The following is a 57,671-nucleotide window of genomic DNA, read 5'->3' as shown; positions in this document are numbered from 1 at the left end:
CGACCAGGGGCTTCTCGGTCATCGCCTGCTCGGGGTGGTCGGGCGGGGCGGTGGGGTCGAGCCAGTCGCCGAACTGGCCGCAGACCTGGTCGGGCTCCCGGCGCCATACGCCGTCGGGGTCGAGCCGGCGCGCCACGTCGTCCATCCATGCGCGGGCGACGGGATAGTGGCGGGCCAGCCGGAGCGCGTCGCCCTCCTCCCGGTAGATCGCCCACGGGACCAGCACGGCGCTGTCGCCCCACACGGCGATCGCGTCGGCCTTGCGCCAGTCGGGAATCGTGATGAAGGGGACGAACGGCGGCACGGTGCCGTACCGTGCGATCTCGCCGTCGAGGTTGCCGAGCCAGTCGGAGAGGAAGTCGCCGGCGCCGGCGAGACGCAGGGCGACGGGCGAGAACATCGCGATGTCGCCGGTCCAGCCGAGCCGTTCGTCGCGCTGCGGGCAGTCCATCGGCACCGAGAGGAAGTTGGAGCGCATCGACCGGATGATGTTGCCGTGCAGGAGGTTGAGGTCCTCGTCGGAGCAGGAGAACCAGCCGCGGCGCTCCATGTCCGTGGTGTACGCGCACGCCGTGAGGTCGTCCGGCGAGAGTTCGGGCGCGGGCCAGCCGCTGATCTCGGCGTACCGGAAGCCGTGCATGGTGAACGTCGGCTCCCATTGGGCGGCGCGGCCGTCGGACACGTATTCGTCGGTCTGGATGTCCTCGCGGCGCAGGGGGCGCAGGGCGAGGTTCCCGTGCCCGTCGAGCACCTCCGCGTGCCTGATCGTGATGACCGTCCCCGGCTGCGCCGGCGGGACGGACATGCGGATGCGCTGGCTGCAGTTGAAGCCGAAGTCCACGATGAACGAGCCGTCATCTCTCTTGCGGATGTCGACGGGGCGATGAAGTCCGACGAGACGGATCGGGTTCTGCTCCAGGGCCGTGAGTTTGAGCTGGTTCAGGGGCAGCTCGGTGACCGGGCTCCAGGAATCGTCCATGGGCCGGGACGGATCACACCACCGCGGGTCGTCCAGCCGGGCGTCGAAGCGCTCGCCCTCGTACAGGCCGCTGCGCACGATGGGGCCCTTCCTGGCCTTCCAGGCGCCGTCGTAGGCGTTCGAGACGATCTGTTGGACGGAGCCGTCAGCGAACATGACGTCGATCTGCGCATAGACGCCGAGCCGGTCGCCGTAGTAGTTCACGACGCCGCCGGCGTAGCCGTATCGGCCGCGGTACCATCCGTCCGCCAGCCGGAAGCCGAACGCGTTGTCGCCCCGGCGCAGGTACGGCGTGACGTCGTAGGTGAGGTACGGCAGGCGGTCGTCGTAGTCCACCCATCCGGGCGCGAGCACGTCCTCGCCGACGCGTGCGCCGTTGATCCACGGCTCGAACAGACCGTAGGCGCTCACGTACAGGCGCGCCGCGACCGGTTCGCATTCGATGCGCGCGTCGCCGCGGATCAGCGGGGCGTGGCGGCCGTCGCTCCACGGCTCGGGCCATGCCGGCCCGACCATGGCCCCGCGCCACTGCCAGTGATGCAGGATGCCCGGTTCGAAGCGGACGCTCGCGGTGGCGGTATCGTCGTCAGTCACGGGGCACACGGTCACCGTCACCTGCTCGTGCGTCCGCGCCGGTTCGAACGGCCATGCGTGCAGGATGTTCTCACAGGCGGGGACGCGGGTTTCCTCGACGACCGGAGCCTCGCCCGGCATCTCGCGATTCGCGCGGATGACGACCTCGGCGCCGTCCGGCAGCGCCACGTCCTCGTCGTACGTCCAGCTGAGTCTCGGCGTTCCGGTGCCGATGCCCAGCACGTCGCCGGAGCGATGTTCGACGGTGACCCGGCGGATGCCGGGAACCCTTCCCCGCGCCGGTGCCTTCGGTTGCGCCATCGCAATCACCTCCTGTTTTGGAGCGCTCCATTGGAACGCTCCAAATATATCGCCGATCATCCCGAAGCACCAATCCGGCGTGTCGCGCGGCACCGCACCGTGCAACCGCGCACACCATGGATGCGGGCACGCACATCACATGAGCCCACGCGTCACGCGGAACATGCCATGTGAACGCGAACATCATGATGCAGATGCGTACGTCACGCAGACATACGCATCACACGGGTCTGTTCGCGGTACATAGTGTCAGGAAAGCCCTTGCTGCGGTTTCTGTACCGCGAATCCGTGGTACCCAAGCGCAATTCGCCCGATTTTGACGCTGAGTACCACGCCTTTCACGACATCGACCTCATAACACGTTTTGACGCATCGTCAAATCGCTGATTTTCCAACGTTTTGACAGCACGTCAAAACCATGCGGGACTGGATATTCGCGATGGCCGTGGTACCCAGCGCAGAAATCAGGCAAATGACGCTTGAGTACCACGGATCCGTGGTACGAAACGACGAAACACGGCTTTTCTCGATTAAGTACCATCACGTACCGGCACACATGCACGCATCTGCATCAATTCGCGCTCATACCAAGGATTCGCGCCACCGCACACCGGCCCGCCACCTCACGATACGGCTATCGGGCGGAACCGACGATGCCGCACGTGCGATCAGCCGAAGAGCTCGTCGTGGGTGCCGGTGCGCTGGAAGATGGCCAGGTCGTCGGTGGTGCACCAAATGAGCAGCCAGTCGCCGACGTTGGCGACGTGGCATTCGTTGGAGCCGCGCCATTCGCCCGACAGCGTGCGCATGTTGTGGCGGCGCTTCAGCTCCTCGATGGATTCGACGGTGTTGTCGAGGATGAGCCCGACCACCCGACGCAATGGCGCCGTATCGATGCGCTTCTTCCGCAGACGCTTGATATCCCTGTCGAATCTGGGCGTGTATTCAGGTTCCAACATGATCAGATTCCCAGACTGGCGAACATATCATCAGCCGTCTTGAAGTCGTGAGCCCGGCCGTTCCTGATGATCTCCTCGGTCTCGCGGATGGCCTCGCGGCTCTCCTCGTTGGGCCGTTCCGACTCGAAGGTGAGCGGGATGCTGCGGGTGCGGGCCATCTGCGTCCAGAACGCGCGCGTGGCGGAGGCGAGGGTGAGCCCGTACTCCTCGGCCACCTCCGACGCCTGGGCGATGATGCGCTTGTCGGCCCTGATGGCCTTGGACTCCGTCGTCTTGGCGGGGGCTGCCGTCGTCGCGGTCATGGCGAATCTCCTTATTCATTGACACTCGGCCACACGATGTGTGCTGGTGTGGCATATTCTACCACATCAGCACACATCGCAGAGATCGGGGCACTGGAAAAGGAATGTCCCGACATGTAGGTTTCGGATGACATGGGTCTATGATTCGTCCCGCTTCGAGGCATGAAAATGGGACGAACCATAGACCATGAGCCGTCGAACCTACGTGTCGGGGCTGCGCACCCCATAGGCGCACGAGCGCGGGAGACCACAGCCGTGCGGAACGCACTCGTAGGCGGCATATCCCCAAGCACATGGGCACGGGCTGCCTCGCGCAAGTCAACAGCGTTGTGGACGGGGCGCATCCCCCATGCGCACGGGTGCAGTCACAGGCCATGCAAGGCCGTACCCTCGCCGGATGGATGCGAAAATGACGAACGGCCCGCACGAGGGCATCGTGCGGGCCGTGGATCGGGACGTCAGGCGCCCTGGAAGGAGAAGTGCCAGTAGCCGGTGGCGACGGCCGCGGCGATGGCGACGGCCGGGATGGCGGCGCTGATCGCGAGGAACACCCAGTCGACCGGATGCAGGCTCGAGACGCGCGCCTGGCTGCGCGGGGTGTCGCCGCCGAAGCCGCGCGCCTCCATCGCGGTGGCGAGCTTGGTGGCGCGGCGGATGGACAGGACCAGCAGACCGAACGCCTGCGACAGGGCACGGACGATCGCGTTGCCGTCGCCGAGTCCGCGCGAGCGGCGCGAGAGGCCGAGCGCGCGCCAGTCGTCCTGCAGCAGCGTGAACATGCGCATGCCGGCGAGGCCGCCGTAGACGAACCGGGGCGACAGGTGCAGGATCTGCACGAGACCGTCGGCCAGGTCGGTCGGGTCGAGGCCGAGCGCGAGGATCACGCCGGGCACGGCGATCGCGGCGACGCGCAGGAACGTGGCGCACGCGAGATAGACGGAACCCTGCGAGACGACGATCCATCCGGCGGTGAACAGGATCTCGCCGGACGTGCGGCCGTACAGGAGCACGGAGATGAAGCCGCCGGTCGCGGCGATCCACACCGGCCACGTGCTGCGGCACACGCGGATCGGGTTGATGCCGGCGATCCACAGCAGTACGTATTCGACGCCGAGCGCGACGGACGCGGAGACCACGTCGAGGCTGACGAACATCGGGATGCACATGACGAGCGCGCCGATGATGCGCGCCACCGGGTTCACCTTGGCGATGAACCACGACGGCGAGGCCGGGCGCGCGGGCTCCTTGCGCGCGTCGGGCGGGGTGACGAGGACGACGTCGGACGGGGTCCGGTCCGGGATGCGCATCTTCCGCGCGGCACGGTCGGTGGACCCGGAGGTCCCGGACGTCTCCCCCGCCCCGGCGGAATCGGCCGGCCTGACCGAAACGGTGATCGAATCGCTCATCGCGACGAGTCCTCCCTCGCGAAATCGAACATGATGCGCCGGGCGTGGAGCGCCTCGACGAGCGGCTCGTCGTGCGTGACGACGATGACGGCCGAGCCCAGGTCGCGCACGGCGGCGATGAGGTCGACCATCTCGGTCCATGTGGTGTAGTCCTGGCCGAAGGTCGGCTCGTCCATGACGAGGATCCTCGGCGCGCCGGCCAGCATCGAGGCGACGGACAGGCGCCGCTTCTCGCCGCCGGAAAGCGTGTACGGGTTGGTCTGGGCGAAGCGCGACAGGTTCATGCGCTCGAGCATGCGGTCGGCGATGGCGTACGCCTCGTCCTCGCTCGCGCCGCGCGACTTCGGGCCGATGGCGACCTCGTCGCGCACGATCGGCGCCGCGAACTGGTGCTCCGGCTCCTGGAAGACCATGCCGATGCGCCCGAGGAGCTCGCGGCTCTTCCAATGGTTCGGCTCGTCGCCCCGGGCTCCCCCGGCGATGTCGCCGCGCACGCGCACATGGCCGGCGATCGGCGGCAGGAGACCCGCCAGGGTCAGCGCGAGCGTGGATTTGCCGGCGCCGTTCGGCCCCATCAGGGCCGTGACCTCGCCGGAGAAGAATGCAAGATCGATGTGCGAACCGAGCGCGGTGCCGCGGCCGAAGCTCAGGTCCTCGGTGACGAGGGCCGGCTTGCGGGAATCGGCACCGGAGACACCGGACGCGGCGGCATCGGAATCGCCGCCGTCCGCCGTCTCGTCGATGGCGACGAGCCTGACGTCGCCGTGGCGGCCGGGCCCGCGGTCCGGGATCGGCCGCCCGGGCACCCAGGCGCCGCCTTTGGCGAGCAGGTCGCCGAATCTCCCGAACACCTCGTCCGGGGCTCCGTCGGCGATGACGCCGCCGACGGGCGAATCCGGATCGGGGCGGCCGATGACGACCACGCGGTCGATCAGGTCGATCCACACGTCGATGTGGTGCTCGACGACGACCATCGTCTGGCCGGTGCGTTCGAGCACGTGACGGACCGCGTCGTGCACCTCGGTGACGCCCTCCGGGTCGAGGTTCGCGGTCGGTTCGTCGAGCAGCAGCAGGCCCGGCTGCATGGCGAGCACGCCGGCCAGCGCGAGGCGCTGGCGCTGCCCGCCGGACAGGTGCCGCGTGGAGCGGTCGAGCTCGATGTCGGGCAGACCGACCAGATCGAGCGACTCGCGCACGCGGCGCCACGTCTCCTCGCGCGGGACGCCGAGGTTCTCGCAGCCGAAGGCCGCGTCGTCGCCCACGCGTTCGAGGATGATCTGCGAGTCCGGGTCCTGCAGGACCAGGCCGACCCTGCCGCGCGCGACGGACGCGTCCACGCCGTCGACGGTCAGGGTGCCCTCCTGCTCGCCCTCGTCGGACCCGCCGAGCACGCCGGCCAGTCCGGCCATGAACGTGCTCTTGCCGGCGCCGGAAGCGCCGAGGAGCAGCACGTGCTCCCCGGGGTGGATGGTCAGATCGATGTCACGCAGCGCGAAGTCCTTGCGTGTGGTGTGACGCCAGCCCCATCCCTTCGCTTCGACGCCGGCGGGGGTGATGCGCATCAGACGCGCGCCTGGCTACGGCCGGACGGGAAGCGGTCGAGCGCGCCGGTGGCGGCGATCGCCTTGTGCAGGAACCACACGACGAGGCCCGCGATGACCAGGCCGGAGATGATGGAGCCGATGAGGTACCAGCTCACGCGCAGCATGTTCCAGCCCGGGTTGGTGATCCAGTAGTACAGCCAGCAGCCCACGCCGGCCAGCGCGCCGGACAGGAGCGTGGTGCCGATGTTCCACTTCTTCCATGCGAGGACCGCGAAGCCGAGCTCGGCGAACAGGCCCTGGACGATGCCGACGATGAGCGAGCCGCCGACGCCCCACTGGTTGCCCAGCGTGAGCTCGAGGAACGCGGCGAGCGTCTCGGCGAACAGGGCGGCGCCCGGCTTGCGCACGATGATCGCGGCGAGCGGGCCGGCGAACAGCCAGAAGCCGTTCAGCAGACCCTCGAAGCCCGGGGTGACGGCCTCGAACAGGGCCAGCGGGGCGGCGCAGACGATGTCCCAGCCCCAGAAGATGACGCCGGATGCGACGGCGATGATGGCGGCGACGACGATATCGACGACGCGCCACTTGTAGTTGGCTTTGGCGACGGTTTCGGCCATGATTGTGCCTTTCCTCTCTCAATCAAGGCACGGGGTGAAGTAAGAGCGACAATTCCGTGCGCGGCATTGCCCGGGCACGTCCCATCGGTCGGGGCCCCTTCAGACCCCCTCTCAGCCGCCTCGAGGCAGCTCCCGTGTCGGCACACCACCATAAGTGACGAAGCCGACGAAATCAAGAGTCCGTCCGGACGAGACGCCGATCCGTCCGGACGGCGTCGTACCGCGTCCGGATACGTCAGCGATTCGTTGGCCTCCCGCCAGTGCGCATCAATCGTCTGGTAGGCGTACGGGATGTTGATCAGTGTCACCACGGTCGCACCGTTCTTCTCTCCGACGCGGACCGTGCGGGAGAACCGCTTGTCCTGCACGACCCAGCGTTGGGCCGTGACGTCGAACGTCCACTCGCGAATCTGCCCCGGAGCGGAACTGTGGTGCACGGTGACGACCTCTCCGTCGACCGTCACCCGCTCGATGTTCTCCTGATACGGGTCGAACATCAGCACGCGCACACGCACGTCGTACGAATCATCCGAAGCGGGTTCGACGAGTCGCAGCACGGATTGGCGATTGCGCTCGACATCCTGCAGGAAGGCGGGCACGGCCTTGGTCGACTCGGCCTGCCCAGCCGTCAGATACCCCCGTTCATGCAATTGGGCGACGGTCGTGTCCCTGCCGAACGAGCCCACCTCCCGTTCGATCGAGGCGCCGTCGATCTCGGTGCGAGTCTGCCACACGTAGGCGCCGCCCACCAAAGCCGCCAGCGCGACCACCGCGACGACCAGCCCCCACCAGGAGGGGCGCCGGGAAAAATCTCGTTTCGACCGCTTACTGCAAGCGACTTCGTTGTCGTTTGTCCACATAACTACCTCATTGCTTTCGCGGATTGTGCCGCGTCCACAACTTTTGCAATGAACGCAACACAACAACGCTACACGAGCTAAACTCGCTGAGCAAATCCTTCAGTACGCAAATACGTCTGCTGCGTTGTATAAGTGGTGTACTTAAGAACACCATATTCATAATAGTCAATTTTTACATGACTCAGTTTGTAATATTTGCGAAGCTTAGCTTTGTAATAGTAATTAGCGCTCGGCACAGGTATAGAAATCGATGACACACCAGCTCCAGTATATCCTATAGTAGTAGTGATTCTGACAGGGCCCCATGTAGCCGCAACACTTACTGAAATGTTAGAGCCACTCTCTGGACGAACATTAATAGAACCGCCGGAGGGAAGTTTATACCCACCGGATGGTTGCCCTCCAGGAGTAACTACAATTGATTTTGTTTCCGTTGCAAGCAACGTGGTCTTATTGCTTTCCCCATACCGCAAAGATGCCGTTTCGGCAATATCTGGATTATGAACTGATTCCTTCGCAGATGCCGAAGGACATCCGGCCACAGCAAGACATGCACATAACAATACACTTAGTACTGCACGCTTCATTTATATCTCCTTTGACGAAAACAATTTATAGTTTATCGATTATCAATCGATAAACTATATAACATTATATTCCTTGTTTTTTTGATTAACCAAGCACCAATATACTCGATTTGTGTATAACGCATCAGAAAATTCCAATAAATTACTCCACAGCAACAATAAAAGAGCCTCACTATTCAAGAAAAAATCGAATCAAACATCAACAATGATTGTGTTATTCAACGGATGAACGACATCTGCATCGCTCACCAATCCGGCTCCTTAACAGACCAAAACGATTCATCGGGGGTTGAAGTATCAGTTGAATGGGCTACGTGCTCGGCAAAGTGCACAAGCACCGGCGGAACCAAGCCCGCCACGAACACGGCGAAGAAACGGCGGACACAACACACACCGTGGAACCCCGAAAGTGCAGAGTCCCCATATCCGCTCCCTTCAGCCCCAAACTCCGGCGTTATCATTACGATTCGACACGCTACCGCTTGCCGACATGATCTTATCCGCTTTCACTCCTGTGGTGCGCACGGTACAGCAGATCCCATCCTGGCACGCTTGCACATGCCCCTTTGTGGATATTTTCGCGTAAACATCCGCCTTGAAAAATATCGCGAAGCAATTCCACACAGTCACACTCGATTTGTGCATGCAGGAATTTGCACCTCTGCACTCCACACACAAAGCGGAGCCGGCATCAACAACAAATCCATTGAGAGGACATGTCCGATGCCGACTCCTATTTCTCCCTTCCCTCGACCAGCCAATAGCACAACGCTAGCATGATGGACGCAACACCTATGACGATTAATACTACGTTATGATCATGGACACCAAGTGTTATCAACACACAGTCGAGTATCAGATCGGCCAATAATAGCAATATTCCAATTCGATTTCCTTTCATCAGCAATTCACAGCAATTCCCGCAGCCTTGACGAGAACAGCAGCTCCTTTAATCATCCATCCCACCGTGCTTGTAGGCACTCCAGGCAGTGAAAGAACAAAACCAGCCACCGATACAACACATCCCAGAGGGACACTTTTCCCAATTGGTGGAAGAGGAACGTTTTTCAAATCGACTTTTGCTACAGCCTTCCCTGTTTTACTATTAAAAATAGTAAATTGAGCACCCGAAGCATCAGCAGCTTTACATTGACGGGCAGTCAGACCATACCATGTTGCATGCATGTTTCTGCTGATGCATTGTGTTTGAAGATTAGCAGCAGCGAATCGCACATCATTTTCATGTAAATAATGTACCTCCATACCCATCCGCACGGCAGGATCACTAATTTTCCCATTCAATACCTGCGGAGAGAGATAGCTCACGTCGTAGGGATCATACTCAGATGCATTTGCCATACCGGACATTGCACAAATACATGCAACAGCAATAAACAAAGCGCAAATAGAGGAAAGAAACCTTCTGAATTTTGTTGTATATAACATACATCAATCTCCCTTGAATGATAAAGCCATAGTGTTTTCACTCATAAAGGTAAATCAACCAGAAGAAATCGGCAACTATCTTGATGCCACTTTTGTGAAGCATCAAGGAAAGGAGAACACATATACTCGATTTGTGTATGGTCATACATATTGCGTCGGAGAGTCTGCATGAGGGACTGCTATCATCTAGCCAGACAAAGGAGAGACCACATGAAGATTACCTGTGCGATACTAGCGGCGGTTCTGATGTTCGGCGGGTGCCCGGTACCTAAGGCGTTCATCACGCACGTTTCTACGACGCGCAACGCACAGCTGTATGGGCAGTGCGTTCCTTTCCCTTGGCACCACTGCAAGCCTCATCGTAAAAAGTAGATTGAAGATTGATGATTGAGACTACTAACACATACATGCTGCATCTGGCCACGACTCCGAGCCTCGCAATCGTCGATAACGACGAACGTTCACTGGAGTCACTGCAGCAGCTGTTGACGAATAGGTTGCCGTCAGCACGCATCACGTGGATGGCGACATCCGGCAGGGAGGCACTGTCTCTGTCCAGCAAAAACGCACCCTCTCTGCTGCTGCTGGATATGTCGTTGGAGGGCATCCAAGGGCCTTCCGTATGCAGGCACATACGGAAGGAGTCGTCGGCGTTTCCGATTCTCGCGATGACCAGCTTCTCCCTGAATCTATATGAGGCTAAGGTGAAGTCCTCCGGTGCGCAGGGACTGGTGAGCAAGAACAGAGAGGACGACCTCGTTCAGTGCATCACCTCGATACTCCACGACGGAGCGATGCCAGGATTCGAATCCCGGAAAATCGCGCATATCCGCATCACCAGCGAGAAGACCCACAATCCGAGGCTCACACTGCGTGAGGAGGAGATCATCAACCTGAGCGCGGACGAGGGACTGCTCGACGCCGAGATCGCCGACAAGCTCGGCGTTTCGGAGGCGACGGTACGCAAACACATGCAACACATCATGCAGAAGCTCGGCGCACGGACGGCACGGCAGGCGGTGGCGATATGGCTCTCCCCACACGATTACTGAAGGCTACTCCATCGTTGCGGGTGCGCATCCTACTCGCGACAGTCTTCTCCGTTCCGGTCGCCGTCCAGTGGTTCTATGAACCGCCGATGGGTTGGGTCGCTCTAGCACTCTCAATCGCGCAAGGAATCGCGCTCATCGGAACCATTCCTCTGCCTGTTCCGGCATCCATCACCATCATCCTCATCGACGGCTTAGTGACAATCTGTTCCAACGGCACCGGTCCTACATCCACATACAGCATCTTTTATGCCTTGGGGTTGTTGTCATACATGACGTCCAACCGCATGGCAGCAATTCTGGCCATTGTCGCATGCCTATTGCAGGTCACCTACACCATACTGCCGAACGATTGGAATCTCGACCGGTACACGTTGACGTCACTGGCACTGTTCTACACCATCGCAACACTGATTGGCCGCGCCCTGCGCTGGCGGGAGGACGCCTTCGCCCGGCAGGTGCAGCTCTCGCAGGCCGAGGCCCAACTCCAGCGAACAGAGCTCACCGCGCACGCCGCGCAGCGCATGCACGACGCCGTCACTGGGGAGCTGTCGTTCATCGCGCGCATGGCGCAGCGCCGAATCAGGGAGGGCAGCGACGACGAAATCTGGAGGCAGATCAACGAATCGGCGCTCAACGCCCTGGACAACACGCACCAAGTCATCGACTCGCTCGACGCATGGAGCCGCGACGCGCGCGGCGACGTGTTGCCGGACGGCGACATGGAGCGGCAGACCGCCCGTCTGCGCCGCGTCCTAGACGACAACGACAGGCGCATCGCCCGTCTCGGCTTCCACGGGCGCAGCCTCCTCAACGTCGGCGAGACCCCGACGTCGATGGAGGACGACCGGATCGACCTCACCGCCGACTTCATCGGCGAGCTGTATGCCAACATCATCCGGCACGCGGAGCCGGAGTCGTCGTACGAGCTCTCCATCGTATGGGACAACGATGGAATCGCGGTCACCACATCCAACGAGGTGTCCGAGGAGGAGCTCCCCCGGCACGGGCAGGGGCTGCGGCACTACCGGGAGAGGATCGAACGCATCGGCGGCACCTTCACCACCGGGCGCATGGACGACGGCGCATGGTTCTCGTTCGTGTTGATCCCGCCGAAACGCGACGGTCGGGGCCGCCGGCGCCGACGCCGACGAACCCCGACCGCCCGGCTCACCTGCCGAGCTTGGCGAGCAGGAGCGCCTCGGTGATCACGTTGTTCTTCAGTCCCGACAGCGAGATGGACTCGTTGGGGCTGTGCGCGTTGGCCTTCGGGTCCTCCGGGCCGGTGACGAGCACCTGGGCGGACGGGAAGAGACGCTGCAGCTCGGGGATGAACGGGATGGAGCCGCCCTCGCCCTTGTTGATCGGGGCGACGCCGAACGCCTCCTCCATCGCCTCGAGCGCGTCCTTGGTGGCCACGGCGTTCGGGTCCATCGCCCAGCCCATGCCGTTCTCGAGCTTGACGACCTCGACCTCGGCGCCGAACGGCGGGTTCTGGGCGAGGAAGTCGGCGAGCGCCGCCTGCGCCTGTTCGGGACGCTGGTTCGGCGCGGTCCTCAGGGACAGGCGGAAGCGGGTCTCGGGGCTGATCACGTTGAACGAGCCGTCGACCGGGTGGGCGTCGAAGCCGATGACGGTGAGCGACGGCTTGGTCCACAGGCGGGAGGCGAGCGAGCCGGAGCCGGCGAGCACGTAGGAGTCGACGATGCCGGCGTCCTCGCGCACGGTGGCCTCGTCGAGGTCGCGCTGGAGGCCGCCGATCGGCTCCTCGGCGGCGACGCCCGGCACGGCGAGGTCGCCGTTGGCGTCGTACAGGGAGGCGATGAGCATCGCGGCGAGCGTGTTGGAGTCGAGGATCGGGCCGCCGTACTGGCCGGAGTGGACCGGGTGCTTCAGGGCGCGCACGGTCACGTCGACGCACGTGTTGCCGCGCAGCGACGTGGTCAGGGACGGGATGTCGGCGGACCAGTTGCCGGAGTCGGCCACGACGATCACGTCGGAGGCGAATTCGGCCTTGTGCGCCTCGATGAACGGGATGAAGCTGGGCGAGCCCATCTCCTCCTCGCCCTCGATGAAGATCTTCACGTTGACCTTGAGGTCGTCGCCCAGGGCCTTGAGGGCGCCGGAGTGGATGGCGATGCCGCCGCCGTCGTCCGCGGAGCCGCGGCCGTAGAGGCGGCCGTCGACCTCGGTGCCGACGAACGGGTCGGTGTCCCATTCGGCCGGGTCCGGCACGGGCTGCACGTCGTGGTGCGCGTACAGCAGGACGGTCGGGGCGTCCGGGTCGACGACGCGCGAGCCGATGACCTCCCACGCGCCCGGGGTGCCGTCCGGGTTGGTCGACTGGACGACCTTCGCGTCGACGCCGACCTCGCGCATCTGCTCGGCGACGAATTCGGCCGAACGCCTCATGTGCTCGCCGGTGATGCCCTTGGCGGACACCGAGCCGAGCGCGATCTTGCGGTTGAGCACGTCGACGATGCGGTTCCAGTCCGCCTCCACGCGGGCGCGGATGTCGTCTGCGCTGATCTGTGCCATCGGTGACTCTCCTTTTATTCCATAGCGACTGACATTGGTCCGTGCGCGGCCGAACCGCCCGGACGCGGGCCTGCGATGGCCGTTGCGGGGCGGAATACCGCCGTTCGCGCGCTGCACGCGCGTCTAGACGTCACCGTAACCTGCAAGCATGACATGGAACCCGTTGAAGAAGAAGGAAGAAGCGCAGAAGCCCGTCGATGAGGCCCCCGCGCAGTCCAAGGCCGCCAGGGGCGCCAAGAAGGACCGTCCGACCCCGAAGATGAAGCAGGCGCAGGCCGCCGGCATCCGTCCGCTGGTGCCGACCGACCGCAAGGCCAGCGCGAAGGCCGCGAGGGCCCGTCTGCGCGAGCGCGAGAACGTCGAGTACGAGGCGATGCAGAAGGGCGACCTCAACCACATGCCCAAGTCGGAGCGTCTGCCCTGGCGCATCTACATCCGCGATTACGTGGACGCCCGCTTCAACGTGGGCGAGTTCTTCATCCCGGTCGCCGTGATCATCCTAGTCGCCTCGATGATCATCACGTCCGTGGCACAGAGCCCGCTGGCCTCGATGATCATGATGATCCTCATGTACGTGTACCTGTTCGCCGTCGTCATCGACGTGTGGATCATGTGGCGCGGCCTAAAGAAGAAGCTGATCGCCAAGTACGGCGAGCGCGCCGTCGCCAAGGGCAGCCGCTCCGGCTCCTACGCGTGGAGCCGCGCGATCCAGATGCGCCGCTGGAGGCTTCCGAAGCCGCGCTACGACAAGCGCGGCCACTGGCCGGAGTGATCGTCCGCTCCATCCGCTCCAAGGCTCCCTTCGGGGAGCCTTTGTCGTATCGGCGCAGCCGCCGCCGGCGCACTACCATGGATGCCATGGCTGAAATCTTCGATATCGTCATCATCGGCGCGGGTCCGGGAGGCTACTCGGCCGCGCTTCGGGCCGCGGAACTGGGCAGGTCGGTCGCCCTGGTCGAGCGCGACGCCACCGTCGGCGGCACGTGCCTGAACCGCGGATGCATCCCGTCCAAGGCGCTGATCACCGCGACCCACACCATCGACACCGTGCACCGCGCGGCCGAGCTGGGCGTGCAGGCGCACATGGACGGCATCGACTACGGCACGCTGCGCGACTACCGCGTCCACGTCGTCGAGACGATGACGCAGGGGCTGTCCGCGCTGCTCGCGCACCGCGGCGTGACCGTGTTCCGTGCGGACGGCTCGCTCGGCGCCGGCGACGACGCGGACGGCAACCGCACGGTCCGTCTCGCCGCCTCCCCCGGCCAAAGCGACGTGCTGCGCTACGAGAAGGCCGACGAGCCGCGTCCGCAGGGACCGTCGCTCGATCTGGCGGCGCGCGACGTGGTCCTCGCGCTCGGCGCCTCGCCGCGTCCGCTTCCCGGCAACCCGTTCGCCGGCGCGCTCATCGACTCGACGCAGGCGCTGGAGCTCGACGAGTTCCCCGCCTCGGCCGTGATCGTCGGCGCGGGCGCCGTCGCCATCGAATTCGCGTCGATGTGGAACGCGGCCGGCGTCGACGTGACCCTCCTCATCCGACGCGACCGCGTGCTGTCGCACTGGGACCGGCGCTGCGGCGCGACGCTCACGCGCGAACTGATCCGCCGGGGCGTGCACGTCGTCAGGAACACGGCCGTCACGCGCGTGGACACCGGCGCGAACCTCGGCGCGACCGTCCACTACACGGCCGGCCAGGACGGCCCGGAACAGCGGGTCGAGGCGGAGATCGTCCTCGCCGCGATCGGACGCGACCCGAACACCGGCGCCGGCTGGCTCGCCGACGCGGGCGTCACGCTCGACGGACGCGGCTTCGTCGCGTGCGATCCGCTCGGGGCGACCGACGCGCCGCACGTGTGGGCGGTCGGCGACATCACGGCGGGGCACGCGCTCGCCCACCGCGCCTTCGAACAGGGCGTGACCGTGGCCGAGGCGATCTGCGGACTCGACCCGAAGCCGGTCGACGAGGACAGCGTCCCCCAGGTCGTCTTCTCGCATCCGGAGGCGGCGTGCGTGGGTCTGACCGGTCGCGAGGCGATCGACGACCCGCGGTTCAACGACGTCAAGGAGACCGTCTACCCGATGATGGGCAACTCGCGCATGCTGATGAGCGGCGTGGGCGGCTCGATGACGGTCGTCAGCGGCGAGCGCGTCGACGCGGCGCGACCGGGCGTGCCCGAGGTGCTGGGGGTCCACATCGTCTCCCCCGTCGCCTCGGACGTGATCGCCGAGGCCGAGCAGCTGGTCGGCAACCACGTGCCGCTGAGCGACGCGGCGCGGCTCATCCACCCGCATCCCACGTTCAGCGAGACGCTCGGCGAGGCGCTGCTCAAGGCGGACGGCCGACCGCTGCACACGCGCTGAGCCGGGGTCTCGCCGCCGGACGTCCGCATGCCCGGCGGACCGGCGACGACCCGCCGGGCACGACTGCTGGTAGGATATAGGGCCAGTATGCGTAAATCTCGATGCAAGTGAGGGAGCATGGCCGACAAGGACGAGAAGAAGCCCAAGAAGCAGGGGACGATCAAGCAGATCATCCAGATCTTCAAGTACACCTACAAGGACGACAAGCAGCTGCCGTGGCTGTGCGCCGGCGCGATCCTCGCGCCGATCGTCGTGGCCGTGATCATCGGCCTGATCGTCAGGTGGAACTGGCTGAACTGGATCTTCATCATCATCGCCGCCATCATGCTGGGCCTGCTGTTCGGCACGATGGTGCTCACCCGCCGCGCCGACGCGGTCGGCTACAAGCAGCTCGAGGGCCGCCCGGGCGCCGCGATCGGCGTGCTGAGCAACATGAGCAAGGCCGGCTTCACCTTCCCGGAGCAGCCCGTGTGGGTCGATCCGCGCACCAAGGACGCGATCTGGCGCGGCACCGGCTACAACGGCATCTACCTGCTCGGCGAGGGCGACTACGGCCGTGTCAGCCGTCAGATGGACCGTCAGGAGCACGCCATCAAGGGCGTGACCGCCGGTTCCGCCATTCCGGTCTACCGCATCATCGTGGGCAACAACGACCCGCGCCAGACCAAGCTGCGCGACCTGCGCAAGGTCGTCACCAAGCAGAAGAGCTACGTGCCGGTCGAGCACAAGTCGAAGCTGATGGACAAGATCCACCCGCGCCGCCGCTTCATGCTCACCAAGGAGGAGCTCGCCACGCTCAACGACCGTCTGCGCACCCTGCAGCTCAAGAGCGGCTACGGCATCCCGAAGGGCGTGGATCCCAACCGCATGCAGAAGGTCAGCCGTCGCGCGATGCGCGGCAAGTGATCGGCCGGACCCTTCCGACCTCATGCCTCAGGGGCCTCGACGGTGTTTTCCGTCGAGGCCCCTTCGCGTATGCCGGCGTCCCGGTTCCCAGGCCCGGAAACCGGGACGAACCCGCCTCCGACGACCGAACGACAGTCGCCCGTAAGCGAGATCGGCCCGCATCGTCCATAAAGCGGACGGACGCACGGCGCGGACGCGAACGGCGCAAACGCCGAAAATCGCGTCATCGCAACGAAACGACGTCTCGCGTTACCGAGCACGAAACATTCTCGTAACCGAAGTTTCGAGCGGGCGAAACGCATGTTCCTATGCTTTAACCCTGTAAGTTCTCATCAATAAAGGAGCGATCGTGGCAGAGAATAAGATCTTCGCCCATACGCCTGAAGAAGTCGAGGCCCTCATCAACAAGGAAGGCGTCGAGTACGTCTCCGTCCGTTTCACCGACCTTATCGGCGTGCAGCAGCACTTCACCGTCCCGGTCAGCGAGTTCCTGGACAACGCGTTCACCGACGGCATGCCGTTCGATGGTTCCTCCGTGCAGGGCTTCCAGGCCATCAACGAGTCCGACATGAAGCTGGTCCCGGACGTGACCACCGCCTTCGTCGACCCGTTCCGCAAGCACAAGACGCTCGACGTGGCCTTCTCCATCGTCGACCCGCTGACCGACGAGCCGTACTCCCGTGATCCTCGTCAGGTCGCCGGCAAGGCCGAGGCCTACCTGAAGTCCACCGGCATCGCCGACACCGCGTCCTTCGCCCCGGAGGCCGAGTTCTTCATCTTCGACAAGGTGCGTTACGAGAACTCCGCCCAGCGCTCCTTCTACGAGGTCGACTCCATCGAGGCCCCGTGGAACACCGGCGTCGACACCGAAGAGGACGGCACCCCGAACATCGGCTTCAAGAACCGCGTCAAGCGCGGCTACTTCCCGGTCCCGCCGATCGACCACAACCAGGACCTGCGCGACGACATGGTCGCCAACCTGCAGAAGGTCGGCCTGCAGCTCGAGCGCTCCCACCACGAGGTGGCCGGCGCCGGTCAGCAGGAGATCAACTACCGCTTCAACACCCTGCAGCACGCGGGCGACGACCTGATGAAGTACAAGTACGTCGTCCACGAGACCGCCGCCCTCGCCGGCAAGTCCGTGACCTTCATGCCGAAGCCGATCGCCGGCGACAACGGCACCGGCATGCACTGCCACCAGTCCCTGTGGAAGGACGGCAAGCCGCTGTTCTACGATGAGCAGGGCTACGGCGGCCTGTCCGACATCGCCCGTTGGTACATCGGCGGCCTGATCAAGCACTCCTCCGCGGTCGTCGCCTTCACCAACCCGTCGCTGAACTCCTTCCACCGTCTGGTCCCGGGCTTCGAGGCCCCGGTCTCGCTGGTCTACTCGGCCCGCAACCGCTCCGCCGCCATCCGCATCCCGCTGGCCGGCACCTCCCCCGCCTCCAAGCGCATCGAGTTCCGCGCCCCGGATCCGTCCTGCAACCCGTTCCTGGCCTTCTCCGCCCAGATGATGGCCGGCCTCGACGGCATCCTGAACCACATCGAGCCGCCGGCACCGGTCGACAAGGACCTCTACGAGCTGCCGCCGGAGGAGCACGCCAACATCAAGCAGGTCCCGAGCTCCCTCGGCGAGGCGCTGAACGCCCTTGAGGAGGACAACGACTTCCTCACCGCCGGCAACGTCTTCACCCCGGATCTCATCGAGACCTGGATCGACCTCAAGCGCGACGAGATCGATCAGGCCCGTCTGGCCCCGACCCCGCTCGAGTACGAGCTGTACTACCACATCTGATAGTCGGCCCGCCCATCGCGGCGTCACACGGATCAAGCCCCGCTCTCACCGGCGGGGCTTTCCCGTATTCGGGGGGGGGGTGAGCGGACGGACGGAGTCCCGTCCCGACTGCGCCATTTCCCATTCGTCGGACATACATGGCGACGGACCCCGATGGCCACGGGACACGATCCCGCAGCGGACGTTCCCGCCCGCGTTCCCCTGTCCCCTGTCCGGACATCGCTCGGTCCAGACCGGGCCACTACGGATCGTCGTACAATGACGTTCCGGACGTTCCGGACGTTCCGGAAAGAGGAAGCAATCATGTCGTCATCAGCAATCTCCAACACCCAGGCCAAGGCCAAGACGGGCGCCGCGGTCAAGGCCGCGCTGGCCGCCAACATCGGCGTCGCACTCGCGAAGTTCGCGGCCGCCGCGTTCACCGGATCATCGTCCATGTTCTCCGAGTCCGTGCACTCGGTCGCCGACTGCGCCAACGAGCTCGTCCTCATGGTCGGCGACAAGGCGTCCGACCACAAGACCGACGGCGACCACCCGTTCGGACTGCACCGCGTCAAGTACCTCGCCAGCTTCATCGTCGCGACGCTGCTGTTCTTCGTCGGCGGCGTGTTCGCCGTCTCGCAGGCGGTCGGCAAGCTCACCGGACTGGTCGAGGGCACGATGCCGCGCGAGGCCGATTCGCTGGAACTCGTCGCCGCGCTGGTCGTCGTCGGCGTCTCCGCCTGCCTCGAGGGCTACGGCCTGCACACGTCCATGCACGAGGCGCGCGGCCGCATGAAGCGCGTCAAGGTCGAGAGCGATTCGCTCGTCAAGTTCTGGCGGCGCACGAAGTCCGCCGAACTCGCCTCCGTGATGATGGAGGACACGCTCGCCCTGATCGGACTCGCGTTCGCCGGACTCGGCATCGGCCTGTCCATCGCGACCGGCGACGAACTGTACGACGCGATCGGCGGCCTCATGGTCGGCCTCGTGCTGGTGTGCGGCTCGGCGGCGCTCGCGTTCAAGTCCGGATCGCTCCTGATCGGTGAGGACATCGACCCGCGCACGCGCGAGATGCTGGTCGCGGCGGTCGAATCGACCTCCGGCGTCAACCGGCTCATCAACATGCAGGCCATCCACATGGACGAGGATGCGGTGCTGTTGTGCCTCAAAGTCGAGACCGACAAGTTCGACCGCGACTACGACGTGCAGACCGTCGACAAGATCGAGACGAGCATCCGCACCGCCCTGCCCTGGTACGAGTGGGAGATCTACGTCGAGCCCGACATCTGGCGGGCGCAGAAGTAAGCCGTCCGTTACGGCCATGTTCCAGGCGGACAATGACCATCTCCCCTCGGCCGTCGTCCTCACGCGTCTGGGGACGACGGCCGGAAACAGTCTTATCGGCCACGTCGTCCCACTTCCCGTGCGCAGAGAATCGTTCTCAATAACGAACGTGTGAACCTCGACACCACGTCAATCGCACGTGCAAAGTCCCCGGATCGGCCGTATTCCGCCGTTCCGGGGACTTGCCGTTCTGTGCGTTCGTGTGCGCAAGGCTCACACGTTCGTTATTGAGAACCGTTCTCTGCGCGGTCCGACGACGGCGGGACCCACGCGACCGCTATCGGAAACCGTTCTCCGCGCAACCCGACGGGTACAATCGTTGCGGTACGCGCGCTCGGCGCCACGAAAGGCAGGGAACATGACGGACGAACAGCTCGCTTGGGATTTCGACGCGATGGACGGGGCGACGTCGGACGACAAGGACGCCGGGACCGTCGACCCCGTCGCCGACGAGGGCATCGCCCGCCTCGCCCCCGGCAGCGACCGGTGGATCGCGGCGCTGACACCCACCGACGCGGACGCGACCCGGCTCGACCGGCTCGACGTCTCCACCCTGAGCGCCGAGTCCGCGCAGCGCCTGTGGGCCCGCGTCGCCGCGTGGGTCGAATCGGATCAGATCGCCTACTACATCGACGACGCACCGGTCTCGTCCGACGCCGCGTACGACGCGCGCCTGCGCTGCCTGCAGCGTCTCGAGGCCGCGTTCCCCGCGCTCGACAACCCGCAGAGCCCCACGCACCGCGTCGGCGGCACGTTCTCCAACGACTTCGCATCCGTGCGCCATCCGTCGCGCATGATGAGTCTCGACGACGTGTTCTCCATCGAGGAGCTCAGGGACTGGTACGACTCCGTCCTGCGCGACCTCGACTGGCCCGAGGGCAAGCCGCTGCCGATGAGCTGCGAGGTCAAGATCGACGGTCTCGCGCTGAATCTCATCTACAGGAACGGCGTGCTCGAGCAGGGCCTGACGCGCGGCGACGGCGTCACCGGCGAGGACATCACCCTGAACGTGCGCACGATCGGCTCCATCCCCGCGAACCTCGGCGGCGAGAAGGAGGACATCCCCGAGTTCGTCGAGATCCGCGGCGAGGTGTTCATGCGCTGGGACGACTTCCACACGCTCAATGACGAGCAGGAGGACGCCGGCCGCGCGCCGTTCGCGAACCCGCGCAACGCCGCCGCCGGCTCCCTGCGCCAGAAGGACCCGCGCATCACCGCCACGCGGCGCCTGAGCTTCTACGCGCACGGCATCGGCACACTGCGCTGGGGCGCGGGGTCGGCCGGACGCCACGACGTCGTCGACGACCAGTCCGAGGCGTACGCCCTGTATGAGAAATGGGGTGTGCCGGTCTCGTCGCACAACCGCACCGTCACGTCGTTCGACGAGATCCTCGCGATGATCGACTACTACGGCGAGCACCGCGGCGACATCGAGCACGCGCTCGACGGCATCGTCGTCAAGGTCGACGACCTCGCGCTGCAGCGCAGCCTCGGCGCGACCTCGCGCGCGCCGCGCTGGGCCATCGCGTACAAGTACCCGCCCGAGGAGGTCAACACCGAGCTGCTCGACATCACCGTGCAGGTCGGCCGCACCGGACGCGTCACGCCGGTCGCGGTGCTCAAGCCCGTCTACGTGGCCGGTTCGACGGTCGCGCGCACCACGCTGCACAACCCGTTCGAGGTCAAGCGCAAGGGCATCCTGATCGGCGACACGGTCGTCGTGCGCAAGGCCGGCGACGTGATCCCCGAGCTCGTCGGCCCGGTGCTCGAGCGACGCAAGGGTCGCGAGGGCGAGCTGCGCGAGTTCGTCATGCCCGAGCGCTGCCCGTCGTGCGGCGCGAAGCTCGCCCCCGCCAAGGAGGGCGACAAGGACATCCGCTGCCCGAACGTCGAAAGCTGCCCGGCGCAGCTGACCGAGCGCGTCATCTCGCTCGCCTCGCGCAAGGCGTTCGACATCGAGCATCTGGGCGACCAGTCGGCGATCGCCCTGACGAACCCGGAGGAGAACCGTCCGGGCTCGGTCGCGACGTTCGCGCCGAACATCACCGAGATTCTTGTCGCGCCGGGCGAGGAGCCGGAGCCGTACGAGCCGGCCGCCGGACTTACGCTGCCCGAGCCGCAGACGCCGGTCCTGTCCAGCGAGGCGGGACTGTTCGCCCTGACCGCCGCCGACCTCAAGGACGTGCGCGTGTGGCGCGAGGCGCCGATCATCGAGGTGCACGAGACCGTCGGCGCGAACGGACGGAAGAAGAAGGTGCGGCGTCGCGTCGGCGGATCGGGCCTGTGGCATCAGGTGCCGGCGTTCTGGACGGCGCCCGCCACGGCGAGGAAGCTCACCGCCAGGCAGCTGACGGAGCGGGCGAACGCCGCCATCGGGACGGACATCACCGCCGGCGCGCGGGCCGGCAAGGCCGACGCGGCCGATGCGGCGTCGGCCGGCGCGACCGTGACGTCGACGTCGACCGGTCTGACCGCATCGCTCGATCCGTCACGCTACCCGGACTACGATGTGCCTGCCGACGCCGAGATCGTGCGCGTCGAGCACAGGCGCACGCGCGCCGGCGAGACCGACGTGCCGGTGATCATCCGCCCCGGCGAGAACACGCGCAAGATGTTCGACGAGATGGACAAGGCGCGCCACGCCGACCTGTGGCGTGTGCTGGTCGCGCTATCGATCAGGCGTCTCGGCCCGCCGACCGCGCGCCTGATCGCCACGTCGCTGGGCTCGCTCGACGCGATCGCCGCGGCGAGCGTCGACGAGCTCACCGAGATCGACGGCGTCGGACCGGAGATCGCCGAATCGGTCGTGAACTGGTTCGCGGCCGCGCGCGAGCCGGGCGACTGGCGCGGCGAGACGTTGCGCGCCTGGCGCGAGGCCGGCGTGGGTGTGGGCGAGGCCGAGACGAGCAGCCTGCCGCAGACGCTCGCCGGCAAAACCGTCGTCGTCACCGGCTCGCTCGAGGGCTACTCGCGCGACTCCGCCAAGGAGGCGATCATCGCGCGCGGCGGCAAGGCGGCCGGGTCGGTGAGCAAGAAGACCGACTACGTGGTCGTCGGCGCGAACGCGGGATCCAAGGCCGCCAAGGCCGAGGAGCTTGGCATCCCGATGCTCGACGAGGCCCAGTTCGCGACGCTGCTCGAGACCGGCGAGATCTAGCGGGCGAACCCGAGGGAGCCGCCGTCATGATCGTCGCATGAAGGCCGCACCTCTGGCATGCCGCGCGATTGCACGCTAGTGTGTTACGCGGCCAAACAAGGAGGACGATCCATGACAGACAGCAGGCACATCGAAGCCGCCATCTACGAGCGGCTGAGCCGCGTCATCGACCCGGAGCTCGGACGCTCCGTCACCGATCTGGGCATGATCGCGGCGATCGACGCGACGCCCACGGACGAGGGGGGCGACGCGTACGACGTGACCGTGCACGTCGAGCTCACCGTCCCCGGCTGCCCGCTGTCGGAGACGATCACCAACCAGATCAACGGCGCCGTCGCCTCCTATCCGGACGCGACGCTCACCCCGCATATCGAGGTCGGGTCGATGAGCCGCGACAAGCTCGACGACCTCGTCGCCGACCTCAAGGCCGAACGCAAGCAGAACCCGTTCAACAAGCCGGGCATCAAGACGCGCATCTTCGCGATCGCCTCCGGCAAGGGCGGCGTCGGCAAGTCGTCCGTCACCGCCAACCTCGCCGCCACGTTCGCGGCGCTCGGCTACGACACCGCCGCCATCGACGCGGACATCTACGGCTTCTCCCTGCCGCGCCTGTTCGGCGTGCACACGCAGCCGACGAACCTCAACGGCATGCTCATGCCCGTCACCGCATGGGGCGTCAAGCTCATCTCGATCGGCATGTTCGCCGGCGCCGACCGCGCGATCCTGTGGCGCGGCCCCCGCCTGCAGCGTTCGCTCGAGCAGTTCCTGTCCGACGTGTGGTGGGGCGAGCCGGACGTGCTGCTGCTCGACCTCGCGCCCGGCACCGGCGATATGGCGATCTCGGTCGCGCAGGCGCTGCCCAACGCGGAGCTCGTCGTCGTGACGACCCCACAGCCGAGCGCGTCCGACGTGGCCGTGCGTTCGGGACTCGTCGCGCTGCAGGTGCCGATGAAGGTGCGCGGCGTCGTCGAGAACATGAGCTTCTACGAGCACAAGGGCGAGAAGCTGCGCATCTTCGGCGAGGGCGGCGGCGAGCGCGTTTCCCAGCAGCTTTCCGACGCGCTCGGCTACGACGTGCCGCTGATGGCACAGCTGCCGCTCGAGCCCGAGCTGCGCGAGACCGGCGAGGCCGGGCGCCCCGCGGTGCTGGACGCCGACGGCGCGCTGCGGACCGACGGCATCGGTGCCGAGTTCCGCGCGCTCGCCGAGCGGCTGATGGGAGCCTGACGGGGCCGCTCGCCCCTGTCGGCGCGGATGAGGGTCGCCTGTGGTCATTGCTTGCGTGGATGACGGGGTTCGCCCCCTATTGGCGCGGATGGGGGCCGCACCCGTCATCTCCGTGCGCGGAGAGCGGTCCGGGCAACGCGGGGCAGAGGAATCACCCTTAGAACGTCGTCCCCGTGCAAAGAGCATGCTTTCGTCGGTCTTCACGGGAGACCGGTCCTGAATCGTCCCTTTCCGTGCGCAGAGAAGTTTCTCATGCCGCGCTCGTGGTCCGGGTCGGCCTTAAACCGTCTCCCTCGCGCGCAGAGAACGGTTCTCAATAGCGAACGTGTGAGCCCATCGCACATATGCGCACAAAACGGCAAGTCCCCGGAACGGCGGAATACGGCCGATCCGGGGACTTTGCACGTGCGATTGACAGAGTGTCGAGGCTCACACGTTCGCTATTGAGAACGATTCTCTGCGCACGGGGAGCGGGACGATGGGCCGGATGAGGTGATTTTCGCGGTCTGCGGGGCGTAATGGGAGACGTCGAATCTGCCGACAGTCCGTACGTCGATTAAGTTCAACGCCGTCTGCGGAAATCATCTCCGACTTGGGGCGGGCCGATTCCATCCCGAATCGTCCCCGGCTTTCGGATACCGGTCTCGTCGCCCCGATGGTCCGACACGGCGGACGGGAATCCGCCTTATCCACCGGTCCATCAACCACGGACCGCTCATTCCATGCGCACATTGCGACGCAGCCGAAGCGTCGTCTACGGTCGACGCATGGGATCATTCATACGTGAAGGCATCGTCGCCGACAGAAGGATGGAGCGCGAACGCTGCAACGCGGCGGCCCGTCGAACGCACGCACCGTTGCACATCGGTTATCTCAACGCGGTGCGGTACTGGGGCGCGCCGGTTCCCCGCGATTGTTCGCTGGACGCAAGCTCGGTTCACGCCGTCGTCTCCGAGGCGGGCATGCGCAGACGGGTCAAAGGCGTCGTCTTCCACGTCTTCCGCGGCGCAGAGGAGTATCGCAAGGAATCCTACGAATCGTTCTGGGTGTCGTCGCCGGCCATGACATGGGCGCAGATGGCGCCCCATTGCGGTGTGGAGGATCTCGCGGCGATCGGAGCGGCGATGCTGAGCCGCGACACACGCCGCAAGGTCGCCACCCTCGACGAGCTGAAGGGATACGTGGACGCCAGCGCGCGGTTCATCGGACGGAAGAAGTGTCTGGCCGCGTTGCCGTACATCGTGGAGAACACCGACTCCCCGCCGGAGACGCAACTGTTCGGCGCGCTGGCCGACACCGGGGTGGGGCGTCCCACGCCGAATTACAGGGTCGAAATGGGCGACTCATACGTCTTGCTGGACATGGCATATCCCGATTGCAAGGTCGCCTTCGAGTATCAGGGGTACTACCACGGCGGGCCGGATCAGATGCTGAGCGATGCGGCGAGGCTGAACCGGCTGCAGGCGCGCGGCTGGGTGATCGTCTATGTCACCGCGGACAACTTCCGCACCGTGGAGGCGAGACGGACGTTCATGGTGATGGCTCGGACAATCGTGATGCGGCAACGGTATCTGGCGGCGTTCTGCCGCACCTGGCTCGGCGCGGAGAACGGTTCCCGATAGCGGTCGCGCGGGTCCTGCCGTCGTCGGACCGCGCAGAGAACGGTTCTCAATAACGAACATGCGTGCCTTGCGCACACGAACGCACAAAACGGCAAGTCCCCGGAACGGCGGAATACGGCCGATCCGGGGACTTTGCACGTGCGATTGACGTGGTGTCGAGGCTCACACGTTCGTTATTGAGAACCGTTCTCTGCGCGCAGGAAGTGGAACGACGGGGCCGATAAGACCGTTTTCGGCCGTCATCCCACGGGAGTGGGGCAAAAGCGATGACGGGTACGAGGACACCCGCGTCGTCTCCCCGGGAACAAGACGAAAAAGACGGGACCGATCGCCCGATCGACGAAGCGAGGCCGTCTGACCGACCGATAGGCCAGACAATCAGACGGCCAGACAATCAGACGGCCAGACAATCAGATGGTCGGACGGTCAGACGACCAGACGGTCAGACGACCAGACGGTCAGACGGTCGGACGGTCAGATGGTCGGACGGTCAGATGGCCAGACGGTCAGATGGCCGGACGGTCAGATGGCCAGACGACCCGGTGGTCAGATGGTCAGCCGATCAGGCGGTCAGGGAGCGGATGAACTGGGCCTGGACGACGTCGATGCCGCTGTTGTCGTCGTCGACCATGCGGGCGGCGGCGACGGAGAGCGTGCGGGCGGGCACGAACAGGCCCTCGTCGACCGTCAGGCGCGCGGCGTCGCGCACGATGCGCGCCACCTCGGTGTTCGGCCAGACCGGCAGGTCGTGCGCGGCGAGCACCGCGGACGCGTCGGCCACGTTCTCCGGCACGCGGATGCACTGAGAGTCGGCGCGTGCGACGAGCTCCTGCAGCTCGCCCTCCAGCGCGGGGATCTGCCCGGGAGCGATGTGGTCACTCAGGATGTACGCGGCGGCGGCCACGTCGAAATGATCCTGCATCCACTCGTCGTAGGCGAGACGGTAGTAGGCGAACGCGGCGTCGTCGCGGTCGAGCGCGACGTTGAGGGCGTTGAGGCACGCGGCGCGCGCGGAATCCCAGTCCTCGTTGCGCGCCAGCTGCACGGCGAGCTTCAGGTGCGTCAACGGGTAGGCGGGCGCGTAGGCCACCATCGCGTTGAGGTGCTTGAGCGAGTGCGAGGCGCCCTTGACCTGGGCGAGCACGTCCGAGAGCTCCATGTGCGCGTAGAAGAGGTTGTCCGGGATGAGCACCGTGCGCTCGCCGGACGTGGCGAACAGGCGGTTGTAGATCACGCGCTCGGCGTACGAGTTGAAGTAGCGCGGTACGCCGTCGCCCTTCGCGTACAGCGCGTCGATGCGGCCGATCGCCGCCTCGGCGGTCTCGAACGCCTGATCGACCTGTCCGTTGAACAGCAGGTCGCGGGCCTTGAGCCGCTCCTTGTCGAGGTCGTCGGCCATGCGCAGCGCCACGGACGGGGTGTCTCGCCCGTCGATCAGCGCGCTGGTCACGAGCGGCGCCTGCTCCGTGAGCTCGGGGTCGCCGATCATCTCGACGATGCGCATCGCCTCCTGCGCCTTGGCCACGGACGGCATGGAGTCGTCGGAGGCGAGCCGATGGAAGTCGGCGTCGGCGTGCTGCATGAGGTCGACGCGCTGGATGGACAGGCCGGACGCCCGTGTGGTGCCGAGCACGCGCGCGGCGGCGCCGGTGAAAACGCGGTCGGACATCTCCGGCTCCTCCTGCGCGCCGGCCGGGGCGAACCTCGGGTCGCGCAGGTCGAATCCGGCGCTGACGGGCTTGAGCGCACCGCCGTCGACGTCCATCACCGCGTCGAACATGCGGTACGTGTCCATCGGGTGGTCGAGCGAGTCCTGCGCGACGTGGGCGAGGAAGGCCTCGCGCGTGAAGGTGACGGTGGCGAGGTTGCGCACGGTGGGGTTGCGCTTGAGCACGCTCATCGGGTCGTCGGACGGGGTGCGGCCGGCGTCATCGGCGTCCGCATCGCCGACGGCGCCCGGGACGAGGCCGTTCGCGCCGAACTCGTCATCGGCCATGTCGCCGGCGTCGTCGCCCGTGGCCCCTTCCTCGGCGGCGGACGACGGCGAGGCGAACGCGGTCTCGTCGATGTCGATGTCGACGCCCTTCATCAGGTCCTCGAAGCGGCGGTCGAGCGCGTCGTCGTCCTCGCCCTCGACGGCGGACGCCTCGTCGGACGATCCCGGCGCCGACGTGTCGATCGGACGCGACGGCGAGGGCGTGCGGGCCGGATCGCCGTGGAAGTCGCCGTCCTTCGGCTCGGCCTTGCCGCCGTGGACCGCGCCCATGTTGCCGGTGTGCATGCGTTCGAACGCGCTGAGCGCCTCGCTCATCATCTCCTCGATGGCGGAGTCCTGCTCGGCGAGCGCCTCCTCGAGGCCGAGCGAGTCGACGTGCAGCGACACCTCGCGCACGCGGTCGCTCGCGGCGAAGCTCAGCGCGGCCATGATCAGGCCGACGCGCAGGTTGTAGTCGGCGCTCATCTCGGCGCGGGCGCGATCGGAGAGCTTGACCCAGCGGTGCGCGGCCTCGTCGTACCGGCTGGCCGGCATCATCGAGACGCCGGCGGTGGTGAAGCCGACGGCCACGCGTCCGGCGGCGAGGTTGGAGCGGATCTCCACGTCGAAGCGGTACGGCAGACGCAGCTTGCGCACGAGCAGCGCCATGCTCTGGCGGTACGCCCACTCGGAGCCGGTGTCGCCGCCCTCCCCCGCCTTCGCGCCGATCTCGCGCACGATGCGGCGGGCCTGTTCGATGAGCGCGAGCATCGAGTTCGCGTCGCCGTCCACGCCGGGGGCGACCGCGCCGTCGCTGGCCTCGCCGCCGCCGAGCGCGATCAGGGCCGGGTCGTCGAGCAGCTTCAGGTCGATGGTGGCGGCCTGCGCGCGCGTGACGGTCTCCTCGGTGGGCTGCAGTCCGAGGCGCGTGTTGCGCTCCAGCCAGGCGCTCACCTGGGCGAAGCGGTTGAGGTTGCCCTCGATGGCGAGCGCGCGCAGCGCCGGGGCGAGCACGAGCGAGGAGTCCCAGTTGAAGAAGTAGGAGCCGGAGTAGCTGGAAGTGTACAGGTGCAGTGGTTCGGCGCCGTGCACGGCCTCGAGGCCGGGGGCGTCGTCGAGCGCGCCGGCCTCGTGCATGAGCTCGGCGAAGTGGTCCTCGAGTCCGGAGACGCGCATGCCGTGGGCGCGCACGGCGAGCATGTCGCGCACGGAGCGGCGGATCGCGCCCATCGGCGCCTCGCGGTTGAGGCGGCGGAAGATGTTGCCGGCGCCGAAGCCGATCATGAGGCCGCTCATCTGCGGCAGCATGTACGCGGCGAAGAAGCCGATGGCGACGGCGTCGCGGTATTCGAGGTCCTCGCGCATCTCGCGCGGCAGGGCGTAGCGCATCTGCTCGAGGCGGTACCGGCCGTCGCGCCCCGGCGTGCGGCTCCATGCGGCGAGCCAGGTCATGCGGCCGTTGGAGTCACGTCCGACGATGCCGCCGCCGATCGCGCGCCCGCCGTCCGACGCCGCCGGACCGCCGTCGGTCCGGGCCCCGGCGGCGGCTCCGCGAGGCTCCCTGGTGAACATGAAGCGCGGCTCCATGGTCTGCACGTCCATGCCGATCTGCGGCCCGACGAACACGCGACCCTTGCCGTCCGCGTACGCGATCTGCGAGAAGTGGTCTTTGTCGGCGAAGACGCCGAGCGAGAAGCCGTCGCCGGACAGGCCCGGGCCGGACAGCTGCGCCCAACCGAGCGTGAGCTTGCCGGGCACGTCCTCGAAGTCGAGCAGACGGCGCTTGACGAGGGGGCCGAGCCGGCGCGAATGGTCGGCGAGCTCGCGCGCCACGTCGATCTCGTCGGGCGTGGGGCCGCGGCCCGTGTCGGAGGTGTCGGAGGCGGCCCTGTTCATCGCCTCGGCGGCGACCTTGTCGAGGGTGGCGCCGAACGGGTCGACCGATTCCATGGCCGACTCCACGGCGCCGCGGCCGGAGCGCGTCAGGCGCGACGCGAACCGCAACGCCCGGCCCATCGCGCCTTTGAACGGTTCCGGGATCGGCGCGAACGGGAGACTGTGATGCGGCTTGCGTGTTGACATGCCTCACATTCTTTCAACGCAACCAGACATGGGGGGCGGGCGTGACGCCTAGAGAATAACTGCCTATAGAATGATGGGGTGTCTCATCTCTCCCGCCCCCTCCCCCGTCTCTCGCACGCCCTGGGCCGCCATCGTCGCGCGGTCGCGGCCGTGCTGGCCGCGGTGCTGGCCGTCCTGCTGCTCGAATGCGTCGCCTTCAACCTGCCGTTCTGGCGCACGCTCGGCGCGAGCATGGATTCGGCCGCATACGAGAACACGCTGGGACCGGGCCTGACGCGCACGGACACGGGTCAGCTGCGCATCACCGATCCGACCGGCGCGTGGCTCGAGGTCGAGGCGGACGGCACCTCCGGCTTCGCACGCATCGACACGTTGACGCCGAAGCAGGATTCGCTGCGCGTCATCCATCTGCGGCCCTCGGTCGACGGCGACGAGGCGGCCTCGCGCACGGTCTCGCCGCTGTCCGCGCGATCGCTGTTCCTGCCCGTGCACGGCGCGGGCACGCTGCGCGTGTGGATCGAGGAGGCGAAGGGGTCGGTCGTGCCGATCGAGGCGGTGCGCGCGAACGTGCGCGTCCCGTTCTCGTTCGATCCGCTGCGCGTCGCGCTGATGGCGGGCGCGCTGCTGCTGGCCGCCGCGCTGGGGCCGTGGTCGAGGCTGTGGCGGATCGAGCTGGACCCGTCGAGCCGCGCGCAGCGATGGGGGTTCGTCGCGCTGCTCGCGCCGTTCGCCGTGTTCGCGGCGACGAACATCGCATGGCAGGTGATCTACGCGGGGCCGCTGGTCTTCCACACGGCGGGCGGGTACACCTACGACTTCGAACAGTACGGGCGGCTGGCCGACTCGCTGCTCGAGGGGCATGCGTGGCTCGACCTCGACGTGCCGCGGGAGCTCGCGTCGGCGGCCAACCCATACGACGTGACGACGCGCGAACGGCTGCTCGCCGACGGTGTGACCCCGATCTACTGGGATCACGCGCTGTACGGCGGGCACTGGTACACGTACTTCGGCGTGCTGCCGGCGGTGGCCGTCTTCGTTCCCTACCGGCTGGTGACCGGCCGGATGCTGCCGAGCGGCGCGGCGATGCATCTGCTCATGTTCCTCGCGCTGCTGTGCACCTGGCTGCTGGTGGTGCGCCTGGTCAAACGGCTCGCCCCGCGCGCGTCGGTGGCGGCCGCGCTGATCGCGATGGCCTTCGTGCCGCTGGCCGCGAACTACGGCTACCTGTTCTACCGCACGAATTTCTATTCGGTGCCGTTCGCCGCCTCGCTCGCGCTCACGACGCTGGGACTATGGCTGTGGGTCGGCGCGCAGACCGCCAAACGCCCGCTCAACCCGGCCGACCGATGGCAGGTGGGATCGGCGCCGGCGCTCTCCCTGCCACGCCTCGCTCTGGGCGCGCTGTGCATCGCGGCGAACTTCGGGTGCCGCCCCACGTTCTGTCTGGCCGCGCTGCTCGGCTTCCCGCTGTTCTGGCCGCAGATCCGCGCGCTCGCCGCGGGGCTCGCCGCCGGTCAGGTGCCGTGGCGCAAGGCGCTGCGTGCGCCGGGGGTGGTGGTCGCGGCCGCGCTCGTGCCGCTCGTGCCGCTCATGGCGTACAACCATGCACGCTTCGGCTCGCCGTTCGACTTCGGCACCGCCTACCAGATGACCGTCACGGACATGACGCGATTCCGCGAGCCGCTCGCCGACATGCCGGCGATGATCGGCTACTACCTGTTCCTGCCGCTGCGGTTCATGGGCTCGTTCCCCTGGCTGTCGCTCTCCCCGACGCCGCTGTCCTCGTGGTCGTACACCGAACCGATGGTCGGCGGCCTGTTCGCGATGTGCCCGCTGCTGCTGTCCGCGTTCGCGCTGCCGTTCCTCACCGGACGGCGGCGCATCCACGGCCCCGTGCCGTCGCGCACGCCGTTCCTTCTCGGCGCGCTCGCGCTCGCCCTGGCGCTGGTCGTGTTCGACACGGCGAACGCCGGGCTCGGCTGGCGGTACATGTGCGACTTCGGGTGGCTGTTCGCGCTGGCGGCGCTGCCGGGGCTGCTGCGCGCGACGGGCGGCAGCGGCGACGCGGCCCGTCCGGGCCGGGCCCGCGTGCGCGCCCTGGCACGGCTGGCGGTGGCGGCGCTGCTCATGTTCTCGCTGCTCGTCGGCCTGCTCGCCTGCTTCACGATCGGCCGTCAGGACGCGATGATCGCGGGCGACCCGAGGATGTTCCACGACGTGGCCTCCTGGTTCCTGGCATAGACGCGCTCCCAGCGAACATCCAGCGGACACGGCCTGTGCGCCCAGCGAAACCCCAAGAATTCCAAGGGTGGGCGCATACTATGAAGTGGTTCTACACAAATCGATAACATTCGTACCTTCCCCGTAACGAAAGTCGAAACCATTTCATGAAGCGCACCGCAACCAAACACATCGTCGTACGCATCGCGGCCGCGGCCGTCACGCTCGCCATCGCGCTGGGACTGTGCCTGTTCACGCAGGACAACGTCAACGCGTCGATCAAGCAACGTCGCGTCGAGCGTCTCAACGCGCGCATCGCGAACGTGTACACCACCGACTACCAGCAGATGGCCGACGATCAGCTCACCGCCGAACGCGACAAGGCGGCGGCCACACTCGACGATCCGTTCGTCAAGGAGAACCCGTACGGCACGAACACCACGTCGCTGTACGTCTACTTCACCACGGACGAGGCCACCGACGTCTCCTACACCGTCCACGCCGACGGATATCCGGACTTCTCCGCCACCGCCGAGCAGGGCGACGACTACTCCAAGACGCACGAGTTCCTCGTGCTGGGCCTCATCCCCGAGGTGAACAACACCATCACGCTCACGCTCAAGGACGAGAACGGCGACACCGTCGCGACCAAGGAGATCACCCACAAGGGCGCCGGGCTCCTCCGGCGAGGAGGAGGTCCGCCTCGAGCAGACCGTCGACCCGACCGACACCGCCACGCAGGCGCTCGGCGACGGCCTGTACGCCATCCTCGGCAACGACTCCAACGAGCAGGACTTCATGTTCTACTACGACGTCAACGGCGTCGTGCGCGGCGAGGTGCCGGTCATGTACTACCGCTCCCACCGCCTGCTGTTCGACGACGACGGCCTCATGTGGTTCTCCGCCTCGACGAAGCACTTCGTCGGCATGAACCGCCTCGGCAAGCTCGTCAAGATCATCAACCTGGGCGACCGGTTCATCCTCCACCACGACTACGCGCTCGACTCCGACGGCAACATCGTGTCGCTGGCGACCGATCTGACGCGCTCCGACCACGCGGTGCAGGACCAGGTCATCAAGGTGGACACCACCACCGGCAAGGTCACGCAGCTCATCGACTTCGGCGAGATGTTCCCGGACTACAAGGCCTCCACCGACCACTCCGGCATCGACGAGTCCGACCCGACGGCCAAGAACCGCTGGGACTGGATCCACTTCAACACGATCCAGCTGCTGCCCGACGGCTCCGCGCTGTTCTCCGCGCGCGAGACCTCCACGATCATCAAGGTCGACGACATCGAGGGCACCCCGAAGCTCGACTACATGATCGGCGAGCCGACCGTGTGGGACGGCACCTCGTACCAGAAGTCGTTCCTGACCAAGGTGGGCGACTTCGGCGACACCGGCGGCCAGCACTCGATCACCTACGAGGAGGACCCGTCCCTGCCCGACGGCCAGTACTACATCTACATGTTCGACAACAACTTCGGCTACGCGATGACCCGCCCCGACTTCGACTGGACGACGATCAAGGGCATCTCCACCGCGCAGAGCTCGAAGGACAAGGACTCGAACTCGCAGTTCCGCAAGTACCTGGTCGACGAGAAGGCCGGCACCTACACCGAGGTGCAGAGCTTCGACGTGCCGTACTCCCCGTACGTGAGCTCCTCGCAGGAGATCACCGACTCCGTCAACCTCGTGGACACCGGCATGCAGGGCGTCTTCGGCGTGTACGACGACGACGGCAACCTGCAGGCGCAGTACAGGATGAAGCTCTCGACCGGCTACATCTACCGCGTCTACCACTACGACTTCAAGGGCTTCTACTTCGCCTGACGCCTTCGAGCCGAAGCGCGGCATGGCCCATGGCACTTACTACAGTGGGTGCCATGGGCTTTTTCTTTTCTCGCAAGGCGACGCCGAAGCCGGCGTCGGTCACGTTCGCGCTCGCGGGCGCCGGGCACACGTACGACGACGGGCACGTGGGGTTCGCGCCCGCGGATCTGACGATCACCGAGAAGCGCGTCGCGATCATCGGGCTCAACGGCTCGGGCAAGTCGACGCTGCTGGGGCTGCTCGACGGCTCGCTCAGACCGACGGCCGGATCGGTCACGCTCTGCGGGGCCGGGATCACGCTCGACACGTCATCGAAGAAGGACCTCAGGACCGTCGACGAATGGGTCGGCAAGGTGCGCCGCGAGGAGATCCCGAATTCGTTCTACCGCGCCGAGAACATCGTCAAGGCGGTCGACGAGTCGCTCAAGAGGCACAAGATAGCCGATGCCGAGCGCAGCGCGCGCATCGGCAACCTGTTCGCGCACTTCGGCCTGCAGCAGATCCGCCAGGCCAAGGCCGCCGAGCTCGACTCGGAGAAGCGCCACCTGCTCGCCATCGCGGCGGCGCTCGCGTTCGACCCGTCGGCGATCGTGGCCGACGAGCCGTCGAAGGGGCTGGACGAGATCGGCACGCGACACGTGGCCGAGGCGCTGTTCACCTACGACAAGCAGGTCATCGTCGCCACGCACGACACCGACATGATCGTCCGCCCGGAGTACGCGATCGACCGCACGCTGGTGCTCGACGCGGGAGCCGTCGTCTTCGACGGCTCCCCGGCGGACGCGGTCGCGTTCTACATGGACCTCATCCGCCGCAAATACGAGGAGTCGAAGGCGACGGACTGAGCCGTCAGGCGAGCATCGCGGCGACCGTGTCGAGCACGGCCTGCACGTTGCGGCGGAACTCGTCCGGCTCGGGCAGCAGCGAGATCGCGAGATACCCGTTCGACGTCATGTCGAAGAAGTAGCCGGGCTGGCCGGTCAGGCCATGCGTCTCGATCATGCGCAGCACGAGCTCGTTCTCGTCGATGACGCTTGGCACGCGCAGCAGCACGTTCCAGCCGCCCTCGGCGCGCAGCACGTCGACGAGCCCGTGCTCGTCGCGCTCCAGCATCGCGTGCAGCGTGGCGAGGTTGCCGTGCACGCGGTCGCGCACGCGCACGACCTGACGCGGCGCCACGCTCAGCAGCGACGGCAGCTGCGCGGCGATGATGTCGCTCATCGGCAGGTAGTCGTCGGCGATGACGTCGAGCCGGCGCTGCGCCTCGAACACGTCGTTCTCCGGGCCGGACACGCGGATCCAGCCGACCTTGGCGTGCGGGGCGGCGAGCATCTTGGAGAAGCCGTCGAGCGCGAACGTGAGCACGCCGCGCTCCCCCGCGAGCCGCGCGTTGCCGTCGAACGGCTCGAGCGAGTAGTCGTAGAACACCTCGTCGGCGATGATCGCGACGCCGCGCTCGCGGCACAGGTCGACCAGCGTCGCGCGCTCCTCGGGCTTGACGTACGAGCCGGTGGGGTTGTTCGGGTTGATGAGCACGAGCGCGCGGATGCGCTCGCCCTCCTCGGAGTAGAGCAGCTGTTCGATGGCGGCGGTGTCGATGAACCAGGAGCCGTCGAACTGCAGCTGGTATTCGATCGTGTCGACGCATTCGAGCCGCGCGATCGATTCGATGAGCGGATAGCCGGGCTTGGGGGCGAGCACGGCGTCGCCGGCGTCGCACAGCAGCTTGATGAGCCACGAGTACGCTTCGGACGTGGAGCTGAGCAGATAGAGCGAGTCCGGGTCGACGGTCGGGGCGGACGGTCTGCCGTCATGGGCGGCCTCGTCCACCGCGAACCGGCCCACGTCGTTGAGGTAGCGCGCCAGCGCCTCGCGCGCTGTGCGGGGGCCGCGCGGTTCGGCGGTGTACACGCCCGGCACCTGCGCCGGGGCGAGCCCGTGACGGGTCGGATTGGAGTCGTTGAGTTTGCCGAGCGCGACGCCGGCGGCCCTGACCCTGGCCTCGGCGGCGGCGATCGGATTGGGGTCGGAGATATCCACGCGGGAGGAGAAATGAACGGTCATAGGGTCCACTGTATCTCGCATCGTGCGCATGAAAAGGCCGCCCGGGGAGCGGTTCTACCCCGGGCGGCCGGCTTCGATGACGTCAGCGCTGCTTGGTGCTGGCGTAGTAGGCGGCTCCGACGATGCCGGCCTCGTTGCGCAGGGCGGCGGGCACGATCGGGGTCTTCACGTCGATGAACGGGATGAACTTGTCCGCCTTGCGGCTCACGCCGCCGCCGATGACGAACAGATCCGGGTTGAAGTACTTCTCCATGAGGCCGTAGTACTTGGTCAGGCGCTTGGCCCACTTCTTGTAGCCGAGGTCCTCGTTCTCGCAGATCGCGCTGGACGCGTACTTCTCGGCGTCCGGGTGCTTCTCGTCGAGGATCAGGTGGCCGAGCTCGGTGTTCGGGACCAGCACGCCGTCCATGATCAGGGCGGTGCCGATGCCGGTGCCGAGGGTCGTGGCGATGACCAGCCCCTCCTTGCCCTTGGCGGCGCCGAACTGCTGCTCGGCGAGACCGGCGGCGTCGGCGTCGTTGACGACGGTGACCGGGCGGCCGCACGCCTCGGAGAACACGGCGGTGACGTCCACGCCGATCCAGGACTGGTCGAGGTTGGCCATGAAGTCGAGCTTCTGGCCGGGCTTGATCGGGGCCGGGAAGGCGATGCCGACGGGGGCGCTCTCCGGGACCTCGAAGTGGTCGAGCTGCTGCTTGACGATGGCGGCGACGGCCTCGGGAGTGGAGACCTCCGGGGTCAGGATCTTGAGCCTGGGCTCGGCGAACTCGCCCTTCTCCAGGTTGACGGGCGCCGCCTTGATGCCGGAGCCGCCGATGTCCACGCCGAACGCCTGTGCGGTTTCAATCATCGTTGACCTCTCCTCTCATGTCGTGAGATGTTCGTTATCAAGCATCCTACGCCGAGATATCCCATGAAGCGGGATTTGTTCCACGTGTTGTGACTACGTTTGCAGGGTCGTCGGCTATGTCGTCGGCCGTGCGCCGCGTAGACGATGCGTGCAGGCGACCGCGTGGGCGCGGGTATGTGCAGGCGACCGCGTGGGACGGACTTCCCCTGTTCGCGACACGCTCCAGGCCGCTCGGCCAAGCCTACGGTCGCGAACAGGGGAAGTCCGCCCCACGCTCGGTTGCGTCTTGCCGTAGCCATCTCCGGCCGGCGCTCGGTTGCATCTGACCGTCGGAATCATCGGATCGCCGGCCTGCGACCGATCGTCCTCGGCCGTTTCCCCTGCTTTGGTGCGATAATGGCGGGTATGGCTGAACATACGCAACTGATTGACGCGGTGAACATCCGCACCGCGATCCGTTCCTACGATTCCGATCCCATCGACGACGATGCGGCGCGACAGCTCGAGATGACGCTCGACCCGATCAACCTGCTCTCAGGACTGCACATCCAGCTGGTGCGCGACCGGCCTCAGGTGTTCGCGGAGGCGAACGCGTCCGGGCACCTCAAGAACGCGGCGAACTATCTGGCGATCGTGGGTCCGAAGGACGACGACGAGGCCAAAGAGCGCGCCGGCTTCTATGCGGAGCGCGTCGTGCTGGCGGCGACGCTGCGTGGTCTCGGCACGCTGTGGGTGGCCGGCTCCTGGGATCGCGCCGAGGCGGCGCGGCACTGCCACGTCAGGCGCGACGAGGAGCTCTATCTGGGCGTCGTCATCGGACACCCGGAGCATCATCTGGAGCGTCTGCAGGAGAGCTACGACGAGCTGGTCGAAGTCCAGCGCACGCACCGTCCGACCAAGTCGTACGAGGAGTTCACCGCCGGCATGACCGACGACGAGCGCGCGGCCGCGCCGGAGTGGTTCCGCGCGGGCGTCGAGGCGGCGATGAAGGCGCCGAGCGCGATGAACCGCCAGCCGGTCACGTTCTCGTACGACGCGGACGCCGATACAGCCGCCGCGCACATCGACCCGTCCGCGGGCGACGAACACTGGGCCCTGAACGACCTCGGCATCGCCAAGCTGCACTTCCAGATCGGCGCCGGTCAGGGCCAGTGGGCCTGGGGCGACGGAGGCCTGTTCATCCACAGGTGAATCAGTGAGTCGATCGGGGTTCGTGGCCCGGCTCCGCCGACGAGGCGGACCAGGTATCGGACCCCGATCTCAATCGCGCGTCAGTTCGGCGTGGCGGATGCGGCGGTTCGCGACCGCCCACAGCGCCGTCGCGGACAACGCGCCGAGCGCCGCGAGGACAATCTCCGTACCGGGCAGATCGAGGGCGATCGACATCCGGTTGTCGAACAGGAACGTGCGGTACAGGACCAGCCGGATCACGACCGCGGCGAGCGCGACGGCCAGCGGGACCGCGGCCAGCAGGACGCGGATGATGCCGTCGAAGCATCGTATGAACCACACGATCAGCATCGTGGACGCGACGCACAGCACGACGGCGAGCGCGGCGACGGCGAGCAGGTACCGGCCGGATGTCAGGTCGAACCACGGCAGCACCGACATGGCGCCAAATACCGGGGTCGCGAGATACGGCCATACGTGCGGCAGCCATAGGGCGGCGAACAGCGCGGTCGTCGCGAGCGAGACGATCAGGGAGCTCGCCGCGACGGCCGACATCTGCACGCGCTGCACGCCGCGGCCGGTACGGCTCGCCCACTGCAGGGCGCGCATGCGCCGCGCGCGGTCGCGGACGGGCAGCGGCAGGGTGAGCGCCAGCGAGGCGGCAAGCATCCATGCGAACATGATGCCCATCAGTCCCATCGTCTCGTAATACGCGCCCCATGCGGTCGCCAGATAGCCGGTGCGCCCGCGTTGGGCATCGAGTTCGTCGAGCCGGCGCTGCATCCGCTCCGGCAGCCGGGCGTCATGCACGTAACGCCGGTAGGAGGCGGGACTGCCGCTTTCGGCGTCGCCCATCATGTCGAGCATTCCGAGCGTGTTCGCCTTGAGATCGAAGGCGGAGGGGATGCCCGCCCGCAGGTACGTCCGCCGTACGTCGACCGCGTGGTAGCTGTCGAGGTCGCCGATGTCGGCGGCATAGTCGAACCATCGCTTGTAGACCGTCGTGTCCGGATCCTTCCGTTCCGCGGCGGCGTTCCAGTCACGCGACATGCGCGTATTGACGGCGTTGAACGACGCGTAGTCGGTGACGCCGTATGTCGCGGAGCGCTTGTCGCGGGCGATGTCGGCGGCGAGTGCGCGCTCGAGACGTGGCAGGTCGCGCCGCATGCCGGCGAGCGCGTCCTCGTCGATGACTGGGCCGTAGGCGCGGATCAGCGCGATCTCGTCGCGCGTGGTGACGTTGCCGTGCGCGTTGAGGCTGTCGACGCTCCCCTGCAGCAGGGGGATGCCGCAGGCGAGACCGACGACGGCCAGGAGGAGCAGCGTCGTGGGGCGCCAGATCTTGCGCATCTCGTGCGCGAATACGAGGAGGGTCGTCATCGCTTCCGGGTTCCTTTCCTGTGCGGCTGTACGGCGGGTATCGGGCATGGCCGGCGGCATGGCGCCAAGTCCGGACCGACGGCTCCGATGCGGCGGCGCGGCCGTCGAGATACCTCTGGGATCTTCCGGCCGAATGGACCGTTCATCCCGTCCGACATCATGTTTCACGACATGTTCCACGTGTGTTCCACGCGTTGTTTCACGGATCGTGCCCGTCCGGTTCACGGCAGGTCGATCCTCCCCCGGCGGCGCACGGCCACCGTCAACGCGACGACGGCGACGGCCAGTCCGACCGCGACGGACCACGTCTCCTGCCACGGAACGACCGCGTCGTAGGACATGTCGGTGAACCACTGGCTCTGATTGGCGAGCGCGTACGCGGGATGCGCGCTCAGCAGCTGGTAGGCGATCCACCAGTGCCGGTCCTCGCACACCGTCAGCGCGGCATACGGGACCAGTCCGCCGACGGCGAGCAGACCCACGGCCGCGTACGCGTCTGGGCATAGCACGCCGAGCGCGCAGGCCGCGAGCGCGACGACGAGGACGAGCGCGAGCGACAGGGTGACCTGCGCGGCGAGGTAGCCGCCGAGCGTGAAGTCGGCCCACGTGATGAACGGTTGCGATCCCCACGGCGAGGCGATGGCATTGAACGCCGAACTCACGCTCGAGCCGAGGATGCCGGACAGATCGGTCATCGCCAGATGCGCGGCGAGCGAGCCGGCCGTCAACAGCGTGAACCCGCCGAGCGCAACGAGCGTCGCGGCCGCGATCTTGATCGCCGTCAGTCGTCTGCCGACAAGGCTTGCGTCGACCAGCGGCGCCGTGCGGTGGCGACGTTCGCAGCCGAGCAGGTGCAGCGCCGCGAACGCGCCGAACGCCCATGATTCGAGGACGATGCGCGACAGCAGTCCGTCGACGCCGCCGAACAGGTCGTCGTGGACGGTCATCGTCAGGCCGGCCGCGTAGAGGTCGAGGTCAGCGCGTTCTCGCGCGAGGTGAGCGGCGCGGTCGCCGACGAGCCGGTATTTCGCGCGCATCGGCGCGACGAGCGCGTCCTGGCGGAACTCATGCAGCAGCGCGGCGTACCGTTCGCCGACCGCCTCGCCGTCGTAGGCCGACATCGCGGTCGACGGGCGTGCGGGCCCGCCGGCCGAGGCGGATGCGCCGGACGCATCCTCGTTCCCGGCCGAGGTCGCGTCCACGACGCCGCCGATCACCGATCCGACCTGCGCGAGGAGGTCGTCGCGTGCCGGGCTTTCGGGCAGACGCCCAATGCGGCGCAGGAACCCGGCGTCCATCGACGTTCCGGACTCGGCCGCCACGTGAGAGACGTAGTCGACGGCCGCGCCGTGGTCGCGCGCGGCGATCGCGGAGCAGGCGGCGTTGAGGCACAGACATGCGGCGAGGAACCCCCATATCGCGGGCGCGCGCAGCACCTTGCCGAGCTCGGCGGCGAACACCGCGCGCATGACGCGGTCGGGACGGACGGCGCGCCCCTCGCCGCGACGGGGCCGGCAAGCGGAATGACGTCCCATTGTCAGTCCCCGTAGGCGAGGAGGAACGCGTCCTCCAGACTGGGCGGGACGGGGACTGCGTCGGGCGGCAGTCCGGCATCCGACGGGGCAAGCCCGGGCCGGGCCGCGCAGTGGATGCGCAGACGGGTCTCGCCGCCGACCTGCACCTCCCCCAGCAGTGTCCGACCGGCGTCGAGCGGCGTTGACACGGGCACCTGCCAGATCCGCCCATCGAGTTCGGCGCGGATCGCGGCGGGCGTGTCGTCGCGCAGCACGGTCCCGTCCCTGAGCATGACGATACGATCGGCGATGGTCTCCAGATCGGAGACGATGTGCGTGGAGAGGATGACGATGCAGGTCGAGGCCAGTTCGTGGATGATGTTGCGGAACCGCACGCGTTCCCTGGGATCGAGGCCGACTGTCGGCTCGTCGAGGACGAGCAGGTCGGGGTCGTTGATGAGCGCCTGCGCGATGCCGACGCGTTGGATCATGCCGCCGGAGAAGGTGCGCAGCCTCCGGTCGGCCACGTCGGCGAGTCCGACCATATCCAGCAGCGTGTCGATGCGTTCGTCGGCGCGGGTGCGCGTCAGGCCCTGCAGCGCGGCGAGGTAGCGCAGGAAGCGGCGCGGCGTGTAGCCGGGATAGTAGCCGAAATCCTGCGGCAGGTAGCCGAGGCGGGCCCGGTAGCGTTCCCCCATCGCCGTGATGTCCTCGCCGTCGAGCCGGATCGTGCCGGAGTCGGGGAACAGCAGCGTGGCGAGCAGACGGATCAGCGTGGTCTTGCCGGCGCCGTTCGGGGCGAGCAGTCCGTACACGCCACGGTCGAACGTGAGGTTCACGTCGCGCAGGATCGTGCGTCCGGACAGGGTCTTGGTCACGTGCTCCACGGTCAGCATGATGGTTCCTTTCGTTTCGTGTTCCGTCTCATATCGCGCGGGCCGGGCGTGCGGCCGACGGGCGGGGCAGAGGCACGTCCCGCGTCTCCCGCCCGCGGCAGCGCGCGTCCAATGCGAGTCCGTAGGCTAGGGCGAGGGCGAGCCCCGCGGCCAGACAGACCGCCGGGGGCAGACGGAGCAACCACGGCGTCACGAGGTCGCGGAACCGCCAGAGCGCGCCGCCGACCGCGAGCCAGACGACCGGGACGACCGCGGCCGAGAACGGCCAGCGCACGTATCGGTCCGCGCCGAGCTGGGCCAGGGCGAACAGGAACAGGGACGCGAACGACACGCCGAGCGTCGTCACCGGATCGAGGTGGATGCCGGCGAGCGCGACGCATGCGCCGAATGCGACGCACACCACGGTCGACAGGGTGCCGAGCACGAGCATGCGCACCGCGGTGAGTCGGCGGAACGACCAGCGGCAGGTGCGCAGCAGTTCGATCATGCGGGCCTCGCGTTCGCGCAGCATCGTCAGGACCGCGACCGATTCGTAGAGCATCGGCGCGGCGACGAACAGCGGCACGAGCAGTCGTCCGGGCCGTGTCCACGCCGCGACGGAGACGGCAGACGCGGCGCGCGACATTACGAAGGTCGGGCCGAACCCGTCGGCCGGGGCGGACAGCACCGCGGCGAACAGCGGCGCCCACACGACCAGGGTGATGACGAGCCCCAGGAACACGCAGTCGGCGACGCCGAAGAACAGGCCACGCACGCCGAGCGCGCGCACGACGTCGACCGCGCTCGCCAGCAGTCCGGCGCGTCGGGGCATCGCTGCGTCGAGCACCGTCGCGACGCTCCGGTCGCGTTCGGCCGAGGTAGGGTACGGCACGGGATCGGGCCAGACGACCCGCGATGCGTCCCGGTCGAATCGGTCGTCCCGGTCGAATCGGATGAGTCGAGTGCCATCACGGGCGCAGCGCCGGAGGGTCGGCCGGCGTTCCGTCCCTCCGCTCCGGGCGGAATCATGCGTCGTGTCGTTCATCGCCGAACTCCTTTCGAATGACGGTCATCAGACGGAACCACCGCGCCTTGACGGTCGACGCGGGTTCGCCGGTCGCTTCGGCGATGTCGGCGAAGGTGCGCCCGGCGTACAGATGGAGGCGGAACGTCTCCTGGATCGTCGGGTCGAAGTCGCGCACGCGGTCCTCGATGCGCGCGAGCAGGTCGCGGTCGGCGGCGAGGTCAGCGGGGTCGGGCAGTCGCACGTCACGGATGTCGGGTGGCGCGTCGAACACGCCGTCGGCGGGCTCCGCCGGGAACGGACCGGGACCACCGGCGACGTACACGCCGTCCGGCAGCGGGGCCGTGGCGGGGCGCGCGCCCGTGCGCCGGCGCGCGTCGATCACCTTGTGGGCGGCGATGCGGTACAGCCACGTCGTGAACGCGCCCCGCGCCGGGTCGTATGTGTCGAGCGCCCCGAGCATCGCGATGAACGACTCCTGCGTGAGGTTCATCGCCTCCTGTCGGTCGCCGGTCTGGCGCCAGACGAACGCGAACAGCGCGTCGTAGTGCGCGCGGACCAGCGCGTCGGCGGCGCGGCGGGATCCATGGCGTACGACGCGTCTGATCAGGCGCATGTCGTCCGTCATGTCGTCCCCCTCCCGGTTCGTCGGCTCTCGTCTTCTACGGGATTATTCGCAGACGGCCGGGGAAAGGTTGCACGGACGGCGCACCCGGCGTGTCGCACCGGACCGGCGGCACGTCCGGCCTGCCATCCGGGATTTCTCATATGGTGAAACGGCGTGATGTGAAATCCGGGTGCGCGTGTACACATGGTTCCTGTCAGTTTCAGGGAAGGTGAAAATCCTTACTGGCGGTAACCCGGCCCCCGGGATTCATAACGGGAGGCGTCGGGAAGCCCGCGAACCGCCTGCAATGGCGGCCGACCCGGTGTGAATCCGGGGCCAACGGTCATAGTCCGGATGGAAGAAACGAGGGGCTCAGCATGAGCGTATCTTCTGATAACCATATCCAGTCCAAGCTTTCCGGCGCCGCCGTCGATCACGCCACCGGCTCGCACGCCACGGGCGTCGCCGATTCGGGCCGCTGGTCCACGCGCCGCATCGCCGTGTACGCGCTGTTCGTGGCGCTCGCGATCGTCACCAGCTTCATCGAACTGCCGATCTTCCCGGCCGCGCCGTACCTCAAGTACGATCCGTCCGGCATCGTGAGCCTCATCGCGGGCTTCGCGTTCGGCCCGGCCGCCGCCGCCATCGTCTCCGTGCTCGGCTTCGTGCCGCACGCGTTCACCGACCCGTGGGGCGCGCTCATGGCGATCCTCGTCGCGCTCGCCCTGTCGCTGCCGGCCGCGTTCATCTACCGCCGCGACCGCACGCGCAAGGGCGCGGTCATCGGCATCGTCGTCGGCGCACTCGTGGCGCTCGCCGCGGCCATCGGCGGCAACCTCGTCATCACCCCGATCTACGCGCACATGACCGTCGCGCAGGTCGCCGCCATGATCGTGCCGATCCTGCTGCCGTTCAACCTGCTCAAGTTCGCGATCCACGCGGTCGTCACGTTCCTCATCTACAAGCCGATCACCAAGCTGCTCGACAAGTAGTCTCCGACGACCCGAACGGCGGGGTCGACCCGCCGCCGCGCGCCTCCGTCATCCGCTTCGGCGGTGTCCGTCGCAATGACATAGATATCCCGGCAAGGCCGTGCACTGGACCATCCAGGGCACGGCCGTCGCCGTTTCTCCGGACGATCCGTCCGCCCGCCCCATCCCGTCTTTTCCAAGGACCAGACCACACGTGAACCTCGCCGAACTCTCCCATATCCGCTTCCGCTACGACGACGCTCCGGCCCTCGACGACGTCTCCCTGACGATCGCCGAGGGCGAGTACGTCGCGCTGACCGGCCCGAACGGATCCGGCAAGTCGACGCTCTCCCGGCTCGTCGCCGGACTCGTCGCCCCGGACTCGGGCACGATCACGCTGCTCGGGCGCACGGTCTTCTCCCCCGCCGGCCCCGACGCCGACGCCTACCGCGCCGCGCGACGCGGCATCGGCGCCGTGTTTCAGAACCCGGAGGACCAGCTCGTCACCACCGTGCTCGAAGACGACGTGGCGTTCGGTCCGGAGAACCTCGGCATCCCGCGCGACGCCGCCGACGGCGGCGATGGCCGTGACGACATGACGACGCGCATCGCGGACGCGCTCGGGGCCGTGCGGCTCGACGGCATGCGCGGCGCGAACCCGATCCGCATGAGCGGCGGCCAGCAGCAGCGCGCCGCCATCGCAGGCATGCTCGCGATGCGCCCGCGTCTGCTCGTGCTCGACGAGCCGACCGCGATGCTCGACCCGTTGGCGCGCGCGGAGGTCATGGACGTACTCGACGAGCTGCATGCCGCCGGCACGACGATCGTGCACGTGACGCATCATCCGGACGAGATCGCGCGGGCGGGTAGGGTCGTGCGGCTCGAAGGTGGGCGGGTCGTAGGTGATTCCGTCGCCTCGTCCGATTCCACGTCCGGTTCCAGCGGGGTCCGCTCCGCTACGGCCGGTTTGCGTCGCCCGACACGCTCCAGGCCGCTCGGCCAAGCCTACGGTCGGGCGACGCAGACCGGCCTTCGGTCGCTCGGTACGTCCGGAACGCTCGCAACGTCCGGGGTGCTGGAAACACACGAAACATCGCAGCCCGGTATCGCACCCGTCGCGGGCCGTCCGGCGACGACTTTCATGCGTCGGGAAAGTCGGGAAGGGGCGGGAGCGTCCGGCTCCTCCGACGTGATGCTGTCGGTGGAGCATGTTTCGTATGCGTATGCGGGGGGCGACGGGCCGATCCTCGACGACGTGTCGCTTCAGGTGCGCCGGGGCGAGACGGTGGCGTTGATGGGCGCGAACGGCTCCGGCAAGTCGACGCTGCTGCGGCTCGTCTGCGCGCTCGACAAGCCCGACTCCGGCTCGATCACGATCGACGGGCTGCGCGTGGACACGGCCAAGCGCCGGGATCTCGCGCGTCTGCGCCGCACGGTGGGACTGGTCATGCAGCATCCCGAGCGGCAGCTGTTCGCCGACACGGTGCGCGACGACGTGGCGTATGGGCCGACCAATCAGGGGCTGGACCGGGCCGAGATCAACGCGCGCGTGGATGCGGCGCTGCGGCTCGCCCGTCTGGACGGCCTCGCCGACCGCTCGCCGTTCGACCTGTCCGGCGGACAGCAACGGCTCGCCGCCATCGCCGGCGTCGTCGCGTGCCGGCCGGCGCTGCTCGTCATGGACGAGCCGACCGCGGGACTGGACGCCGATGCGCGCGAACGCGTGTACGCGCTGCTCGATGATCTCAGGGCCCAGGGCGTGAGCGTGCTCATCGTGACGCACAGCCATGAGGAGGCGCATCGCGTCGCCGACCGCGTGCTCGACATGGGGTTGCTGTCGGCCGGTGGAGGGAACGGCACCCCGGTCGTCGCCGCGGATGATGCCGGTCGGGGTGTCTCACACCCCGTGCCGCCGGACGTTGCGGCCCGCGTCCCCCAGGGGCACGGGCCGATGATCCCCGCCGTGCGTTCAACGGCGGAATCGACGGAATCGGAGGGAGCAAAGCGTCGGGGGAAGCCGGCGGCGACCGAAGCGAGCCGACGCGTCCACTCCCCCGTCGCCCGGCTCGATCCGCGCGTGAAGATGGTGGCGATCCTCGTCGCGATGTTCTCGGCCTTCGCCATCTCGAATCCGTGGCAGCTGCTGCTCGGCGCGGTCTTCACCGGCGGCGTGATCGCGGCCTCGCGCGTGAGGCTCACGCGGCTGCTGGGCTCGGTGAGGATGTTCCTCGGGCTGTTCGCCGTGATGGGGCTGCTCAACGTGTTCTTCGTGCGCACCGGCCATGTGCTGGTCGAACTCGGCCCCGTGCCGATCACCGACGACGGCGTCGTGACGGCGATCCTCTACACGTGCCGCTTCGCGCTGGTGATCGTGCTCGGCGCGGTGTTCCTCGCCACGACCACGCCCACCGCGATCACCGACGCGTTCGCCTCGCTGCTCTCGCCGCTCAATCGCCTCGGCGTGCACACGCAGGAGATCGCATTGGTGCTGAGCCTCGCCCTGCGCTTCATCCCCACGCTGGCCGTGGAGGCGCAGGCGGTCGCGGACGCGCAGGCGGCCCGCGGCGGTTCGATCGAGACGGGCAGTCTGCCGCAGCGCGTGAAGGCGATGACGGCGATCATCGTACCGATCTTCGCCGGCGCGCTGCGTCACGCGGACAATCTCTCGCTGGCGCTCGACGCGCGCTGCTACGAGGAGGGCATCCGTCGCACGCACTGGCGGGTGATGCGCGTGGTCGGACGGGACGTGGCGTTCGCCGTCATCGTGGCAATCTATGTCGCGGCGCTTCTCACGCTGGGACTGTTCGTCTGACGGTCCACCGGACCGTCCGTCTAACGTTCGCGCTGCAATCATGGACGTGTCCACGGGCATGACTTTCTCACCTCGCGGCACAGCCGCTCGGCCTCACCTACGAACGGTCCACCGGACCGTTCGCTTAACGGTTCGCACCGCAATCACGGACGCGCCTACAGGCGCGACCCCTGCTCACCTCGCGGCACAGCCGCTCGGCCTCACCTACGAACGGTCCACCGGACCGTTCGCTTAACGGTTCGGCATGTCACGCCGCAGGAGCGTGGTGATGACGATGGCGCCGACGGAGAAGACCGCGCCGAAGGGGCCGAGCCAGGTCAGGCCGAGATGGTCGTTGACGAGGCCGCCGACCGCGGAGCCGATGGCGATGCCGATGTTGAAGCTCATCGAGTTGAGCGAGGCGGCGAGGTTCATCGAACCGGGGTGCGACTGGGCGGCCACGTCCATGTACAGCACCTGCGAGGCGGAGTTGAACAGGTACATCATCATGCCGAGCGCGACCAGCAGGATCGCGCCGTAGACCGGCACGACGGCGGCGAGCGCGAGGGTGCACAGCAGCACCGCATGCAGGCAGAAGATCGGACGGGTGCGCGCCAGCGGCTCCACGCCGCGTCCGCGCTCGGCGATCTTGCCGCCGTGCAGGTTGCTCCACAGACAGGCGACGCCGTAGAGGACCAGACCGACGCTCACGTATCGTTCGGGCACTCCGATCTCGTCGCGCATGATCGGGGTCAGGTACGTGTAGAAGACGTAGCTGGACGCGGCGCCGCACACGACGGTGAGCACGCCGCCCCAGATGCGGCGGTCGAAGAAGAGACGGAACTGGCGCAGGAAGCCGATGGTGACCGGATGCGAGTTGCGCGGCAGGACCGTCGCCATGAAGATCATGAGCACGACGGTCAGTCCGGTGATGATGAGGAAGGTGATGCGCCAGCCGAACGCGTTGGCGATCCACGTGCCGAACGGCACGCCGACGACCGAGGCGATGGAGAAGCCGGAGAACACCCAGGCGATGAACTTGGTGCGGTATTGCTCGGTCGTCACGTCGGGCGCGTAGGTCATCGCGATGGCGACGAGCGTGCCGGAGACGAGGGCGATCATGATGCGGGCGACGACGAGCACTGCGTAGTTCGGCGCGATCGCGCACAGGAGGTTGCCGGCGAGGAAGACGCCCATCAGGGTCAGGTAGGTCGCGAAGCGCGGGAATCGGGCGGAGATCGCGGAGCCGAGCGGCGTGACCGGCGCGTACACGAACGCGAACAGGGCCACGAGGTTGCCGACCGTGACCTCGGAGACCCCGAGCCCCTGGGCGATGTCGGGCAGGATGCCGACGACGACGAACTCGCTCATGCCGAGCATGAAGCTCGCCATGACGAGGATGGTGACGGGCAGGTTGAAGAAGCGCTCCGGCTTGGACGGCTTGGTTTCGACGGTCGCGACGGCCCCGGTCGCCCTGGATTCGGAGGCCTTGTCCGAGACCGTTTCGGTGGCGTTGTTCGCCATGATGGTTCCCTCTCTCGTGATGTTCCAAGCGCATGCTATTGGCCTCGGCATACAACGGGACGCCAAGACACGCGGACGGAGCCGCATCGCGGACCGCATCGGAGCGGGACGGATACGACGAGGGCCCGTCACCCCTTCCATACGGGGATGACGGGCCCTGATGCCGTCCGACGGATCACGCGCGGTCACACGGCCGCATGCGTCACAGCTTGGGCAGGTAGGTCTTGAGCTCGTAGGCGGTGACCTGACGGTTGTACTCCTCCCACTCCTGGCGCTTGTTGCGCAGGAAGTACTCGAAGGCGTGCTCGCCGAGGACTCCGGCCACGAAGTCGGACTTCTCCATGATCTTCAGCGCGGAGCCGAGCGAACGCGGCAGCGGCTCGATGCCCATGGACTGGCGCTCCTCGTCCGTGAGCTCCCACACGTCATCGCTGGTCGGCTCGCCGAGCTGCATCTTCTTCTCGATGCCGTCGAGGCCGGCGGCCAGCAGCACGGAGTAGGCGAGGTAGGGGTTGGCGACCGGGTCGAGCGCGCGGAACTCCATACGCGCCGAGTTGCCCTTGCCGGGCTTGTACTGCGGGATGCGCAGCAGCGCGGAACGGTTGTTGTGGCCCCAGCAGATGTAGCTCGGAGCCTCGTTGCCGCCCCACAGACGCTTGTACGAGTTGACGTACTGGTCGGTGACCGCGCAGATCTCGGCCGCGTGGTACAGGATGCCGGCGGCGAACTGGCGGGCCGTCATCGACATGTTGAACTCCTGGCCGGCCTCGTAGAAGGCGTTGGCGTCGCCCTCGAACAGGCTCAGGTGGGTGTGCATGCCGGAACCGGGCGCGTCGGCCAGAGGCTTGGGCATGAAGCTGGCGTGGATGCCGCGCTCCAGCGAGATCTCCTTGACGACGGTGCGGAACGTCATGATGTTGTCGGCCGTGGTCAGGGCGTCCGCGTACCGCAGGTCGATCTCGTTCTGTCCGGGACCGGCCTCGTGGTGCGAGTACTCCACCGAGATGCCCATCTGCTCGAGCATGTTCACGGTGGCGCGGCGGAAATCCATGCCGGGGCTGCGCGGCACGTGGTCGAAGTAGCCGCCCTCATCGATCGGGGTCGGGGCCTTGGACCAGTCGGTCTGCTGCTCGAAGAGGTAGAACTCCATCTCCGGGTGCACGTAGAAGGTGAAGCCCTTCTCCTTGGCCTTGGCGAGCGAGCGCTTGAGCACATGGCGGGGATCGCCGAGGCTGGGTTCGCCGTCGGGGGTGAGCACGTCGCAGAACATGCGGGCGGTGCCCTGGGGTCCGCCGCGCCACGGCAGGATCTGGAAGGTGGACGGGTCCGGCTTGACGATCATGTCGTCCTCGGAGACGCGGGTCATGCCCTCGATGGCCGAGCCGTCGAATCCGAGCCCCTCCTCGAACGCCGCCTCCAGCTCCGCGGGCGCGATCGCCACGGACTTCAGGGTGCCGAGCACGTCCGTGAACCATAGACGAATGAAGCGCACGTCGCGTTCCTCGACCGTGCGCAGGGCGAACTCTTGCTGCTTATCCATAGGCACATATCCTCACACCCGCGTGTTATGGGTTTGTTTCGGACCTCGGGCCCGTGCACGTCCGCCGCCGGCGCGGACGATCCGCCGGGACACGCGCCGGCGGCGGGTAGAGTAGGAACCTATGAGCGAAGTTGCACAAGACCACATCACCCCGTCCGACAATCCGCCCGTCGACGTCACGTCGTGGAGGCAGGCCGAGAGTCCCCGCGAACGCTCCCGCGCCGGCATCGCCGCCCGCGCCAAGGCGCCGCTCGAAGCGCACGCGATCTGGCAGGTGCGCTCCGGACGCAAGGAGGCGATCGCGCTGCTCGAGGAGCAGTCGGCGATCCGCGTGCCCGACCTGATCCCGCTGCGCTACAAACGCATGAGCGCGAGCCCCTTCACGTTCTACCGCGGCACGGTCCTCATCATGACCAACGACCTCGCGACGACGCCCGTGACCGGCATCCCGGTGCAGTGTGTGGGCGACGCGCACATCGGCAACTTCGGCATCTTCCGCTCCCCCTCGGCGCGACTGGTGTTCGACATCAACGACTTCGACGAGACGGCGATCGGCCCGTGGGAGTGGGACCTGAAGCGCCTCGCGGTGTCCGTGGAGATCTGCGGGCGCGCGAACAAGCTCAAGGAGAAGGACATCCGCGCGGCGGTGATGCAGTGCGTGCACACGTACCGCGAGCGCATCAAGTGGTTCTCCGAGATGGACTATCTCGACGCGTGGTACGCGCACCTCGACGTCGAGGAGACGCTCGACCGCTTCGAGACGAACGCCGGCGGCAAGCGCAACCGCACGCTGCGCGAGGCCGCGATGAAGGCGCTCCTGAAGGACAACGACGCGGCGGCCGCGAAGCTGTGCCGCTTCAAGGACGGCAAGCTGCGCTTCCGCTCCGATCCGCCCGAGCTGGTGCCGATCAACGAGCTCGACAGCTACGCCGATCTCGACGCGCTACAGGCGCGCATCGACACGCTGTTCGACAACTACCGCCACTCCCTGTACGAGGACCGCCGCTGGGTGTTCGACCACTTCCACTATCAGGACGCCGCGCGCAAGGTCGTCGGCGTCGGCTCGGTCGGCCAGCGCGCGTGGGCAACGGTGTGGACCGCGCGTGACATGGACGACCCGATGATGATCCAGATGAAGGAGGCCACGTATTCGGTGCTCGAGCACTACTGCGGCGCCTCCCCGTACGCGACGCACGGCGAGCGCGTCGTGCAGGGCCAGAAGCTGATCCAGTCGACCGCCGACGTGCTGCTCGGATGGACGAGCTTCATGGCCGAGGACGGCAAGAAGCGCGACTACTACGTGCGCCAGCTGTGGAACGGCAAGGGGTCGATCGACATCGACAACCTCAACGCGACGGCGCTGTCGGATCTGTCGCGCATGTGCGCCTGGTGCCTCGCGCACGCGCACGCCCGCACCGGCGATTCGATCGCGATCGCGAACTACCTCGGCGGATCGGACGACTTCGACAAAGCGATCGCCTCGTTCGCCGTCAGCTACGCCGAACAGAACGACGAGGACTACGCCGTGTTCAAGAAGATGATCAAGAAGGGCCAGCTGCCCTGCGCGTGAGCCGCGTGGGAGCCGCGGATTCCCCGGGGCGAGGCCTCTCCCCTATCTCCTCCCCCAAGAATCCGCGCCTCCCACGGGTTCTTGGCGGTCCCTATTCTCGGGATCAGTCCACACCTCGAGAAAAAGGACCGCTGGCGTGATACCAGCGGTCCTTTTTCTCGAAGGATGGGTCGTTCCCGAGAATTTGTGCCGCTGAGCCCATGCCAGCGGTACAAATTCTCGCGCGTCGATCAGCGCGCGATCTCGAGGGCCTCCTCGAGGGTGAAGGCGCGGGCGTAGAGGGACTTGCCAAGGATGGCGGAGTCGACGCCGAGGTCGGCGAGGGCGCGGATGTTCCTCAGGTCGTCGAGCTTGGAGATGCCGCCGGAGGCGGTCACCTTGGCGTCGGTACGTTCGGCCACCTCCTTGAGCAGGTCGAGGTTCGGGCCGCTCATCATGCCGTCGCGGGCCACGTCGGTGACGACGTAGCGGGAGCATCCGGCGTCGTCGAGCATCTTCATCGTCTCGAACAGGTCGCCGCCCTCGCGGGTCCAGCCGCGCGCGGCGAGCGTGTGGCCGCGCACGTCGAGGCCGACGGCCACGCGGTCGCCGTACTTCGCGATGACGCGACGGGTCCACTCGGGGTTCTCGAGCGCGGCGGTGCCAATGTTGACGCGCGCGGCGCCGGCCTCGAGGGCCGCGTCGAGCGAGGCGTCGTCGCGCACGCCGCCGGACATCTCGATGTTGACGCGGGAGCCGAGCTCATGGACGATCTCGCGCAGCTGGGCGCGGTTGTCGCCGGTGCCGAACGCGGCGTCGAGGTCGACCAGGTGGATCCATTCGGCGCCGGACTCGACCCACGTGCGGGCCGCCTCGAGCGGGGAGCCGTAGTCGGTCTCGGAGCCGGATTCGCCCTGGCGCAGGCGCACGGCCTTGCCGTCGCGCACGTCGACGGCGGGAAGCAGGGTCAAGGACATGATGGTTTCCTTTCGTATGGGAATCGGACCGACGGGATCCGAATCAACGGGAGCGACCGGAACGCCGGTCGGGCGGGCGCCGGGCGCCGGTCAGAACGTGGCGATCCAGTTCTCCAGCAGCTGGGCGCCGGCGTCGCCGGACTTCTCCGGGTGGAACTGGGTGGCAAACAGCGGGCCGCGCTCGTAGGCGGCGACGAACCGGCTGCGGCCGTACGTGCACCACGTGACATGCTGCTCGTCGGTGATCTCGATCTGCAGGTCGGTGAGGTCCTTCGCGCGCGCGTCGTGCGCGGCGTAGGAGTGCACGAAGTAGAAGCGCTCGTCCTCCACGCCCTTGAGGAGCGTGGAGCCGGCGGCGTCCTCGAGCGTGTCCCAGCCCATGTGGGGCACGACGTCCGCGTCGAGCGGGTCGACGGAGCCGCCGATCAGGCCCACGCCGGCCGCGTCCTCGCCGTGCTCGTGGCCGATCTCGAAGAGCACCTGCTCGCCGACGCACACGCCGAGCACGGGGCGTTCGGCGCGCATGCGGTCGATGATCACGCGGTCGCCACCGACCTTCTTCAGTCCCTCCATGCAGGCGGCGAACGCGCCGACGCCGGGCACGACGAGTCCGTCGGCCTCCAGCGCCTGCCGGTAGTCGGAGGTGAGCGAGGTATCGACGCCGAGGCGCGCGAGGGCGCGCACCATGGAGCGCACGTTGCCGAAGCCATAGTCGAACACGACTGCGGTGGTCAATTGGTCCCCCTTGGTTTGTGGGTGTGTGTTGGGTTGGGTGTGTTCGGTCCGTCAGTCGATGCTCGAGCCGCGCGTGGCGCCGCCGCGGCCGAACTTCGTGTGCTCTGCGATGACCTTCATTGCCGCATCGTGGTCGAGTCCGGCGGAGTCGACCACCTCGAAGCCCTGGGTCTTCAGCTGGGCGACGGTGGTGATGCCGAGCATCAGGTCCTCGACGAAGCGGGGCGTCGAGTTGAACAGGATCGGCGGGGCGAGCGTCTGGCCGGCCTGACCGCCGGCGTAGAGCGTGACCTCGAGCTTGTCGGCGCGGTTGACGCCGAGCACGACGCTCATGCCGCCGACCACGGTGGTGATGTCGCGGGCGGCCGCCTCGGGGGCGTCGCCGTCGAGGTTGCGCAGCACCGCGATCGCGCCCTGGTTGGAGCCCACGCAGTCGGCGGAGATGTCGGACAGCTGGCAGAACGCGGCGAGCAGCGGCGCGGACGCGATGCGCGTGACGAGCGCCGCCATCTTGGCCTTGTTGCCGAGCAGTCCGGCGAGCGCGTCGTCGAACCCGAAGGCCGGGTCGATGGACGAGGCGTCGTCGGGGATGTCGATGCCGTCGATGTCCAGGCTCGGATCGAGATCGTCGATGTCGGAGGCGTCGGACGTCTCCTCGTCGGCGAACTCCTTCTCGAAGCCCTCCATCGCCTTGGCGAGGTCCTCGTCGGAGAAGTGCGATTCGTCCGGATCGAAGTCGTCGGACTTGCCGAAGTCGTCGGCCATCACAGGCTTCCCTTCGTGCTCGGGATCAGGCCCTCGATGCGCGGGTCCGGTTCGATGGCGAAGCGCAGGGCGCGGGCCAGGGCCTTGAACTCGGCCTCGGCGATGTGGTGCGGGTCGCGGCCGGCGAGGACCTGCATGTGCAGGCAGATGCCGGCGTGCAGCGCGATCGACTCCATCACGTGGCGCACGAGGGAGCCGGTGAAGTGGCCGCCCATCATGCAGTACTCGTAGCCCTCGGGCTCGCCGGTGCACACCACGTAGGGGCGGCCGGAGATGTCGACGACGGCCTTGGCGAGCGCCTCGTCGAGCGGCACGGTGGCGTCGGCGAAGCGGCGGATGCCGCGCTTGTCGCCAAGCGCCTGCCTGAGGGCCTCGCCGAAGACGATGGCGGTGTCCTCCACGGTGTGGTGCACGTCGATGTCGGTGTCGCCGTGTGCATGGATCTTCAGATCGATCAGCGAGTGCTTGCCGAGCGCGTTCATCATGTGGTTGTAGAACGGCACGGAGGTGTCGATGTCGGTCTGTCCGGTGCCGTCGAGGTTCAGTTCGAGGTCGATGTGCGACTCGCTCGTCTCGCGGACGATGTGCGCGGTGCGCGCCATGATTTGTGCTCCTTATATCGATGGTATCGACTGTCTGTCGATGTTCGACGTTCGACGGGCCGGACGCCCATACGGCGACCGACCCCACGGAAATCCGCCGGATGCGTCCGGCCTGTCCGGCTGGTCTGCCCTATCTGGCCTCGACGATGCGCATCGACTCGACGAGCGCCTCGCGGAAGCGGGCCATCTCCTCGTCGGTGCCCATGCACACGCGCAGCCAGCCGTCCGGGCCGACGACGCGGATGAGCACGCCGCGCTTGAGGAGTTCGTCGAAGATCGCGTCGCGGTCGTCGAAATGCCCGCCGAACAGCAGGAAGTTCGATCCGGACTCGGCGACCTCGAGCGGCTCGCCCTTGTAGGTCTGGGCCTTGAGCCACTCGGCGGTGGCCTCGCGGGTCTCGCGCAGGTGGTCGACGCGGCTGAGCTGCTCGTCGGTGTGTTCGAACGCGGCGAGGGCGGCGGCCTGGGTCACGGCGGACAGGTGGTACGGCATGCGCACGATGCGCACGCAGTCGATGATGCCCTTGGACGCGGCGAGGTAGCCGACGCGCGCGCCGGCGAAGGCGAACGCCTTGCTCATCGTGCGCGAGACGGCCAGGTTCGGGTGGTCCTTGATGAGGGACACGGCGCTCGGGGTGCCGGGCCTGCGGAACTCCACGTACGCCTCGTCGATGACGAGGATCGGGTGGACGCCCTCGGGGGCGCCCTCGACCTCGGCGGTCTCGCAGGCGGCGAGGATGCGCTCGATGTCCTCCATCGGCAGCGGGGTGCCGGTGGGGTTGTTCGGGCTGGTGAGCAGCACCATGCTCGGCTTGACCTCGTGGATCGCCTCGATGGTCTTCTCGACGTTCAGCGTGAAGTCGGCGTTGCGGTGGGCGAGCTTCCAGCCGGTGAACGTGTCGCGCGCGTACTCCGGGTACATCGAGTACGTCGGGTCGGCGCCGAGCGCGGTGCGTCCGGGGCCGCCGAACGCCTGGAAGAGCTGGAGCATGATCTCGTTGGAGCCGTTGGCGCCCCACAGCTCGTCGACGTCCAGCTTGACGCCGGACTCGCGCTCGAGGTACGTGGAGAACGCCTTGCGCAGTTCGATGTGCTCGCGGTCCGGGTAGCGGTTGAGGGTCGGGGCGATCTCGCGCACGCGGCGCGCGATCGTGTCGCACACGGCCGGATCCGGCGCATACGGGTTCTCGTTGACGTTGAGGCAGACGGGCACGTCCAGCTGAGGCGCGCCGTACGGCTCCTCGCCGATGAGGTCGTTCCTCAGCGGCAGGTTCGCGGGGATGGCGCTCACAGCAGACCGGCCTCCTTCTCCTGCTCGCGCAGGGTGGCCTTGTCGTACGGGTCCTCGACGAAGCGGGACAGCACGCACTCGCCGTGGGCGGGCAGGTCCTCGGAGACCGCGAACGCGTTGATGCGCGCGGCCAGGGCCTTGAGGCCCTCCTCGTCGTATTCGATGACCTCGACCGGCTTCATGAAGGTGTGCACGCCGAGGCCGGCGGCGAAGCGGGCGGTGCCACCGGTGGGCAGCACGTGGTTGGAGCCGGACATGTAGTCGCCCAGCGGCACCGGGGAGTAGGGGCCGCGGAAGATGGCGCCAGCGTTCTTGATGCGCCTGACGACCGCGTCCGCGTCCTTGGTCTGGATCTCGAGGTGCTCGGCCGCGTACGCGTTGGCCGCGTCGACGGACTGGTCGAGGCCGTCGGTCAGGACGATCGCGGACTGGGTGCCGGACAGGGAGGTGTGGACGCGCTCGGCGTGCTCGGTGCGCGGCACGCGGTAGGCGAGGTTCTCCTGGACCTTCTCGGCCAGCTCCGGGGAATCGGTGAACAGCACGGAGCCGGCGAGCTCGTCGTGCTCGGCCTGGCCGATGAAGTCGGCGGCCACGAGGCTCGGGGTGGCGGTCTCGTCGGCGATGATGCCGATCTCGGTGGGGCCGGCGACCGCGTCGATGCCGACGAACGCGGAGACGAGCGACTTGGCGGTGGCCACGAAGATGTTGCCCGGGCCGGTGATCTTGTCGACCGGGTCGCACAGCACGTCGCCGTCCTGCGGCTCGGAGCCCTTGGCGCCGTAGGCGAACATGGCGATGGCCTGCGCGCCGCCGACCGCGTACACCTCGTCGACGCCGAGGATGGCGCAGGTGGCGAGGATGGTCTTGTTCGGCAGACCCTGCGCATCGTCGCGGGCCGGCGGGGTGGCGATGGCCAGCGACTCGACGCCGGCGGCCTGGGCGGGCACCGCGTTCATGATCACGGACGACGGGTAGACGGCCTTGCCGCCGGGCACGTACAGGCCGACGCGCTGGATCGGGATCCAACGCTCGGCGACGCGGGCACCGGGGGCGAGGTCGGTGTGGAAGTCCTTCGGCACCTGGTTGGCCGCGACGGCGCGGGCGCGGCGCACGGACTCCTCGATGGCGGAACGGACCTCCGGATCGAGGGTCTCGACGGCGGCCTCGATGGCCTCCTTCGGCACGCGCAGGTGCTCGGGGCGCACGTGGTCGAACTTCTCCTCGAAGTCACGCAGGGCCGCGGCGCCGCGCTCCTTGACGTCGTCCAGGATCGGGCGGACCAGATCGGTCGCCTCGGAGGTGCCCATGGCTGCGCGCGGCATGGCCGCCAGCAGCTCGGCGCGGGACAGGTTCTTGCCACGAAGGTCGATGATTCGCATGATGTTCTCGCTCATAACGCCCCATCGTAACAATGGCAAGGGCCGCGGGGCCGGGGAATGTCCACTTTCACCCGCATCGTGAGATTTCGGGGGGATCGGGCGCTCAGTCCGGCGTCCGCGGGGGATGGCGGTCGTCCGTTATGGACACGCTCCGGGCCGCTCGGCCAAGTCCTACGGTCCAAAACGGACGACCGCCATCCCCCGCTCCGTTGCGTTGTTTTGTTGCGATCGCCCGTAGTCGACTCAGTTCCCGTATACACATTTGACGCACCGGGCGCGCACTAGGGTGTAGACCCAGGTGCGCCACGGCGCCTGAACACGACATTATGTACTGGCTCTACCCCCACAACCTTCCCAGGCCCCAGCCACCAT

General features: G+C 67.2%; 41 protein-coding genes, 1 pseudogene and 1 riboswitch (1 of these 43 running past the window's edge). Of the genes and pseudogenes, 17 read left to right on the top strand and 25 right to left on the bottom strand.

What is annotated here, in order from left to right; translation table 11 throughout:
* From JS528_RS05940 to JS528_RS05905, 8 genes are all read right to left on the bottom strand, one after another.
* Positions 1 to 1,873 carry the 5' portion of an alpha-L-rhamnosidase gene (locus JS528_RS05940; protein WP_214358175.1) on the bottom strand. 767 nt of this gene lie to the left of the window's left edge, so only the first 1,873 of its 2,640 coding nucleotides appear in the window; its start codon is at positions 1,871 to 1,873; the stop codon falls past the left edge of the window.
* A gap of 668 nt (positions 1,874 to 2,541) precedes the next feature.
* On the bottom strand, positions 2,542 to 2,832 hold the full coding sequence (locus tag JS528_RS05935) for a type II toxin-antitoxin system RelE/ParE family toxin (protein ID WP_214358174.1): 291 nt from the start codon (positions 2,830 to 2,832) through the stop codon (positions 2,542 to 2,544).
* Positions 2,833 to 2,834: 2 nt separating this feature from the next.
* Positions 2,835 to 3,134, bottom strand: a complete 300-nt coding sequence (locus tag JS528_RS05930) for a type II toxin-antitoxin system RelB/DinJ family antitoxin (protein ID WP_214358173.1) — start codon at positions 3,132 to 3,134, stop codon at positions 2,835 to 2,837.
* Positions 3,135 to 3,592: 458 nt separating this feature from the next.
* Positions 3,593 to 4,441, bottom strand: a complete 849-nt coding sequence (locus JS528_RS05925) for an energy-coupling factor transporter transmembrane component T family protein (RefSeq protein ID WP_214358286.1) — start codon at positions 4,439 to 4,441, stop codon at positions 3,593 to 3,595.
* 95 nt (positions 4,442 to 4,536) lie between these two features.
* Complete coding sequence (locus tag JS528_RS05920; RefSeq protein WP_214358172.1) at positions 4,537 to 6,102, bottom strand: ABC transporter ATP-binding protein; 1,566 nt, start codon at positions 6,100 to 6,102, stop codon at positions 4,537 to 4,539.
* Positions 6,102 to 6,701: an ECF transporter S component gene (locus tag JS528_RS05915; RefSeq protein WP_214358171.1), complete on the bottom strand. Its 600-nt coding sequence runs from the start codon at positions 6,699 to 6,701 to the stop codon at positions 6,102 to 6,104. The genes JS528_RS05920 and JS528_RS05915 overlap by 1 nt, the downstream gene beginning before the upstream one ends.
* A gap of 937 nt (positions 6,702 to 7,638) precedes the next feature.
* Positions 7,639 to 8,148 (bottom strand): hypothetical protein, encoded by a 510-nt coding sequence (locus JS528_RS05910; RefSeq protein ID WP_214358170.1) that lies wholly within the window; start codon positions 8,146 to 8,148, stop codon positions 7,639 to 7,641.
* A gap of 900 nt (positions 8,149 to 9,048) precedes the next feature.
* The gene (locus JS528_RS05905) at positions 9,049 to 9,594 is read right to left on the bottom strand and encodes a hypothetical protein (protein WP_214358169.1); all 546 of its coding nucleotides are present in this window, start codon (positions 9,592 to 9,594) and stop codon (positions 9,049 to 9,051) included.
* Positions 9,595 to 10,001: 407 nt separating this feature from the next.
* On the opposite strand from JS528_RS05905, the gene JS528_RS05900 reads away from it, so the two are divergent.
* Together JS528_RS05900 and JS528_RS05895 are read left to right on the top strand one after the other, a co-directional pair.
* The gene (locus tag JS528_RS05900; RefSeq protein WP_214358168.1) at positions 10,002 to 10,646 is read left to right on the top strand and encodes a response regulator transcription factor; all 645 of its coding nucleotides are present in this window, start codon (positions 10,002 to 10,004) and stop codon (positions 10,644 to 10,646) included.
* Positions 10,622 to 11,851 carry a sensor histidine kinase gene (locus tag JS528_RS05895; protein WP_214358167.1) on the top strand — a complete coding sequence of 410 codons (1,230 nt, stop codon included), beginning with the start codon at positions 10,622 to 10,624 and terminating at the stop codon, positions 11,849 to 11,851. The genes JS528_RS05900 and JS528_RS05895 overlap by 25 nt, the downstream gene beginning before the upstream one ends.
* Here the strand turns inward: JS528_RS05895 and JS528_RS05890 are convergent.
* Positions 11,814 to 13,181, bottom strand: coding sequence for a dipeptidase (locus JS528_RS05890; RefSeq protein ID WP_214358166.1), 1,368 nt, complete (start codon positions 13,179 to 13,181; stop codon positions 11,814 to 11,816). The two genes, JS528_RS05895 and JS528_RS05890, sit on opposite strands and share 38 nt — an antisense overlap.
* Before the next feature lie 148 nt (positions 13,182 to 13,329).
* Here JS528_RS05890 and JS528_RS05885 point away from each other — a divergent pair, with 148 nt between their 5' ends.
* From JS528_RS05885 to JS528_RS05850, 8 genes are all read left to right on the top strand, one after another.
* Positions 13,330 to 13,953, top strand: a complete 624-nt coding sequence (locus tag JS528_RS05885; RefSeq protein ID WP_214358165.1) for a DUF3043 domain-containing protein — start codon at positions 13,330 to 13,332, stop codon at positions 13,951 to 13,953.
* Positions 13,954 to 14,039: 86 nt separating this feature from the next.
* Positions 14,040 to 15,542, top strand: coding sequence for an FAD-dependent oxidoreductase (locus tag JS528_RS05880; RefSeq protein WP_214358164.1), 1,503 nt, complete (start codon positions 14,040 to 14,042; stop codon positions 15,540 to 15,542).
* A 117-nt stretch (positions 15,543 to 15,659) separates the two neighbouring features.
* Positions 15,660 to 16,448: a DUF4191 domain-containing protein gene (locus JS528_RS05875; RefSeq protein WP_214358163.1), complete on the top strand. Its 789-nt coding sequence runs from the start codon at positions 15,660 to 15,662 to the stop codon at positions 16,446 to 16,448.
* 349 nt (positions 16,449 to 16,797) lie between these two features.
* Positions 16,798 to 18,246, top strand: a complete 1,449-nt coding sequence (gene glnA, locus JS528_RS05870) for a type I glutamate--ammonia ligase (protein ID WP_214358162.1) — start codon at positions 16,798 to 16,800, stop codon at positions 18,244 to 18,246.
* Positions 18,247 to 18,549: 303 nt separating this feature from the next.
* Positions 18,550 to 19,533: a cation diffusion facilitator family transporter gene (locus JS528_RS05865; RefSeq protein WP_240541360.1), complete on the top strand. Its 984-nt coding sequence runs from the start codon at positions 18,550 to 18,552 to the stop codon at positions 19,531 to 19,533.
* 397 nt (positions 19,534 to 19,930) lie between these two features.
* Positions 19,931 to 22,729, top strand: coding sequence for an NAD-dependent DNA ligase LigA (ligA, locus tag JS528_RS05860; protein ID WP_420838197.1), 2,799 nt, complete (start codon positions 19,931 to 19,933; stop codon positions 22,727 to 22,729).
* A gap of 111 nt (positions 22,730 to 22,840) precedes the next feature.
* Positions 22,841 to 23,956, top strand: coding sequence for an Mrp/NBP35 family ATP-binding protein (locus JS528_RS05855; protein WP_214358160.1), 1,116 nt, complete (start codon positions 22,841 to 22,843; stop codon positions 23,954 to 23,956).
* A gap of 779 nt (positions 23,957 to 24,735) precedes the next feature.
* The gene (locus JS528_RS05850) at positions 24,736 to 25,578 is read left to right on the top strand and encodes a hypothetical protein (protein WP_214358284.1); all 843 of its coding nucleotides are present in this window, start codon (positions 24,736 to 24,738) and stop codon (positions 25,576 to 25,578) included.
* A 562-nt stretch (positions 25,579 to 26,140) separates the two neighbouring features.
* Here the strand turns inward: JS528_RS05850 and JS528_RS05845 are convergent.
* On the bottom strand, positions 26,141 to 29,635 hold the full coding sequence (locus JS528_RS05845) for a tetratricopeptide repeat protein (protein ID WP_420838196.1): 3,495 nt from the start codon (positions 29,633 to 29,635) through the stop codon (positions 26,141 to 26,143).
* A 78-nt stretch (positions 29,636 to 29,713) separates the two neighbouring features.
* Here JS528_RS05845 and JS528_RS05840 point away from each other — a divergent pair, with 78 nt between their 5' ends.
* The 3 genes and pseudogenes from JS528_RS05840 to JS528_RS05830 all read left to right on the top strand — a co-directional run bounded on the left by JS528_RS05840 (position 29,714) and on the right by JS528_RS05830 (position 34,536).
* The gene (locus JS528_RS05840) at positions 29,714 to 31,876 is read left to right on the top strand and encodes a hypothetical protein (protein WP_214358159.1); all 2,163 of its coding nucleotides are present in this window, start codon (positions 29,714 to 29,716) and stop codon (positions 31,874 to 31,876) included.
* 146 nt (positions 31,877 to 32,022) lie between these two features.
* Positions 32,023 to 33,691: pseudogene (locus JS528_RS11785) on the top strand (aryl-sulfate sulfotransferase).
* 53 nt (positions 33,692 to 33,744) lie between these two features.
* A complete protein-coding gene (locus JS528_RS05830; RefSeq protein WP_214358158.1) occupies positions 33,745 to 34,536 on the top strand; it encodes an ATP-binding cassette domain-containing protein in 792 nt (263 codons plus the stop codon).
* A gap of 4 nt (positions 34,537 to 34,540) precedes the next feature.
* Here the strand turns inward: JS528_RS05830 and JS528_RS05825 are convergent, their stop codons facing one another.
* Together JS528_RS05825 and ppgK are read right to left on the bottom strand one after the other, a co-directional pair.
* Entirely contained in the window at positions 34,541 to 35,755 is a 1,215-nt protein-coding gene (locus JS528_RS05825; RefSeq protein ID WP_214358157.1) for a pyridoxal phosphate-dependent aminotransferase, read from the bottom strand.
* An 82-nt stretch (positions 35,756 to 35,837) separates the two neighbouring features.
* Entirely contained in the window at positions 35,838 to 36,605 is a 768-nt protein-coding gene (gene ppgK / locus JS528_RS05820; RefSeq protein WP_214358156.1) for a polyphosphate--glucose phosphotransferase, read from the bottom strand.
* Positions 36,606 to 37,010: 405 nt separating this feature from the next.
* Here ppgK and JS528_RS05815 point away from each other — a divergent pair, with 405 nt between their 5' ends.
* Entirely contained in the window at positions 37,011 to 37,796 is a 786-nt protein-coding gene (locus tag JS528_RS05815; RefSeq protein WP_214358155.1) for a nitroreductase family protein, read from the top strand.
* 69 nt (positions 37,797 to 37,865) lie between these two features.
* On the opposite strand, the gene JS528_RS05810 is transcribed toward JS528_RS05815, so the two are convergent.
* The 5 genes from JS528_RS05810 to JS528_RS05790 form a co-directional block, all read right to left on the bottom strand.
* A complete protein-coding gene (locus tag JS528_RS05810; RefSeq protein WP_214358154.1) occupies positions 37,866 to 39,155 on the bottom strand; it encodes a hypothetical protein in 1,290 nt (429 codons plus the stop codon).
* 221 nt (positions 39,156 to 39,376) lie between these two features.
* Entirely contained in the window at positions 39,377 to 40,690 is a 1,314-nt protein-coding gene (locus JS528_RS05805) for a hypothetical protein (RefSeq protein WP_214358153.1), read from the bottom strand.
* A 2-nt stretch (positions 40,691 to 40,692) separates the two neighbouring features.
* Complete coding sequence (locus JS528_RS05800; RefSeq protein WP_214358152.1) at positions 40,693 to 41,565, bottom strand: ABC transporter ATP-binding protein; 873 nt, start codon at positions 41,563 to 41,565, stop codon at positions 40,693 to 40,695.
* 28 nt (positions 41,566 to 41,593) lie between these two features.
* On the bottom strand, positions 41,594 to 42,391 hold the full coding sequence (locus JS528_RS05795) for a hypothetical protein (protein ID WP_214358151.1): 798 nt from the start codon (positions 42,389 to 42,391) through the stop codon (positions 41,594 to 41,596).
* A 178-nt stretch (positions 42,392 to 42,569) separates the two neighbouring features.
* Complete coding sequence (locus tag JS528_RS05790) at positions 42,570 to 43,196, bottom strand: RNA polymerase sigma factor (RefSeq protein WP_214358150.1); 627 nt, start codon at positions 43,194 to 43,196, stop codon at positions 42,570 to 42,572.
* Between the two features lie 191 nt (positions 43,197 to 43,387).
* Positions 43,388 to 43,545: riboswitch (FMN riboswitch) on the top strand.
* A 7-nt stretch (positions 43,546 to 43,552) separates the two neighbouring features.
* On the opposite strand from JS528_RS05790, the gene JS528_RS05785 reads away from it, so the two are divergent.
* Complete coding sequence (locus JS528_RS05785) at positions 43,553 to 44,167, top strand: ECF transporter S component (protein ID WP_214358149.1); 615 nt, start codon at positions 43,553 to 43,555, stop codon at positions 44,165 to 44,167.
* 193 nt (positions 44,168 to 44,360) lie between these two features.
* Entirely contained in the window at positions 44,361 to 46,958 is a 2,598-nt protein-coding gene (locus tag JS528_RS05780; protein ID WP_338069771.1) for an energy-coupling factor transporter ATPase, read from the top strand.
* A 231-nt stretch (positions 46,959 to 47,189) separates the two neighbouring features.
* Here the strand turns inward: JS528_RS05780 and JS528_RS05775 are convergent, their stop codons facing one another.
* Both JS528_RS05775 and glnA (JS528_RS05770) read right to left on the bottom strand, forming a co-directional pair.
* Positions 47,190 to 48,329, bottom strand: a complete 1,140-nt coding sequence (locus JS528_RS05775; protein ID WP_338069776.1) for an MFS transporter — start codon at positions 48,327 to 48,329, stop codon at positions 47,190 to 47,192.
* A 334-nt stretch (positions 48,330 to 48,663) separates the two neighbouring features.
* On the bottom strand, positions 48,664 to 50,001 hold the full coding sequence (glnA, locus tag JS528_RS05770) for a type I glutamate--ammonia ligase (protein WP_214358147.1): 1,338 nt from the start codon (positions 49,999 to 50,001) through the stop codon (positions 48,664 to 48,666).
* A gap of 121 nt (positions 50,002 to 50,122) precedes the next feature.
* Here glnA (JS528_RS05770) and JS528_RS05765 point away from each other — a divergent pair, with 121 nt between their 5' ends.
* Entirely contained in the window at positions 50,123 to 51,571 is a 1,449-nt protein-coding gene (locus JS528_RS05765) for a DUF2252 domain-containing protein (protein ID WP_214358146.1), read from the top strand.
* 230 nt (positions 51,572 to 51,801) lie between these two features.
* On the opposite strand, the gene priA is transcribed toward JS528_RS05765, so the two are convergent.
* From priA to hisD, 6 genes are all read right to left on the bottom strand, one after another.
* Positions 51,802 to 52,527 carry a bifunctional 1-(5-phosphoribosyl)-5-((5-phosphoribosylamino)methylideneamino)imidazole-4-carboxamide isomerase/phosphoribosylanthranilate isomerase PriA gene (gene priA / locus JS528_RS05760; RefSeq protein ID WP_214358145.1) on the bottom strand — a complete coding sequence of 242 codons (726 nt, stop codon included), beginning with the start codon at positions 52,525 to 52,527 and terminating at the stop codon, positions 51,802 to 51,804.
* Between the two features lie 90 nt (positions 52,528 to 52,617).
* On the bottom strand, positions 52,618 to 53,262 hold the full coding sequence (hisH, locus tag JS528_RS05755) for an imidazole glycerol phosphate synthase subunit HisH (RefSeq protein ID WP_214358144.1): 645 nt from the start codon (positions 53,260 to 53,262) through the stop codon (positions 52,618 to 52,620).
* 51 nt (positions 53,263 to 53,313) lie between these two features.
* Entirely contained in the window at positions 53,314 to 54,027 is a 714-nt protein-coding gene (locus JS528_RS05750; protein WP_214358143.1) for a hypothetical protein, read from the bottom strand.
* Entirely contained in the window at positions 54,027 to 54,629 is a 603-nt protein-coding gene (hisB, locus tag JS528_RS05745) for an imidazoleglycerol-phosphate dehydratase HisB (protein ID WP_214358142.1), read from the bottom strand. Before hisB ends, JS528_RS05750 begins: the two co-directional genes overlap by 1 nt.
* 130 nt (positions 54,630 to 54,759) lie before the next feature.
* On the bottom strand, positions 54,760 to 55,920 hold the full coding sequence (locus tag JS528_RS05740; protein WP_214358141.1) for a histidinol-phosphate transaminase: 1,161 nt from the start codon (positions 55,918 to 55,920) through the stop codon (positions 54,760 to 54,762).
* Positions 55,917 to 57,314, bottom strand: coding sequence for a histidinol dehydrogenase (gene hisD, locus JS528_RS05735; RefSeq protein WP_214358140.1), 1,398 nt, complete (start codon positions 57,312 to 57,314; stop codon positions 55,917 to 55,919). The genes JS528_RS05740 and hisD overlap by 4 nt, the downstream gene beginning before the upstream one ends.
* Positions 57,315 to 57,671: the final 357 nt, after the last annotated feature.

It is taken from the genome of Bifidobacterium santillanense (genome assembly GCF_018555385.1).
Lineage (GTDB): Bacteria > Actinomycetota > Actinomycetes > Actinomycetales > Bifidobacteriaceae > Bifidobacterium > Bifidobacterium santillanense.
Note: the sequence above shows the minus strand (reverse complement) of the source record. Positions and strands in the feature narration are given on the sequence as shown.

Coding starts and splice junctions, on each gene's coding strand:
- JS528_RS05935 (WP_214358174.1), bottom strand. CDS start 2,832: ATGTTGGAACCTGAATACACGCCCAGATTCGACAGGGATATCAAGCGT.
- JS528_RS05930 (WP_214358173.1), bottom strand. CDS start 3,134: ATGACCGCGACGACGGCAGCCCCCGCCAAGACGACGGAGTCCAAGGCC.
- JS528_RS05925 (WP_214358286.1), bottom strand. CDS start 4,441: ATGCGCATCCCGGACCGGACCCCGTCCGACGTCGTCCTCGTCACCCCG.
- JS528_RS05920 (WP_214358172.1), bottom strand. CDS start 6,102: ATGCGCATCACCCCCGCCGGCGTCGAAGCGAAGGGATGGGGCTGGCGT.
- JS528_RS05915 (WP_214358171.1), bottom strand. CDS start 6,701: ATGGCCGAAACCGTCGCCAAAGCCAACTACAAGTGGCGCGTCGTCGAT.
- JS528_RS05910 (WP_214358170.1), bottom strand. CDS start 8,148: ATGAAGCGTGCAGTACTAAGTGTATTGTTATGTGCATGTCTTGCTGTG.
- JS528_RS05905 (WP_214358169.1), bottom strand. CDS start 9,594: ATGTTATATACAACAAAATTCAGAAGGTTTCTTTCCTCTATTTGCGCT.
- JS528_RS05900 (WP_214358168.1), top strand. CDS start 10,002: ATGCTGCATCTGGCCACGACTCCGAGCCTCGCAATCGTCGATAACGAC.
- JS528_RS05895 (WP_214358167.1), top strand. CDS start 10,622: ATGGCTCTCCCCACACGATTACTGAAGGCTACTCCATCGTTGCGGGTG.
- JS528_RS05890 (WP_214358166.1), bottom strand. CDS start 13,181: ATGGCACAGATCAGCGCAGACGACATCCGCGCCCGCGTGGAGGCGGAC.
- JS528_RS05885 (WP_214358165.1), top strand. CDS start 13,330: ATGACATGGAACCCGTTGAAGAAGAAGGAAGAAGCGCAGAAGCCCGTC.
- JS528_RS05880 (WP_214358164.1), top strand. CDS start 14,040: ATGGCTGAAATCTTCGATATCGTCATCATCGGCGCGGGTCCGGGAGGC.
- JS528_RS05875 (WP_214358163.1), top strand. CDS start 15,660: ATGGCCGACAAGGACGAGAAGAAGCCCAAGAAGCAGGGGACGATCAAG.
- JS528_RS05865 (WP_240541360.1), top strand. CDS start 18,550: ATGTCGTCATCAGCAATCTCCAACACCCAGGCCAAGGCCAAGACGGGC.
- ligA (WP_420838197.1), top strand. CDS start 19,931: ATGACGGACGAACAGCTCGCTTGGGATTTCGACGCGATGGACGGGGCG.
- JS528_RS05855 (WP_214358160.1), top strand. CDS start 22,841: ATGACAGACAGCAGGCACATCGAAGCCGCCATCTACGAGCGGCTGAGC.
- JS528_RS05845 (WP_420838196.1), bottom strand. CDS start 29,635: ATGTCAACACGCAAGCCGCATCACAGTCTCCCGTTCGCGCCGATCCCG.
- JS528_RS05830 (WP_214358158.1), top strand. CDS start 33,745: ATGGGCTTTTTCTTTTCTCGCAAGGCGACGCCGAAGCCGGCGTCGGTC.
- JS528_RS05825 (WP_214358157.1), bottom strand. CDS start 35,755: ATGACCGTTCATTTCTCCTCCCGCGTGGATATCTCCGACCCCAATCCG.
- ppgK (WP_214358156.1), bottom strand. CDS start 36,605: ATGATTGAAACCGCACAGGCGTTCGGCGTGGACATCGGCGGCTCCGGC.
- JS528_RS05815 (WP_214358155.1), top strand. CDS start 37,011: ATGGCTGAACATACGCAACTGATTGACGCGGTGAACATCCGCACCGCG.
- JS528_RS05810 (WP_214358154.1), bottom strand. CDS start 39,155: ATGACGACCCTCCTCGTATTCGCGCACGAGATGCGCAAGATCTGGCGC.
- JS528_RS05805 (WP_214358153.1), bottom strand. CDS start 40,690: ATGGGACGTCATTCCGCTTGCCGGCCCCGTCGCGGCGAGGGGCGCGCC.
- JS528_RS05800 (WP_214358152.1), bottom strand. CDS start 41,565: ATGCTGACCGTGGAGCACGTGACCAAGACCCTGTCCGGACGCACGATC.
- JS528_RS05790 (WP_214358150.1), bottom strand. CDS start 43,196: ATGACGGACGACATGCGCCTGATCAGACGCGTCGTACGCCATGGATCC.
- JS528_RS05785 (WP_214358149.1), top strand. CDS start 43,553: ATGAGCGTATCTTCTGATAACCATATCCAGTCCAAGCTTTCCGGCGCC.
- JS528_RS05775 (WP_338069776.1), bottom strand. CDS start 48,329: ATGGCGAGCTTCATGCTCGGCATGAGCGAGTTCGTCGTCGTCGGCATC.
- glnA (WP_214358147.1), bottom strand. CDS start 50,001: ATGGATAAGCAGCAAGAGTTCGCCCTGCGCACGGTCGAGGAACGCGAC.
- JS528_RS05765 (WP_214358146.1), top strand. CDS start 50,123: ATGAGCGAAGTTGCACAAGACCACATCACCCCGTCCGACAATCCGCCC.
- priA (WP_214358145.1), bottom strand. CDS start 52,527: ATGTCCTTGACCCTGCTTCCCGCCGTCGACGTGCGCGACGGCAAGGCC.
- JS528_RS05750 (WP_214358143.1), bottom strand. CDS start 54,027: ATGGCCGACGACTTCGGCAAGTCCGACGACTTCGATCCGGACGAATCG.
- hisB (WP_214358142.1), bottom strand. CDS start 54,629: ATGGCGCGCACCGCGCACATCGTCCGCGAGACGAGCGAGTCGCACATC.
- hisD (WP_214358140.1), bottom strand. CDS start 57,314: ATGAGCGAGAACATCATGCGAATCATCGACCTTCGTGGCAAGAACCTG.